This window comes from Pseudomonas sp. NPDC087690 (assembly GCF_044743175.1).
In the GTDB taxonomy this organism is placed as follows: Bacteria; Pseudomonadota; Gammaproteobacteria; order Pseudomonadales; family Pseudomonadaceae; genus Aquipseudomonas.
Genome location: NZ_JBIUVX010000001.1, coordinates 685728 through 738921 on the forward strand (window position 1 = coordinate 685728; position 53194 = coordinate 738921).

64 protein-coding genes, 2 pseudogenes and 1 riboswitch (2 of these 67 only partly in view) are annotated in these 53194 nt (G+C 58.5%); of the genes and pseudogenes, 34 read left to right on the forward strand and 32 right to left on the reverse strand.

The window, feature by feature from the left end; genetic code table 11:
• Both ACIPIZ_RS03100 and ACIPIZ_RS03105 read right to left on the reverse strand, forming a co-directional pair.
• Positions 1 to 1206: the 5' end (the start) of an AAA family ATPase gene (locus ACIPIZ_RS03100; protein ID WP_401163913.1), read on the reverse strand. 4290 nt of this gene lie to the left of the window's left edge; the window shows 1206 of its 5496 coding nt (coding positions 1–1206); its start codon is at positions 1204 to 1206; its stop codon lies off the left edge, out of view.
• 29 nt (positions 1207 to 1235) lie between these two features.
• Positions 1236 to 1907 (reverse strand): response regulator transcription factor, encoded by a 672-nt coding sequence (locus ACIPIZ_RS03105; protein ID WP_401163915.1) that lies wholly within the window; start codon positions 1905 to 1907, stop codon positions 1236 to 1238.
• Between the two features lie 200 nt (positions 1908 to 2107).
• On the opposite strand from ACIPIZ_RS03105, the gene ACIPIZ_RS03110 reads away from it, so the two are divergent.
• The 5 genes from ACIPIZ_RS03110 (at position 2108) to ACIPIZ_RS03130 (ending at position 6739) form a co-directional block, all read left to right on the forward strand.
• Entirely contained in the window at positions 2108 to 3124 is a 1017-nt protein-coding gene (locus ACIPIZ_RS03110) for a GlxA family transcriptional regulator (protein WP_064390338.1), read from the forward strand.
• A 130-nt stretch (positions 3125 to 3254) separates the two neighbouring features.
• Entirely contained in the window at positions 3255 to 3626 is a 372-nt protein-coding gene (locus tag ACIPIZ_RS03115) for a response regulator transcription factor (protein ID WP_064390712.1), read from the forward strand.
• Between the two features lie 294 nt (positions 3627 to 3920).
• On the forward strand, positions 3921 to 5123 hold the full coding sequence (locus ACIPIZ_RS03120) for an NAD(P)/FAD-dependent oxidoreductase (RefSeq protein ID WP_401163917.1): 1203 nt from the start codon (positions 3921 to 3923) through the stop codon (positions 5121 to 5123).
• Positions 5124 to 5176: 53 nt separating this feature from the next.
• On the forward strand, positions 5177 to 6106 hold the full coding sequence (locus ACIPIZ_RS03125) for an MBL fold metallo-hydrolase (protein ID WP_122660602.1): 930 nt from the start codon (positions 5177 to 5179) through the stop codon (positions 6104 to 6106).
• Between the two features lie 159 nt (positions 6107 to 6265).
• Positions 6266 to 6739 (forward strand): short chain dehydrogenase, encoded by a 474-nt coding sequence (locus ACIPIZ_RS03130; RefSeq protein ID WP_122854995.1) that lies wholly within the window; start codon positions 6266 to 6268, stop codon positions 6737 to 6739.
• A 294-nt stretch (positions 6740 to 7033) separates the two neighbouring features.
• Here ACIPIZ_RS03130 and ACIPIZ_RS03135 read toward each other — a convergent pair whose 3' ends face one another.
• A complete protein-coding gene (locus tag ACIPIZ_RS03135; RefSeq protein WP_122855016.1) occupies positions 7034 to 7465 on the reverse strand; it encodes a DNA methylase in 432 nt (143 codons plus the stop codon).
• Between the two features lie 285 nt (positions 7466 to 7750).
• On the opposite strand from ACIPIZ_RS03135, the gene ACIPIZ_RS03140 reads away from it, so the two are divergent.
• Both ACIPIZ_RS03140 and ACIPIZ_RS03145 read left to right on the forward strand, forming a co-directional pair.
• Positions 7751 to 7999, forward strand: coding sequence for a DUF6555 family protein (locus ACIPIZ_RS03140; RefSeq protein ID WP_105707570.1), 249 nt, complete (start codon positions 7751 to 7753; stop codon positions 7997 to 7999).
• Positions 8000 to 8001: 2 nt separating this feature from the next.
• Positions 8002 to 8394 (forward strand): GFA family protein, encoded by a 393-nt coding sequence (locus ACIPIZ_RS03145; RefSeq protein ID WP_064390344.1) that lies wholly within the window; start codon positions 8002 to 8004, stop codon positions 8392 to 8394.
• Positions 8395 to 8475: 81 nt separating this feature from the next.
• Here ACIPIZ_RS03145 and ACIPIZ_RS03150 read toward each other — a convergent pair whose 3' ends face one another.
• A complete protein-coding gene (locus tag ACIPIZ_RS03150) occupies positions 8476 to 9483 on the reverse strand; it encodes a saccharopine dehydrogenase (RefSeq protein ID WP_064390345.1) in 1008 nt (335 codons plus the stop codon).
• 493 nt (positions 9484 to 9976) lie between these two features.
• On the opposite strand from ACIPIZ_RS03150, the gene ACIPIZ_RS03155 reads away from it, so the two are divergent.
• A complete protein-coding gene (locus ACIPIZ_RS03155; protein ID WP_122854998.1) occupies positions 9977 to 10339 on the forward strand; it encodes a DUF6124 family protein in 363 nt (120 codons plus the stop codon).
• A gap of 290 nt (positions 10340 to 10629) precedes the next feature.
• Here the strand turns inward: ACIPIZ_RS03155 and ACIPIZ_RS03160 are convergent, their stop codons facing one another.
• Entirely contained in the window at positions 10630 to 11496 is an 867-nt protein-coding gene (locus ACIPIZ_RS03160) for an AraC family transcriptional regulator (protein WP_069556797.1), read from the reverse strand.
• A gap of 195 nt (positions 11497 to 11691) precedes the next feature.
• Here ACIPIZ_RS03160 and ACIPIZ_RS03165 point away from each other — a divergent pair, with 195 nt between their 5' ends.
• A complete protein-coding gene (locus ACIPIZ_RS03165) occupies positions 11692 to 12129 on the forward strand; it encodes a nuclear transport factor 2 family protein (protein WP_163005358.1) in 438 nt (145 codons plus the stop codon).
• A 134-nt stretch (positions 12130 to 12263) separates the two neighbouring features.
• Here the strand turns inward: ACIPIZ_RS03165 and ACIPIZ_RS03170 are convergent.
• Positions 12264 to 12548, reverse strand: a pseudogene (locus tag ACIPIZ_RS03170) (LysR substrate-binding domain-containing protein); the annotation flags it as partial.
• 188 nt (positions 12549 to 12736) lie between these two features.
• Between ACIPIZ_RS03170 and ACIPIZ_RS03175 the strand changes: the two are divergent.
• Both ACIPIZ_RS03175 and ACIPIZ_RS03180 read left to right on the forward strand, forming a co-directional pair.
• Positions 12737 to 13297 carry a nucleotidyltransferase family protein gene (locus tag ACIPIZ_RS03175; protein WP_401163921.1) on the forward strand — a complete coding sequence of 187 codons (561 nt, stop codon included), beginning with the start codon at positions 12737 to 12739 and terminating at the stop codon, positions 13295 to 13297.
• A 207-nt stretch (positions 13298 to 13504) separates the two neighbouring features.
• On the forward strand, positions 13505 to 13864 hold the full coding sequence (locus ACIPIZ_RS03180; protein WP_401163923.1) for a thiol-disulfide oxidoreductase DCC family protein: 360 nt from the start codon (positions 13505 to 13507) through the stop codon (positions 13862 to 13864).
• Here ACIPIZ_RS03180 and ACIPIZ_RS03185 read toward each other — a convergent pair.
• From ACIPIZ_RS03185 to ACIPIZ_RS03195, 3 genes are all read right to left on the reverse strand, one after another.
• A complete protein-coding gene (locus tag ACIPIZ_RS03185) occupies positions 13848 to 14339 on the reverse strand; it encodes a DUF2269 domain-containing protein (protein ID WP_122660595.1) in 492 nt (163 codons plus the stop codon). The two genes, ACIPIZ_RS03180 and ACIPIZ_RS03185, sit on opposite strands and share 17 nt — an antisense overlap.
• 1 nt (position 14340) lies before the next feature.
• Positions 14341 to 15468, reverse strand: a complete 1128-nt coding sequence (locus ACIPIZ_RS03190; RefSeq protein ID WP_401163925.1) for a saccharopine dehydrogenase family protein — start codon at positions 15466 to 15468, stop codon at positions 14341 to 14343.
• A gap of 98 nt (positions 15469 to 15566) precedes the next feature.
• Positions 15567 to 16319, reverse strand: coding sequence for an autotransporter domain-containing protein (locus tag ACIPIZ_RS03195; protein WP_401163927.1), 753 nt, complete (start codon positions 16317 to 16319; stop codon positions 15567 to 15569).
• 276 nt (positions 16320 to 16595) lie between these two features.
• Positions 16596 to 16802, forward strand: a riboswitch (cobalamin riboswitch).
• Between the two features lie 91 nt (positions 16803 to 16893).
• Here ACIPIZ_RS03195 and ACIPIZ_RS03200 point away from each other — a divergent pair.
• From ACIPIZ_RS03200 to ACIPIZ_RS03215, 4 genes are read left to right on the forward strand one after another with little or no spacing between them, the layout of a single operon-like run.
• Positions 16894 to 18831: a TonB-dependent receptor plug domain-containing protein gene (locus tag ACIPIZ_RS03200; protein ID WP_401163929.1), complete on the forward strand. Its 1938-nt coding sequence runs from the start codon at positions 16894 to 16896 to the stop codon at positions 18829 to 18831.
• Complete coding sequence (locus tag ACIPIZ_RS03205) at positions 18831 to 19190, forward strand: ferredoxin (protein ID WP_105707599.1); 360 nt, start codon at positions 18831 to 18833, stop codon at positions 19188 to 19190. Before ACIPIZ_RS03200 ends, ACIPIZ_RS03205 begins: the two co-directional genes overlap by 1 nt.
• A complete protein-coding gene (locus tag ACIPIZ_RS03210) occupies positions 19187 to 20107 on the forward strand; it encodes an ABC transporter substrate-binding protein (RefSeq protein ID WP_401163931.1) in 921 nt (306 codons plus the stop codon). Before ACIPIZ_RS03205 ends, ACIPIZ_RS03210 begins: the two co-directional genes overlap by 4 nt.
• 50 nt (positions 20108 to 20157) lie before the next feature.
• Positions 20158 to 20373, forward strand: a complete 216-nt coding sequence (locus ACIPIZ_RS03215; protein ID WP_122854447.1) for a PLD nuclease N-terminal domain-containing protein — start codon at positions 20158 to 20160, stop codon at positions 20371 to 20373.
• A 46-nt stretch (positions 20374 to 20419) separates the two neighbouring features.
• Here the strand turns inward: ACIPIZ_RS03215 and ACIPIZ_RS03220 are convergent, their stop codons facing one another.
• From ACIPIZ_RS03220 to ACIPIZ_RS03245, 6 genes are all read right to left on the reverse strand, one after another.
• Positions 20420 to 20866, reverse strand: a complete 447-nt coding sequence (locus ACIPIZ_RS03220) for a YetF domain-containing protein (protein ID WP_122854446.1) — start codon at positions 20864 to 20866, stop codon at positions 20420 to 20422.
• 7 nt (positions 20867 to 20873) lie between these two features.
• Positions 20874 to 21392 (reverse strand): hypothetical protein, encoded by a 519-nt coding sequence (locus ACIPIZ_RS03225; protein WP_122854445.1) that lies wholly within the window; start codon positions 21390 to 21392, stop codon positions 20874 to 20876.
• A 3-nt stretch (positions 21393 to 21395) separates the two neighbouring features.
• Positions 21396 to 21896, reverse strand: a complete 501-nt coding sequence (locus ACIPIZ_RS03230; protein ID WP_401164236.1) for a CinA family protein — start codon at positions 21894 to 21896, stop codon at positions 21396 to 21398.
• Positions 21897 to 21993: 97 nt separating this feature from the next.
• The gene (locus ACIPIZ_RS03235) at positions 21994 to 23220 is read right to left on the reverse strand and encodes a zinc-dependent alcohol dehydrogenase (RefSeq protein WP_122854444.1); all 1227 of its coding nucleotides are present in this window, start codon (positions 23218 to 23220) and stop codon (positions 21994 to 21996) included.
• 94 nt (positions 23221 to 23314) lie between these two features.
• Entirely contained in the window at positions 23315 to 24325 is a 1011-nt protein-coding gene (gene cydB / locus ACIPIZ_RS03240; protein ID WP_122854443.1) for a cytochrome d ubiquinol oxidase subunit II, read from the reverse strand.
• On the reverse strand, positions 24315 to 25712 hold the full coding sequence (locus ACIPIZ_RS03245; protein ID WP_401163934.1) for a cytochrome ubiquinol oxidase subunit I: 1398 nt from the start codon (positions 25710 to 25712) through the stop codon (positions 24315 to 24317). Before ACIPIZ_RS03245 ends, cydB begins: the two co-directional genes overlap by 11 nt.
• Before the next feature lie 328 nt (positions 25713 to 26040).
• On the opposite strand from ACIPIZ_RS03245, the gene ACIPIZ_RS03250 reads away from it, so the two are divergent.
• The 3 genes from ACIPIZ_RS03250 (at position 26041) to ACIPIZ_RS03260 (ending at position 29182) form a co-directional block, all read left to right on the forward strand.
• Positions 26041 to 26517, forward strand: a complete 477-nt coding sequence (locus ACIPIZ_RS03250; protein WP_122854441.1) for a hemerythrin domain-containing protein — start codon at positions 26041 to 26043, stop codon at positions 26515 to 26517.
• A gap of 103 nt (positions 26518 to 26620) precedes the next feature.
• On the forward strand, positions 26621 to 27685 hold the full coding sequence (locus tag ACIPIZ_RS03255; protein WP_122854440.1) for an FAD-dependent oxidoreductase: 1065 nt from the start codon (positions 26621 to 26623) through the stop codon (positions 27683 to 27685).
• A gap of 102 nt (positions 27686 to 27787) precedes the next feature.
• Positions 27788 to 29182, forward strand: coding sequence for a PLP-dependent aminotransferase family protein (locus ACIPIZ_RS03260; RefSeq protein WP_401163937.1), 1395 nt, complete (start codon positions 27788 to 27790; stop codon positions 29180 to 29182).
• Between the two features lie 6 nt (positions 29183 to 29188).
• Here the strand turns inward: ACIPIZ_RS03260 and panB are convergent, their stop codons facing one another.
• The gene (panB, locus tag ACIPIZ_RS03265; RefSeq protein ID WP_064390364.1) at positions 29189 to 30004 is read right to left on the reverse strand and encodes a 3-methyl-2-oxobutanoate hydroxymethyltransferase; all 816 of its coding nucleotides are present in this window, start codon (positions 30002 to 30004) and stop codon (positions 29189 to 29191) included.
• A 296-nt stretch (positions 30005 to 30300) separates the two neighbouring features.
• Here panB and ACIPIZ_RS03270 point away from each other — a divergent pair, with 296 nt between their 5' ends.
• Both ACIPIZ_RS03270 and ACIPIZ_RS03275 read left to right on the forward strand, forming a co-directional pair.
• Positions 30301 to 30783, forward strand: a complete 483-nt coding sequence (locus ACIPIZ_RS03270) for a GNAT family N-acetyltransferase (protein ID WP_064390365.1) — start codon at positions 30301 to 30303, stop codon at positions 30781 to 30783.
• 157 nt (positions 30784 to 30940) lie between these two features.
• Positions 30941 to 32482, forward strand: a complete 1542-nt coding sequence (locus ACIPIZ_RS03275; RefSeq protein ID WP_401163939.1) for a methyltransferase regulatory domain-containing protein — start codon at positions 30941 to 30943, stop codon at positions 32480 to 32482.
• Positions 32483 to 32531: 49 nt separating this feature from the next.
• On the opposite strand, the gene ACIPIZ_RS03280 is transcribed toward ACIPIZ_RS03275, so the two are convergent.
• Entirely contained in the window at positions 32532 to 33008 is a 477-nt protein-coding gene (locus tag ACIPIZ_RS03280) for an anti-virulence regulator CigR family protein (protein WP_401163941.1), read from the reverse strand.
• A gap of 55 nt (positions 33009 to 33063) precedes the next feature.
• Complete coding sequence (locus ACIPIZ_RS03285) at positions 33064 to 33267, reverse strand: hypothetical protein (protein ID WP_064390368.1); 204 nt, start codon at positions 33265 to 33267, stop codon at positions 33064 to 33066.
• 85 nt (positions 33268 to 33352) lie between these two features.
• On the opposite strand from ACIPIZ_RS03285, the gene ACIPIZ_RS03290 reads away from it, so the two are divergent.
• From ACIPIZ_RS03290 to ACIPIZ_RS03315, 6 genes are all read left to right on the forward strand, one after another.
• Positions 33353 to 34261 (forward strand): alpha/beta fold hydrolase, encoded by a 909-nt coding sequence (locus tag ACIPIZ_RS03290; RefSeq protein WP_105707617.1) that lies wholly within the window; start codon positions 33353 to 33355, stop codon positions 34259 to 34261.
• Positions 34262 to 34328: 67 nt separating this feature from the next.
• A complete protein-coding gene (locus tag ACIPIZ_RS03295; RefSeq protein ID WP_401163943.1) occupies positions 34329 to 34652 on the forward strand; it encodes a gamma-glutamylcyclotransferase in 324 nt (107 codons plus the stop codon).
• Positions 34653 to 34686: 34 nt separating this feature from the next.
• Positions 34687 to 34851: a DUF2986 domain-containing protein gene (locus ACIPIZ_RS03300; RefSeq protein WP_122660580.1), complete on the forward strand. Its 165-nt coding sequence runs from the start codon at positions 34687 to 34689 to the stop codon at positions 34849 to 34851.
• 472 nt (positions 34852 to 35323) lie between these two features.
• Positions 35324 to 36400, forward strand: a complete 1077-nt coding sequence (locus tag ACIPIZ_RS03305) for a hypothetical protein (RefSeq protein WP_401163945.1) — start codon at positions 35324 to 35326, stop codon at positions 36398 to 36400.
• A 32-nt stretch (positions 36401 to 36432) separates the two neighbouring features.
• On the forward strand, positions 36433 to 37005 hold the full coding sequence (locus ACIPIZ_RS03310) for a hypothetical protein (RefSeq protein WP_122660576.1): 573 nt from the start codon (positions 36433 to 36435) through the stop codon (positions 37003 to 37005).
• Positions 37006 to 37025: 20 nt separating this feature from the next.
• The gene (locus tag ACIPIZ_RS03315; RefSeq protein WP_401163948.1) at positions 37026 to 37493 is read left to right on the forward strand and encodes a hypothetical protein; all 468 of its coding nucleotides are present in this window, start codon (positions 37026 to 37028) and stop codon (positions 37491 to 37493) included.
• Positions 37494 to 37561: 68 nt separating this feature from the next.
• On the opposite strand, the gene msrA is transcribed toward ACIPIZ_RS03315, so the two are convergent.
• Positions 37562 to 38065: a peptide-methionine (S)-S-oxide reductase MsrA gene (gene msrA, locus ACIPIZ_RS03320; protein ID WP_105707634.1), complete on the reverse strand. Its 504-nt coding sequence runs from the start codon at positions 38063 to 38065 to the stop codon at positions 37562 to 37564.
• A gap of 152 nt (positions 38066 to 38217) precedes the next feature.
• Positions 38218 to 39105, reverse strand: a complete 888-nt coding sequence (locus ACIPIZ_RS03325) for an EamA family transporter (RefSeq protein WP_105707636.1) — start codon at positions 39103 to 39105, stop codon at positions 38218 to 38220.
• A 107-nt stretch (positions 39106 to 39212) separates the two neighbouring features.
• On the opposite strand from ACIPIZ_RS03325, the gene ACIPIZ_RS03330 reads away from it, so the two are divergent.
• Complete coding sequence (locus ACIPIZ_RS03330) at positions 39213 to 39995, forward strand: helix-turn-helix domain-containing protein (protein ID WP_122854434.1); 783 nt, start codon at positions 39213 to 39215, stop codon at positions 39993 to 39995.
• Positions 39996 to 40146: 151 nt separating this feature from the next.
• Here ACIPIZ_RS03330 and ACIPIZ_RS03335 read toward each other — a convergent pair whose 3' ends face one another.
• Both ACIPIZ_RS03335 and ACIPIZ_RS03340 read right to left on the reverse strand, forming a co-directional pair.
• Positions 40147 to 40854, reverse strand: coding sequence for a class I SAM-dependent methyltransferase (locus ACIPIZ_RS03335; RefSeq protein ID WP_401163951.1), 708 nt, complete (start codon positions 40852 to 40854; stop codon positions 40147 to 40149).
• Positions 40855 to 40966: 112 nt separating this feature from the next.
• Entirely contained in the window at positions 40967 to 41416 is a 450-nt protein-coding gene (locus ACIPIZ_RS03340; RefSeq protein ID WP_253483264.1) for a hypothetical protein, read from the reverse strand.
• A 132-nt stretch (positions 41417 to 41548) separates the two neighbouring features.
• On the opposite strand from ACIPIZ_RS03340, the gene ACIPIZ_RS03345 reads away from it, so the two are divergent.
• Complete coding sequence (locus ACIPIZ_RS03345; protein WP_401163954.1) at positions 41549 to 42070, forward strand: hypothetical protein; 522 nt, start codon at positions 41549 to 41551, stop codon at positions 42068 to 42070.
• Positions 42071 to 42134: 64 nt separating this feature from the next.
• On the opposite strand, the gene ACIPIZ_RS03350 is transcribed toward ACIPIZ_RS03345, so the two are convergent.
• The 6 genes from ACIPIZ_RS03350 to ACIPIZ_RS03375 form a co-directional block, all read right to left on the reverse strand.
• Positions 42135 to 42572 carry an SRPBCC family protein gene (locus ACIPIZ_RS03350; RefSeq protein WP_105707650.1) on the reverse strand — a complete coding sequence of 146 codons (438 nt, stop codon included), beginning with the start codon at positions 42570 to 42572 and terminating at the stop codon, positions 42135 to 42137.
• 66 nt (positions 42573 to 42638) lie between these two features.
• Entirely contained in the window at positions 42639 to 43025 is a 387-nt protein-coding gene (locus ACIPIZ_RS03355; protein WP_064390384.1) for a nuclear transport factor 2 family protein, read from the reverse strand.
• Between the two features lie 80 nt (positions 43026 to 43105).
• Positions 43106 to 43849 (reverse strand): SDR family oxidoreductase, encoded by a 744-nt coding sequence (locus ACIPIZ_RS03360; RefSeq protein ID WP_105707652.1) that lies wholly within the window; start codon positions 43847 to 43849, stop codon positions 43106 to 43108.
• A 65-nt stretch (positions 43850 to 43914) separates the two neighbouring features.
• Complete coding sequence (locus tag ACIPIZ_RS03365) at positions 43915 to 45018, reverse strand: alkene reductase (protein ID WP_122854429.1); 1104 nt, start codon at positions 45016 to 45018, stop codon at positions 43915 to 43917.
• 113 nt (positions 45019 to 45131) lie between these two features.
• Positions 45132 to 46388, reverse strand: a complete 1257-nt coding sequence (locus ACIPIZ_RS03370; protein ID WP_008085680.1) for a cation:dicarboxylate symporter family transporter — start codon at positions 46386 to 46388, stop codon at positions 45132 to 45134.
• Between the two features lie 113 nt (positions 46389 to 46501).
• On the reverse strand, positions 46502 to 46927 hold the full coding sequence (locus ACIPIZ_RS03375; protein WP_008085681.1) for a VOC family protein: 426 nt from the start codon (positions 46925 to 46927) through the stop codon (positions 46502 to 46504).
• A gap of 151 nt (positions 46928 to 47078) precedes the next feature.
• Between ACIPIZ_RS03375 and ACIPIZ_RS03380 the strand changes: the two genes are divergently transcribed.
• On the forward strand, positions 47079 to 48005 hold the full coding sequence (locus ACIPIZ_RS03380; RefSeq protein WP_401163959.1) for a LysR substrate-binding domain-containing protein: 927 nt from the start codon (positions 47079 to 47081) through the stop codon (positions 48003 to 48005).
• 32 nt (positions 48006 to 48037) lie between these two features.
• Here the strand turns inward: ACIPIZ_RS03380 and ACIPIZ_RS03385 are convergent, their stop codons facing one another.
• The gene (locus ACIPIZ_RS03385) at positions 48038 to 48442 is read right to left on the reverse strand and encodes a nucleotidyltransferase family protein (protein ID WP_401163960.1); all 405 of its coding nucleotides are present in this window, start codon (positions 48440 to 48442) and stop codon (positions 48038 to 48040) included.
• Between the two features lie 124 nt (positions 48443 to 48566).
• On the opposite strand from ACIPIZ_RS03385, the gene ACIPIZ_RS03390 reads away from it, so the two are divergent.
• The 3 genes and pseudogenes from ACIPIZ_RS03390 to ACIPIZ_RS03400 all read left to right on the forward strand — a co-directional run bounded on the left by ACIPIZ_RS03390 (position 48567) and on the right by ACIPIZ_RS03400 (position 50675).
• Positions 48567 to 49049, forward strand: a complete 483-nt coding sequence (locus ACIPIZ_RS03390) for an HIT family protein (protein WP_122660567.1) — start codon at positions 48567 to 48569, stop codon at positions 49047 to 49049.
• 40 nt (positions 49050 to 49089) lie between these two features.
• A complete protein-coding gene (locus ACIPIZ_RS03395; RefSeq protein WP_401163963.1) occupies positions 49090 to 49221 on the forward strand; it encodes a hypothetical protein in 132 nt (43 codons plus the stop codon).
• An 894-nt stretch (positions 49222 to 50115) separates the two neighbouring features.
• Positions 50116 to 50675 (forward strand): annotated as a pseudogene (locus ACIPIZ_RS03400) (fasciclin domain-containing protein).
• Between the two features lie 148 nt (positions 50676 to 50823).
• Here ACIPIZ_RS03400 and ACIPIZ_RS03405 read toward each other — a convergent pair.
• Positions 50824 to 51078, reverse strand: a complete 255-nt coding sequence (locus tag ACIPIZ_RS03405) for a hypothetical protein (RefSeq protein WP_064390717.1) — start codon at positions 51076 to 51078, stop codon at positions 50824 to 50826.
• Positions 51079 to 51254: 176 nt separating this feature from the next.
• On the reverse strand, positions 51255 to 51623 hold the full coding sequence (locus ACIPIZ_RS03410) for a hypothetical protein (protein ID WP_064390390.1): 369 nt from the start codon (positions 51621 to 51623) through the stop codon (positions 51255 to 51257).
• A gap of 181 nt (positions 51624 to 51804) precedes the next feature.
• Here ACIPIZ_RS03410 and ACIPIZ_RS03415 point away from each other — a divergent pair, with 181 nt between their 5' ends.
• A complete protein-coding gene (locus ACIPIZ_RS03415; RefSeq protein ID WP_064390391.1) occupies positions 51805 to 52263 on the forward strand; it encodes a metallophosphoesterase family protein in 459 nt (152 codons plus the stop codon).
• A gap of 55 nt (positions 52264 to 52318) precedes the next feature.
• Here the strand turns inward: ACIPIZ_RS03415 and ACIPIZ_RS03420 are convergent, their stop codons facing one another.
• Entirely contained in the window at positions 52319 to 52774 is a 456-nt protein-coding gene (locus ACIPIZ_RS03420; protein WP_064390392.1) for a GNAT family N-acetyltransferase, read from the reverse strand.
• A 215-nt stretch (positions 52775 to 52989) separates the two neighbouring features.
• Here ACIPIZ_RS03420 and ACIPIZ_RS03425 point away from each other — a divergent pair, with 215 nt between their 5' ends.
• On the forward strand, positions 52990 to 53194 hold the 5' portion of the coding sequence (locus ACIPIZ_RS03425; RefSeq protein WP_064390718.1) for a helix-turn-helix transcriptional regulator. The gene runs 98 nt beyond the window's last position; 205 of the gene's 303 nt are visible here — the first part of the coding sequence; the start codon lies at positions 52990 to 52992; its stop codon lies off the right edge, out of view.

Genomic DNA, 53194 nt, shown 5'->3' on the forward strand with positions numbered 1-53194 from the left:
CATCAACCGCGCATTCGGTGACAGCGCCTGTAAAAGCGCCGCACGCCATTCAACGAGCACTTCGCGGCGCTTGCCCAGCAGCGTGCGCACCAGTCCTTGAAAGGCCTGAACCAGCGTCGCATAGGGAATATCGCGCTTGTACTGGTCGAACTTGCCGGAGGCGAACAGCCCCCGCGACGGCACCAGCACTTTATGCAACTCGCTGACCACCGAGGACTTGCCGATGCCTGAGTAACCGGACACCAGCACCAGTTTTGGCGATTGGCTCTGCACTACGTGTGCGAACGCATCGATCAGCGTTTGCACTTCGCGCTCGCGCCCGTAGAGTTTCTCCGGGATCAACAGGCGATCGATCGCGCCCTGCTCGTTCAGCGTGAAAGTCTCGATGTGCCGGGCACGCTGCCAATCGTTCAGGCAACGGCGCAGGTCATGCTCGACCCCGGCAGCGGTTTGATAGCGTTCCTCAGCGGTCTTGGCGAGCAACTTCATGACCACCCGCGAGAGCATCGCCGGCACGGTGGCCACCCGTTCGCACGCTGGCATCGGTAAGCGCGCGATGTGGCAATGCACCCATTCCATCGGATCATTGGCGCTGAACGGCAGCGAGCCGGTGAGCATTTGATAAAGGGATACGCCAAAGGCATACAGATCACTGCGCGAATCGATCGAGCGATTCATCCGCCCGGTTTGTTCCGGTGCCATGTAGGCCAGGGTGCCAGCGATGGTTTCCGGCGGCTCCGGCGCTTGCCGTTCACGGGGCAGACGTGAGGCGAGGCCGAAGCCGGTCAGGCGTGCCTGGCCGTCGCTGCAATTGACCAGCATGTGTTGCGGCTTGAGATCTTTGTGCACCAGACCGCACTGGTGCAGGCGGCCCAGCGCCACGGCGATGTTGATCGCCAGCAGCAGGGCGGTCTCGGTGTCCAGCGGAGCGGTCAGCAAGCGCGACAGCGGCTCGCCGCCGGGATCGTCGAATAACAGGCGTGTCGTTGCGCCTGCGCGTTCAAGGGCTTGCGGTTGCAGCGCCCATTCAGCATTGAGATCGTCCTTGAGGCTGTATTCATGCGCCAGGCGATCAAGGGTCGCGGGCAGCGGTTGAGCGTGGGCCGGGCGCATCACCAGAACACTGCGACGACCCTCTCTCTGGTCGAGTTCGCGAGCAAACACCCGCTCGCCGTCGTCCCACAACATCTGCTTTTTGCTGGCCATCTGTGTCGACACCGTCATAGGGTTGCTGTTCAACCGTTGCGGCGCGCCGGCTCGATGCCCAGGGCTTCGGCGATACGCACCAGATCCGCCACTGAGCGGGCTGACAGCTTTTTCATCACCTGGCTGCGATGGACTTTCACCGTCACTTCGCTGAGGTTGAGCTGCGCCGCGATCTGCTTGTTCATCAGCCCGCCGATGACGAAGCTGAGCACCTCGCGCTCACGCACGGTCAGCGTCTCGTAGGCCAGGCGTATAACCGCACCAGACTGCTCGGCAACCAACCGCGCACTGTCGCGGGCCAACGCGCTGGCGACGGCGTCGAGCATGTCCTGATCGCGAAACGGCTTGGCGAGAAAGTCCACCGCACCGGCCTTCATCGCTTTGACGGTCATGGCGATGTCGCCGTGACCGGTCATGAATACGATAGGAATACGCACGCCGGTCTTTTCCATCTGCTCCTGAAAAGTCAGGCCGCTTTCACCCCGCAGGCGCACATCGAGCACCAGACAACCGGGGACATCGCGTTTGGCCGATGCGAGAAAATCCTGGGAGGTTTCGAAGGTCTGCACCTGCAGGCCGATCGAACGCAGCAAACCGTCGAGAGCCTGACGCATGGAGGCGTCGTCGTCGACCACATAAACCACCGGTTCCCTCAGCACGGGCGGGCTTGCGCTGGGGCTGGAATGCGACCACAGAGTCATCGTGAGTCCTCGGCGAGATCGCAACGCGTGCGATGTGCAGGTGAATAAATCTAGTCCATGATGGCAAACGCAGCCAGATGCCAGCCAAACGGTCGCGCAGCAGGCTAGCAGTCGGCGCGCGTTGCCGACAGGCCAGAAAACCCTGAATATCGGCCATGCCGTAACCGCCCCGCTTCAGCCGATTGAACAGGCAGATTTCGATGTCCAGTGTTTCCCCGCAGCCCGGCACTTCTACCGCGCAATCACGCGACGTGGTTTTCATCGCCTACCCGCGAATGAGCCTGCTCGACCTCAGCGGTGCACAAACGGTGTTCTGGGCCGCGAGCAAAGCAATGGCCGAACGCGGTCAAGCGGGTTATCAGCTGCACACCGCCAGCCTTGGAGGCGGCTTGGTGCACACCGTCGAAGGTTTGGCCGTCGACACCCGCGCGCTACGCGATCTGAACATGGCCGCACTGGATACCCTCGTCGTCCCCGGTGCCCCGGACATCTGCCAGTCCCTCAACGAGCATGGCCAACTGACCGACTGGCTGCGTCGCGAGGCGCCGAGCGCGCAACGCGTGGTCTCGGTGTGCAGCGGCGCGTTCCTGCTGGCCAAGGCTGGCCTGCTCGACGGCTGTCGCGCCGCAACGCATTGGGCCATGTGCGAGACGTTGCGCGAACGCTTCCCGACGATCGAAGTGGATGCCGATGCGATTTTCATCCAGCAAGGGGCGGTGTGGACATCGGCGGGTGTCACGGCCGGTATCGATCTGGCGCTGGCGCTGGTCGAGGCGGATGCCGGCCGCGAAGTGGCTTTGCAGGTCGCCCGCGAACTGGTGGTGTACCTCAAGCGGCCCGGTGGTCAGGCGCAATACAGCACGTTGCTGCAAGCGCAGGTGCAGGACAGCCCATTGTTCGAGCCGCTGCACCTTTGGCTGATGGACAACCTCGGCGATCCCAAACTGAGTGTGGAGCGTCTCGCCGAGCAGGCCAGAATGAGCCTGCGCAATTTTACCCGGGTCTACAAACAGAACACCGGCCGCACGCCATCCAAAGCCATCGAACTGTTCCGCCTCGAAGCGGCCAAGCGTCTGTTGGAAAACTCGGCGCACAACATCGGCAAGGTCGCGCGCCTCTGCGGTTTCGGTGATGAAGAGCGTCTGCGCGCCTGCTTCCAGCGTCACCTGTCGATTTCTCCGCGTGATTACCGTAGTCGCTTCACTCGTGAAGGCTGATCGCCGGAAGCGCTGACTATCAAAGGGTCTCGACGCGCTATACCTAGGTATAGTTTTGCCCCAGCGCGGACGGCGTATGGTGCAAGAACGACAGGAGTCGTCACGCATGCCCATCCGGTCAGGGAGCCCTATGCACAACACGGTTGTCATTGCAGTGGTTGACGACAACGAGGCCATTCGCAGTGCGCTGGAAAGCTTGTTGCGCGCCAGCGGTTATCGGGTACGGACCTTTCCCGACGCCCGCACCTTCCTTGAATCAACAGGGCCCGAGCAGGCGCACTGCCTGATTTCCGATATCCAGATGCCCGGCATGAGCGGCCTGCAACTCAATGAGGCGTTGCACGCGCAAGGCTGGCGCATTCCGGTGATTTTCGTCACTGCTCATCCCGATGACGTGAACACCCGAGTCCCCGGGGTGGTGGCTTGCCTGCCCAAGCCCTTCCAGGCCGATGACTTGCTCAGCCATATCAAACAAGCCCTGAATAGAACCCCTCCCGTGTAGGAGCTGCCGAAGGCTGCGATCTTTTGATGTTGCCTTTTAAAAACAAGATCAACAAATCGCAGCCTTCGGCAGCTCCTACCGTTCGATACCTTCGTATACCCCCCTTCAACGCATGCGTAATCGACGCACACCGATGGACAACTGCGCCCGCAGCCCCCACGCCATAACATCGTTTTCGACAGCGGGCGATTAAGCGCCATGCAGTACGGCAAGCAGTTTGCGGTGGCCAGTAACGTCACGCCAGAGTCGAAAACGACTCGGGTTTATCCATCCATCAGCGTCAGGGAGCACATTATGAAACAGCAATTATTGGTGATCGGTGCAGGGTTCGGCGGGCTGTGGAGCACATTGAGCGCCGCGCGTTTGCTGGATATGCATGACCGTCACGACGTGGAGATCACACTTCTCGCCCCGCAAGCCGAACTGCGCATCCGCCCGCGTTTCTACGAACCCGATGTGCACAACATGTACGCGCCGCTGGATGCACTGTTCGCTGCGGTCGGTGTGCGTTTCGTCCAAGGCACCGCCGAGAGCATCGACGGCCAGGCACGTCGCGTTGGTTATCGCGATGAAAGCGGTCGCCCGGGTGAGCTTTCTTACGATCGACTGGTGCTGGCCAGCGGCAGCCAACTGGCCCGTCCGCCAGTGCCGGGTCTGAAAGAACATGCGTTCGACGTCGACCAGATCGAATCGTCGGCGCGCCTGGAACGTCACCTGATTTCGTTGGCCAGTCAACCGGTCAGCAAGGCCCGCAATACCGTCGTCATCGCCGGGGGTGGCTTCACCGGGATCGAAACCGCGACCGAAATGCCGAGCCGTCTGCGCGCCATTCTCGGTGACGATCAAGACGTTCGGGTGATCATCGTCGACCGCAGCAAAGACATCGCCGCGACCATGGGCGACGGTATCCGCCCGTCCATCATCGAGGCCTCCAAAGAACTGGGTATCGAGTGGATCGTCGACGCCACGGTCGCTGCTGTGGATGCCAACGGCGTCACCCTCGCCGACGGTCGCCACATCGAGAGCAACACGGTGATCTGGACCGTGGGTTTCCGCGCCAGTCCGTTGACTGAACAGCTCAACGCCGAGCGCGATGGTCATGGTCGGTTGCACGTCGATGGCAACCTCAAAGTGCAAGGCCTTGAGCACGTGTTCGCCGCCGGTGACGTCGCCCGTGCCGCCACCGATGACGTCGGCAACTTCTCGGTGATGTCCTGCCAGCACGCCATCAGCCTCGGCCGTCATGCCGGCAACAACGCCATCGCCGATCTGCTCGGAGTCGCGCCGACCACATACCGTCAACCGAAGTACGTCACCTGCCTCGACCTGGGTGCCTGGGGCGCGGTGTACACCGAGGGCTGGGATCGCCAGCTGAAACTGGTGAAAGACGAAGCCAAGGAACTGAAGACGCAAATCAACAGCGTGTGGATCTACCCGCCGGTCGCCGAGCGTAGCGCCGCTCTGGCCGCTGCCGACCCGGCGATTCCGGTGGCCTGATCTGCCCCGAGCGCCCAAGAACCGATGTCTTGCCTGATAAAAAGGAGAACACCATGACCATGCATCTGGATTCCTTCACCGCCAACAGCGCCACCCTGCAAACCCCGACCGAAGAGCTGGTGCCGTCGCGCTACGCGCTGCGCCTCGGTGACATCGACGTGATGGTAATCAGCGACGGCGTCCTGCCGCTGCCGACCCAGACCATGTCGACCAACGCCGATCCTGCCGACCGCGCTGAGTGGTTCAAAGAGATGTACCTGGGCCCCGACGCGTTCGACTGGGCACTCAATGTGCTGGTGGTGCGCAGCGGCGAACAGGTGATCCTCGTCGACGCCGGACTTGGCGGCCAGTTCCCCGGTTTCCCCCGCGCCGGGCAGTTTCCCAAACGCCTCGCGGCGGCCGGCATCGACCTCGCAGACGTCACCGATATCGTCATCACCCACATGCACATGGACCACATCGGCGGACTGCTCGTCGACACGGTGAGAAACCGTCTGCGCGACGACGTGCGCATCCACGTCACCGCCACCGAAGTCGACTTCTGGACCTCGCCGGACTTCACCTGCACCGACATGCCCGCACCGGTGCCGGATGTATTGCGCTCGACCGCCAACGCGTTCATCCAGCAGTACCAAAGCAAACTGCGCATCTTCGAAAATGAGTTCGAAGTCGCTCCCGGCGTGGTCGCCAAACTCACCGGCGGTCACACCCCGGGCCATTGCGTGGTCTACGTGACCTCCGGCGAGGAACGCTTGACCTTCGCCGGCGACGCCCTGTTCCCGGTGGCCTTCGATCACCCGGACTGGCACAACGGCTTCGAGCACGATCCCGATGAAGCGGTGCGCGTGCGTGTGCGCTTGCTGCAGGAAGCGGCCGCCAGCGGCGAGCTGTTTGTCGCCACACACTTGCCCTTCCCGTCGGTCGGCCGTGTTGCCATCAATGGTGAAGCGTTCCGCTGGATTCCGGCGATTTGGGATTACTGATTGAGCTAGCGCCACACCGCTTCGCCCGGCCTTGGTCGGGCGAAGTTGTTTTCGCCTGTTACAGATCCGTTCCGGGACAACCGCTACCTTTCCTCTTTTACATGGAACGACGGTCGATCCTTGTTCTCTACCGCTGAACCTACAGCGGAGGGATTGACCATGATTGCCCCTGAAACCGGTATGAAACCGGGTGAGCGTTATCGCATTGAAAGCGTCGAGCGCGCGCCGCAATTCCCTGGATTTTTCCTCGACGGCAAGTATTACCTGGGTCCCGAATTGCAAACGGCCGTGGGCTGGCTCGAAGGGCAGAATTTCCTGTATGACCAACTCGATCCCAATGGCGAACCAGTTTATCCGGACAGAATTGTTGGAACGATTACTTCGCTCTCCCTGGAACTGACAGACGGCCTGCGTTTGAGTATTGAGGAAGTGCCCTATCAGGAAGAGTCCGTCGCGCCACTCCGGACGCTCGACGAAATGCCCACTCAAACCCGTGCAATGCCGCTCTCCCAGCGGCGTACACACGGCACGCCCCAGCCAATGCGTCCTTCTGCGCTACTGGTTGCAGGCGCAGCCTTGCTGGTGGGGATTTGCCTGCTGTCGATCAATCGCGCTCGCGGGCGAGTCAGGTAGCTGATAAATGATCCAGGCAGTGACCAGAGTTTGGCCACTGCCCGAAATTTGCAACACTACTCAGCCGCACCCCCTTGCGACATTCTTCTCTGGCCAGGAATGAAGCTATTTGTTTTCGTCCGTTTTGCCCTGCTGTATCTGCAACGAGGCCTTGCTCTTGTCACCGTCCTTGTTGGGTGAGTCATGCGGGCTTTCAAAGCAGCCCTGCAATAAAAACATCGAACAAATACCTAGACATGCGCATATCTTTTTCATGACCTTCTCCTTAGGAAAGGTAACCCGTCACCGAGTCGATTAAAAAAGCACCGCACTCGCCTCCCGCATGAAAATCTCCACGGTTTTCGGACCGATGCCATCAAATTCCGCCAAGCGTTTCTCGAAAGCCTGACGGTCAGTACTCGCCTCCAGCATATTGCTGACCTTGCCCGCATATTCGTCGTTAAGCCGGCGTGCCAACGCCAGCAGGCGCTCCGCCGTGGTCTCGTCATAACGCACGTAATGCGCCTCCCCGAGCATCGCCACCAATTCACGATGGCTGCAATGCGCGAGCTTGCGAGGCGTGTCGCGGCCGTGTTGATCGACGATCACCCGATAAGCTTGCGCGGCAATTTCGGCCTGTATTCGCTTGCCCATCAAGAAACTGGCAAGCAACCATTTGAACAGACCTTCTTCATCGTTGCGCCGAAGTCGGATGTTCAGGTCCTGCGCATTGATCGTTTTGTTCACCACTCAGCCCTTGCTGTGCTCCGGTGACGAGGGGCCTTGCTTGATCCCGCGTGGGCCGGCAACACCCCACACGATCAGCCCCAGGACCTTGCCTCGTTCATGGCGCACTCCTCCGAGACCTATAGGCATTGGGCTGCGCTAACGAAACAGTGTTCAAAAAATCTTCTGCTGACGCAGCGCCTGCTTGATTCGGGTGCCTGACCCCAGCAAAAACAAACAGCGCAAAATCCTTTGAATTTTTTTCGTCGGCAAAACTCATTTGCGTATGAGCGTAAGGAGGAACTCATGAGCAACGTCGACATCTTCGTCATCGAATACAAACTTCACGGCCAGCCAAGATCATTCGTCATCCGCGCAAAAACCATGCGCAATGCCGATGCCTGGCATTGGGCGAGTTGCGATGCCGGCATCGCGCCGATTCCCAAACCCGGCAAACCACCGTTGAAAGTCATCTCCAAACCCCAGGCCGAGCGCTTCGGCATCACCGACGTGAAATGGCGCGAAACGGCAACGGTGGACTGGATGGAGGCATAGTCATGCTCAAACAAGTCGGCAACACGCTGATCCGTCGCGACCACCGCGCGAGTTGCCATTGCGGTGCGGTCATCCTCGAAATCCATTTGCCCGACGGCCTGCCCCCGCCGCACCGCTGCGACTGCTCGTTCTGCAAACGCCGAGGTGCGATTGTGGCGGCGGTGCCGGCGGCGGATCTGAAGGTGATTCGCGGTGAATCTGCATTGCTGAAGTACAGCTTTGGCCAGCAAGTGGCCGAGCATTTTTTCTGCGGGAATTGCGGTATTTACACCCACCATCGACGCAGTACCAATCCGCATGAGTTTGGTTTCAATGTGGGTTGTCTTGAAGGGGTCAACCCTTATGATCTGGGTGAGGTGCCGGTGGCAGATGGTGGGGCTTGGCAGTCGCCGTGAGGGCAAAGGGCCGCTGGCGAGCACATCAAGGCTCGCCAGCGGATCTATCAGAACGGTCAGCATTAACGAAAGAAACTTGCCTTAGTGCACTTTCAATTCCAGCAGCTCACCGCCCTCTTTACTCAAACGCTTCAGATACGCACCGGCATCGAGCAGCTGATAAGGAAAGTACAGACCTGCCGAAGTGGGTAGTTTGCCATCCAGCCCAAGCAGTCGTTCCAACAACATGGCGACGCTGAGCCCTGTCAACGCTGCGGCGCCTGCCGGGTGAACGACGGCATGCCGTGTGTGCAACGCCCGACCCTTGCGATCCTCGCCGACCATTTCGATGAGGATCTCGGTCGACATCGGCCGACCCGCGCGTCGCGAAGAACTCACCCCGCTGGCCAGATTGAACTGCACATTGGGCGCATCGGTGGCGGCAGCCAGCCCGGTCACATCGATGGACGAGAAGCCAGAGGCTTGCATCGACGTGCCGTCCAGCGCACGGAAGCTGACGTTCTGCTCCTCACCTTCACGCCAGACGTAATTGCCATCGCGCCGCGTCAGGGCGGCGGGCAGCATTTTGCTCAAGTGTTCAAAATCTTTGGCCACGGTCGGCCCGCCGCCGTCCTGCTCGTCAACCAACGCATCAATGCGAATATCGCGCACCCGGGCAAACGCCTCAGCAATGTGCAGCGCCGCCACCGTCGTTGCACCGACCATCCATTCGTAACCGAGCACGATGGCAGATGCGTCAGGGCGATGGATGTAACTGGCGATTTGCGGCGCAATCTCGAAAATGCCGGACGAAATGCTCAGGTGCGGCACCTTGCGCTGCTGCGCGAAACGCAACCCGGCAAGGGAATGATCCATGTAGAAAACCGCCACGGCGCTGACCGGGCGATCGCCCATACCCAGATCATCGGCCGCAGGATCAATGACCACGCCCTGCGCCCCGCCCATTTCCTCGGCGGCTTGTTGAGCCTTGGCCAGGTCGCGGCCGCCGATCAGCAACGGTACGTCGGGGTGGGCGGCGCGCAGGGCTTTGGCAGAACGGTGGCCGATGGCGCCGGAGCCGCCCAGAAACAAAATGGGTTGAAGTGACATGGGTATCCCTCCTCGTCTTTTTTGGGTTGCAACCTAGTGTTGGTGCGTGCCCGGGCGTGAGGGTTCCAGGCCATTGCCTGAGCTGGAGGGCGGGCCGACGAGTGTCATTTTGAACGGCGCGTTGATGAGGCATGTTTAGGAGTTTTTTGTGGTTGTTTAAAAGACACGTCGCGTTACTTGCTTGAGGCTACAACTTCTTGCGCCATTGCCTACGACTGCGCCAGAATCCGCCGGCTTGTGCGCCTAAAGGGCCACCGGTAACTTGGTTCGCGTCACTGATTCCCAGTGATCGGGTTTAGTAGCCCGTGGTAAATGAAAGTGCACAAGCGTCCGTCAAAAGGTATTCACGTACCTGCACTTGATGGCGGCTGTGCGTAGGGCGCCCTCGGGCGCGCCGGCTTTCTTCTTTTCCCCGGTCTACTAACCTGCGTACAGCTGCCACCCCCTGTTTAGTAGCTCGGTGCGGCGGCCACACCACAGGAAAAAGAAGAACATGTTCAAGATCACGCCGAACCCGCCGGAAACAGATCCGGCCTCCCCGTACGAATCTCCCGATTCCAGGAAATTCCACGAAGCCGCCGAACGCGCCCTCGACTACTACCTGACGCCAACCCAGCGCATCATGGGCAGCGACAAAAAACACGTTCCCATGTTTCTGGCCAACTCCGACTACGACAGCGAGTCCCTGCTCGTTAACGCCAGCGAATCGCTCAGCTCAGCCACCGAAATGCTCTGCAACTTCGCCGCCCTCCTGGACCCAGGCCACCGCAAAACTGCGCTGGGGATTGCGCAAGTGGTGATGCTGGGGGAACTGGCGGTGAATAAAGCACTGGATAAAGTTGTGCCGGTGGATTGAGTGGACATCCCTTTGTGGCGGCAGTCGGGTTGCTGTCACAAAGGGATCAAGATTGCATTGGGCGTCTGCTTTCGGCCAGAAGCGGACCCTCCACCATCGCATCACATAGACTAAGAACCCCATTGGGTAGTACAAACAGCAACTGCGCTGAAAGCCAAAACCCGGCATTGCGCCGGGCCTTCGTCAACAACCCAAACACATTGACTTTAAATGCGCTTCAAGCTTTCCAGCCGCCTGACGCATAGAGACTCACGCGCAATTCGAGCCTGATCCGATTGAAAAAGCTCAAATCAGCGGCGCAGTGATAAAGCGTCGCGGTTCGGCGCTACGCCGAAAGCCTTCTTGTATTCTCGACTGAACTGAGAGGGGCTGGCGTATCCGGTCTCAAATGCGACACCTGTAACATTTGATGCTCCGGATGCGAGCAGCCGTCGAGCAGCGAGTAGCCTAAGTTGTCGCTGGTAAGCGAGCGGACTATGTGCAGTAACCGCCTTGAAATGTCGGTGGAACGACGTGACGCTCATACCGACATGAGCGGCAAGCCAATGCACACTCATCGGCTTATCGGCGTTCGCGCTGATCCAGTCTGCCGCGATTTTGATTTGTCCGAACCGGGTGTTGTGCATTCCAATTTGGCAGAGCCTGGAGCCTAGCGGACTTAACAATAGGCGGTAGTAGAACTCGCGCTCGAACTGGGAGCCAAGCACCTTAACCTCTGCTGGCGTGTCAAGCAGACCGATGAAGCGAACCAACGGCTCGACAAAACTGCTATCGGCTTGGGCGATAGAGATAGCGCCCGCCTGCGGATACGGTTGGGTGGACTTGCTCATATCGAGAAGCAAGCCAGCGACGATCCCTGCATCGAGCATTAATTCGACACTGATATAAGGTTTTTCCGGGCTCGCCTCTACCACTTCACTCACGAACGGTAACCCGACCGATGCCACTGCACAGGTGCCCGGATGGCAGTCAAACGTGCTATCGGCAATGTTCATCCGCTTGGCGCCTTGCAGCAGCAGATAGAACTTCGGCGCAAATAGAGCCGGGGTCGGAGGAACCGGAGCATCTGTGGATCTGATTGTCAGTCGGGGAAGAGTGTTTGATAGATCGGCGCAACCGCGATGTCGGCTCACTATTGCGAGAAGATGTTCCAGCATGATGGCTATCGATCCTGGTCGCACTCGCGACAGGCCAGTGGTTTCTCAAACTAAAACAGTTGGTAGGATCAGGCAAGGCTTTAGCACTATCGAGGATGTGGTCGGGCCGGATGTTCGCGAAAGTGGAGGCATCCAATATAACCCTGGCTTAGAGGGCCGATGATGTCAGACCAACCTTCTCGCTTGCAGCAATTCATGGACGAGGCGTCCATCCGGAACACCATTGCACGTTTCGCCGACAGCGCGACTCGCGCAGACCTCGCAATGTTTTACTCGGTTTGGGCAGATGATGGCGAATTCATCATTGGTCAAGCCCCTCACGGCCAGTACTCCAAAGGCCCAGACAACAACGTGGCGCTGCTTCACAAACTGCGCGCAGGCAAGGAGTTCTTCGTCCAATTCGCACTGCCGGGGGTGATTGTTATCGACGGTGATCAGGCAACTACCCGCACATTCGTGCATGAATCTGCACGCGGCCCAGGCGAGAAGTACTACCGCAATCACTGCATTGCGTTCGATGTGCTGCAACGCTCGGGAGACGATTGGGTTTTCAAGAGCAGATCCTTTCAGTACCTCTGGCTCGACACCGAAGCGTTCTCCGGAACCGGATTCCCGCTATTTCCGGCGGCATAATGCCTGGCCTGACTACCTGATCCCTTTGACAGGGCTATTCATATGTCGAAACAGATGTGTTTTTTGGGCTACAGCGGGCGCGATGCAATCGACCCGCTTCCAACGATTTTCGCCCAGGCAATAAGGCACACGCGGGTTCTCAGAACGCTTACGAGTTTCGCAAACGCGTCAGCGGCCACGCTGTGATACCCATTGTTTCGGCGATACAGCACCACTGTGCGACCAGGCAACGATAGGATTGTCCGAAGCTCACGTAATCCAGCTTGCTCACGCACTATCGCGTCGAGAAGGATAGTCGCCAAGCGACATTGCTTGAGTACATTGTTCAAGATGGCAATCGAGTTAGCTTCCAGCACGATGTTCGGACTAAAACGTTGCTTCTGGCGCCAGGCATCCACCGCCATCCGTGTCATTCGGCCAAGTTCTCCCTGTCGCGACCGTTCGCTTTGGGTCGTAAGCAACCTTCTGTGACTGGCAGCTATTGGCCGAAAGCAGACATTCACGACGATCCGCTTCAATCTGAAAACAGTCGAAAGCATTCATCAAATGTCACGATTGTGGCTACCTTTGCCAAGATCAAATGACCAAGCGCAATGAGAAACACCCAATGCAGCACGAAACACAGCTAAAAACCCTGCTCACTCAGGATCCTGTAAGGATGAAAATCCTGCGCATGGCTCGCGAACTGGACTTGCCGGATTGCTGGATTGGCGCCGGTTTCGTGCGCAGCCTGGTGTGGGATCACCTGCATCAGCGCCAGCCATCAGCGTTGCCCGCAGACATCGATGTCATCTGGTTCGACTCGGCACGTGCCAGTGCGCAAACCGATTCGGCGCTGGAAAACATACTGTCGAGCCTCTGTAGCGAACTGAACTGGTCTGTAAAGAATCAGGCGCGAATGCACCTGCGCAACGCCGATGCTCCCTATCGCTCCGCTGCCGATGCGATGACCTGTTGGCCCGAAACGGCGACTGCCGTTGCTGTCAGACTTGATCGTGACGACGAGATAGAGATTTCGGCGCCGTTGGGGCTGGATGATCTGTTCTCGCTGGTGATACGGCCAACAGAACGATTCAGAATCGAAAAACATGCCATGTTTCTGGAGCGCATTCGAGCCAAGGCGTGGCGTGAGACTTGGCCCGACTTGATCTTTGTCACGGAGCGGTGAGTTCTCACCCCTGCCGGTTCCTGCCAAGTACGGCCATTCGCAGACAGCAACTTCTAAGGCTATGATCGCAACATTCCAGCCTCTCCCGAACCCAACCCCATGCCCACCTCAAAAATCCGCCCAACCCCCGCCCCGCTCCTCAACCCGGACGAATCCGTGGTCCTGTTCGATGGCGTGTGCAAACTCTGCAACGGCTGAGCGCGTTTTTTGATTCGTCATGATCATCAACGCCGCGTACGTCTGGCCGCCGTGCAATCTCCCGAAGGCCAGGCGCTTCTGGCGTGGGCCGGTCTGCCAATTGATCAATTCGACACCATGGCGGTCATCCGCGACCGCCACTACTGGGAACGTTCTAACGCTTTCTTCGAAATCATCAGCCAATTGCCCGCCCGCTGGCAGCCGTTGCGACTGCTGCGCATCTTCCCCCGGGGCCTGCGCGACTGGGCTTACGACCGCATTGCGCTGAACCGCTATCGCCTGTTCGGCAAATACGACACCTGCCTGCTGCCCACGCCTGACCATGAACAGCGCTTCCTCAAAGCAACGGCGCCTACAGCAGAAAGCTGAACAACTGCACTGGTGTCATCTTCGTCACCATCATCAGCACGATGACAAACATCCCGGCAAACCCGAGCACGCCCATCCAGAACCATTTGCGGTAAACCAATTGATATTGTTCATCAAGCCCCGCCCCCACCTCGCTCGCACTCGTCGCCATCACACACAGCCGCTTCTGCAACAGCAACACCGGCAGCCACAGCGAGCCGACGCAGAAGAAGATGATCAACGACGTCAGCACCCACTCGGTGCTCATGCTCAGCCCGGAAAGTCGCATCAACAGATAACCCGTGATGATCTGCACGAAACCGGCCGGCGTGGTGATCCACGTGTCAAAGCTCACCACCATGCGCGCGACGTGGGCAATCACTTGCGGGTTGCGTGTGCGGCTGGCGGCAATCAAGTAGAGGTAGGAGCCCATGCCGAAGCCGAACAGGAAAATCGCCGCGATGATGTGCAGGTACTTCAGGCACAGATAGAGCATGTCAGCGTTGCCCGTCCGCGAAGTTCACGGCCAGGCTCAGGTTGGCCGGGTCGTTGATCGCGGCCATGTACTCGGCGACGCTGATTTCGCCCACGCAAGGTCGGGCGCCGGCGGTCGGCACGTAGCCTTGGGCCATTTTCGTCGCCAGTGCTACGGCGGCGCAGCTGGGGATTTCCGGGCCTTTGTCGTTCAGGGCGGTGAGTTGCGCGGTCATGGACAGCGGTTTGCCGTCAACGCCAAGGCCCTGCACGTCGATGTACATCGCGCTTTTGCCATCGCCGAAACGCTCGAAGCGCGTGCCCAGGCGATGCAATCTTGCGGCCCACAAAGCATGGTCGCGCACCAGTCCGATTTTGAGTGCCTGAGCCAGCAGACCATTGGCGATACCGCCGAGCTTGAGCCCGGCGCCCGCCTTGAAACTCAGGGTCTGCGCACCATAACGACCGGCGAAAATATCCATGTCCGGCACATCGACGTTGGCCAGCAGCCGCGTGCCCATCTGCGGCATTTTGCGCAAGGTCAGGTCCAGCCACCCCGACACTTCGTGCACCTTGCCGTTTTTCAGTTGTTTGATCGGTTTGCCGGCATAGGCGAGTACGCCTTCGATGGTCGACAGACCCGGCATTTTCGCCGAAGAAGAAATGCCGTGTTCGATCGAGTCGATGCGTGAAAAACGCTGGCGCTGTTCATCGATGATTGCGGACGACAGCGTCGGCACCGAGCTGCAACCGCTGAGGATCGCCACGCCGGCCTGCTTCGCTCCCGCGTCGAGAATGTGGATGCCGTTGACGAAGGTGCGGCAGTCCGCCAGATCGCAGTAGTTCACGCCAGCGTCGATGCAACTCTGCGCAACGGCATAGGATTGCCCCTGAAACGGCCCGCCGGTATGCACGACCAACTGAATGTTCAGCGCACGCAATGCGGCTTCGAACTCTTCGCCCATGGCGTCGCCGCACCAGCCTTCGCAGACGTTGCCCGATTGGCTGTTCAGCTCATCGAGTTTGCGCTGCAATTTGCGCGGGTCACGACCCGACAGCACCAGCCCGATGTCCGGCATCAGCGCCAGATGGCGGCACACGATGCTGCCGAAATTTCCGTAACCACCGACCACCATCACCCTGAACGGCATGCAATTCTTCCCTAAATCAATCCATCAACAGGCGTGCAGGATATAGGGCTGAACGTCAGCAAGCCATCCACTGTAGGAGTGCGTTTTACCCGTAAGGACTAGAAATTGATCTTGAACCCCAACATCGCGTCATACCCATGGCTGTCGCCATCAAAGCCCTGCCGATAGCCAGCCGAAGCGGTAAACGTGGTGCGCCGGTTAGCCTGGTAATCCACCCCCACATTGACCTCGCCCCACGTGCCCTGAATGTCGGATTCGAACGGGATGTACCCCGATTCAGAGGAAAACTCGGTTTTCGGTTGCCCCTTGAATTCATGCCAGATACTCGGACGGATCCAGCCATTGGTGCGCCGTGCGCTCTTGTCGACGCCCTCGGTGTCCCAGTCCTTGGCGATACGTACGCCGGCGCGGCCGATCAAAGAATCCACGTCCTTGAAGCGAATTTTCGCGCCGACGTCATCACTGCTGTCCAGATCGACGTAGCTGTAGATCGCCTGCAATTGCGGCTCGATGTACCAGTCTTTGTCGACTTCGAACGGGTAGCCGTTTTCCAGCGACGCGGTGTAGCCCCAGCCACGGGTTTTCAGTTTGGCCAGGTCGTTGGGTTTGGCTTCGATGTCGAAGCGGTTGAGCTGCAATACGCCGTCCAGATACCAGCCGGAGGGGCCGAAGTGTGTCCAGTAGGCGCCGACGCCGTAAGCGCGTTGGCGTTGTTGCCGCGACTGTTCAATGAAGAGCCGGCTGTGGTGGTAATGGTGGTGCCCGTCTGAGTGCTGATCGACGCATCGACACCGGCTGCAGGCAAACAGGTTTGCGAGACGTTGTAGGCACCCGCCGCCAAAGGCCCGCACGCGGCCTGAACATCTGCGAGCATCAGGGTGTTGGCCATGGCGACCAGTAAAGCATTGCGCATGAAATGCGGGACGTGTCCGCCATGAGATGGGCCGCTGGCACCGTGCATGAAAACCTCCCTGTTCAGCGTGCCTGGCGTATCCCTCACGCCTGTCGACGCCGCGCAATATTGCGTTGTGATGACCGCTATAGACCTTAGTAGTTATTTCCAAAGTTGGTAATTCGCGGGTCGAGGACCTGGATTGGCAAGTTGACGAACGGTCTGTCGAATGTTCAGATGCCGCCCAGTTTCAGGTGTCCCATGCCGCCGTGCATGGGGTGAAACGGGAAACCGGTACGTTCTTTTCGAACAAGTCCGGTGCTGCCCCCGCAACGGTATGCGCGTGATGCTTTCGATACACCACTGTGGCCGCACGGCCATGGGAAGGTGAAAGCCTCGATACGCGCGAGCCCGGAGACCGGCCTGAAATTTCGTTTGGCAAAATCCTGCGGTGGGCGGGCATGGGCCGGTATTGGCTGTGCGCGATGCCTTCTCCTGCATGCTCTTCTGCGAAGATCCTTTTCGAGAAGACAATGATTCGACCTTTCAACACTTCTGCTCCAACCCTCTTGTTCGGCTGCCTGTTCAGCCCTCTGCTGCTGGCGGATGACGCGCCACTTGAACTCAATCAACAAATCGTTTCCGCACCGTCGGTGGAGTCCACCACAGTCGCCGACATGGCCAAGTTCGGCAGCAAGGTCGAGATCGTCACCCGCGAGCAGATCGAACGCGCCGGGCCCAGTGCCGATGTCAGCCGTGTGATGCAGATGTTCATTCCCGGCTTGTATGTGGCGCCGAAAAACGGACCGTTCGACTACGGCACTTATTCGCTGCTGGGCGGGCGCAACGACGACACGCTGATCCTGCTCGATGGCGTGCGCCTGAACAATCGCTTGTACGGTGGCCTCTATCTGGACACCCTGCCGGCTAACGCCATCGAACGCATCGAAGTGCTCAAGGGTGGTCAGAGCCTGTTGTTCGGCACTCAGGCCGTTTCCGGTGTGATCAACATCGTCACCCGCAGCCCGCAATTGCGCAAAGCCTCCGGCGAGGTGAATCTGGGCGTCGACAGCTTCGGCGGCACCACCGAAGATGCGCGGGTCGAAAATATCTTCACTAACGGTTTCGGCGATCTCGGGTTGTTGGCGTATGTCAGCCACAACGTCTCCGACGGTTATCAGCCGTATCGCAATCGCGACATGAAAAACGTCAGTGAGAAAAACCGCGCCTACGAAGTCACCACGTTTGGCGGCAAGGCGATTCAGTCGTTCGGCGATGATTCGCGGCTGGAATTGTTCTACCAATACGCCGACGCCAACCTCGACTTCGCCCGCCCGGTGGACAACCACACAACCACCAACGATCGCGTACAGCAGATCGCCACGGCGACTTTCGAGCAGACCATCAATGAGCGTCTGAGCTACTTCGTCAAAGGCCATATCAACGACTGGGACACGCGCTACACCCGCGTTAACAACGTCGAGGGCGGCGGTACCAGAGTGATCAACCACAACGACTATTGGGGCTTCACCGATTGGGGCGTGCAGGCCGAAGGCAAGGCTGAACTGCCCGGCGGCCACGTACTGGTGTTCGGCAGCGACAACCAGTGGTTCAAGGGCCAGGACGATGTGCTGATCATCGACAACGACAAGGCCGAAGCCCACGCGCTCTACACGCAATTGCGCCCGCAGATCGACGCCCTGCCCGACTGGCACCCGAGCATCGGTGTACGCCACGAAGCCATGGGCGGCGGTGACAGCGCCACGGTCGGCATGCTCACTTCGCTGTATGACCTCAACGACAACTGGTCGGTGCGCGGTCAATACGGCAGCGCCTACAAATTGCCGAACGCCGAGCAACTGTTCGTCAACGAGCCGGGCGACGAGATCGGCAATCGCAACCTGAAACCGGAAAAAAGCCGCAATGCCGAACTGGGTGTCGACTACAAAGGCTTCCTGCTGGATCGTGAATTCAGCGCCAGCGTGACCCTGTTCAAACGCAAGATCGACGACCTGATCACCCTCGATGGCATTCAGTGGGTCAACGGCGAAGGCACGATCCAGATGCGCGGTTTCGAGGCCGACGCCAAGCTCGCGCTCAACGAACAGTGGAGCCTGCAAGCAGACATGACCCGCAACCTCACCGAGTCGCGCACCGGTGTGACCATCAACGATATTCCGAGTTTCTTCGCCCGTTCTCGTGTGGGCTATGAAGCGGAGAACCACCTGTGGGGTGCCGGCGCTGCGATCCGCTACATTCGCGACATCAAGAGCTCGAAGCAGGTCGAGTACGGCAACTATTGCGTGGTCGACGCCGACGCCTATCGCTACCTCGACAACGCCCACCAGCACCGCGTGAGCCTGCTGGTGGAAAACCTCTTTGATCGCGATTACGTCACCAGCCGTTCGAGCAACGTCAATAACCTCGGCCGGCCGTTCACCTCCGAAGTGCGCTACACGTACCGCTTCTGATGAGTGAGATCAAAACCGTCGACGGCGTCGACACGCACCCGGACTGGTCGCACGTGCCCGAGCACGCGCGCCATGTGTTCCTCTGCACCGGCCCGCGCTGCACCCAGCGTGGCGCCTTGCAGTTATGGAAAACCCTGCGCCGGCATTTGCTCGCGCATGATCGCATCGAGACGCCGGGCGGGGTCTTGCTGACACGCACGCACTGCCAGTTTCCGTGCAATCAGGGGCCAATCGTGACGGTGTATCCGGAGCGCTGCTGGTATGGCGTGCACAGCAAGGAAGATGTACAGCGGCTGGTCGAGGGGCATCTGGTGGGCGGTGAGGTGGTCGCGGATCTGTTGATCAAGGCGCGGACATGAGCCGGTTGTGGCTGTTGTTAGGTGCCCTGCTCTGCACGACACCGGCGTTCGCCGACACTTACCGTAATTGCGGCGAGGACTGGCGCGGCGCCGAGCCTTCGCGCATCGTCGCGCTCAATCAGCATGCGGCAGATCTCGTGCTGGCGCTGGGCGCCGGGCCAGCGCTGGTCGGCGTGGCATATCTGGATGACACCGCTGCCGGCCAGCGGCCATCCGATTATTTCGGCGTGCCGGTGATCGCCCGGCAGTACCCCGCCAGTGAAGTGCTTTACGCGCAGAAGCCGGATCTGGTGATCGGTGGTTTTGCCACGGCATTCGGCGACGGGGTGACCTCACGCTCGGGACTGGCGCGCAATGGCGTCGGTTCGTATCTGCTGGAATCGGCCTGCAACGGGCATTCGCTGGATTACTTCGCGCATGTGCGCAATGACTTGCTGACGCTGGGCAAGCTGCTGCACCGACAGCAAAAAGCCCAGGCGTTGATTGAGTCCATGGCAGCCGACCTCGCCAGCGCCCGTACCTTGGCCGGCACAGGCAAACCGCTGTCAGTGTTCTATCTCGACAGCGAAGTCAAAGGCCTCGACAGCGAAGGCCAGCGCGGCTTCGTCACGCCGCTGCTGGCCGCCGCCGGCGCACGCAATGTGTTCGCCGACATCGACCTGTACCGAGTCACCGTCAACCGCGAAACCCTGCTGGCCAGCGACCCGGACGTGATCCTGCTCGCCGATGCCGAATGGTCTCCCGCCCGCCGCAAACGCTACCTGTTGAACCACGACCCGGTGCTGTCACAACTGCGCGCGGTGCGCGAAAAGCGCATCCTCGAAATCCCCTTCACCCACCTGCTGCCGGCCTTCAACAGCGGCCGCGTTGCTTTGGATCTGGCCCGTCAACTCAACGCATTGAAGAAAAATAAATGAACCCGCCGTACCACGCGCCACCTAACGAACAGACCATCAGGAGGTAGCCAATGCAAATCGAAACCGTGTGGATCGTACTGGCGGCAGTTCTTCTGCTAATCGAACTCTGGGCCATCAATCGGGTGCGCAAGAGCGAGGGGAAATCGAGTAATAAAGGCGTGTGGATTGTGTTGATCGTGTTTGTGCCGTTGTTCGGCTTGATTGCCTGGGCATTGGCGGGGCCCAAGCATGTCAGCCACGACACCGCGTCGCAAACGGGGCGTTAGGCTCTGCGGAAAGGGCCGAAGGCAATGCTTTCGGCCTGCTCTATCCTCAGGAGTCCTGAGGAATGACCGATATCTTGCCGTTACGCTCGATAATCGCGAACTTGATCTGTTCGATGGTTTCGATGCCCTGACTCGAGCGTGCAGCTTCCATCACATCGGCTTCCACCAACCGAGCATGACGCAAGCGATGATGCAGAAGCTTGCCGTTCTCGACAATGATCGTCGGTTCGCCATCGATCAGCCGTGAGATCCAGCCCGAGCGCTGTTTGAGCAGCGAGAACCCGACGTCTATCGCGATCAGCGTCACGATCACCAGCATTGAATTGGTCAGGGAGAAATCATCACCCAACAAGGCTTGCTGGGTGGCCTCGCCAATGATCATCAGCAACACGAAGTCAAACGTCGTCAGCTCCGCCAACGAACGGCGCCCGGCGATTCTGAACAACACCATCAATGCCAGATACATCGCCACTGCGCGCAAGACAGAATCCATGGGACACCTACGGAAAGATGAATTGAACGAGATCTACGCCACTTGATCCGGGCGAATCCAGCCGGCTGCGAAATAGCCCCAAACCATCGCCTCGCACGGTCAAATACAAGGTCGCATGACCGTGTGCATCAGCCTGCAACCATAAACGCATGCCCTGCGCTGAACTGCGCGCCTGCAACGGTTCCGGCTGCAAGGTTTCGATACTGAAGCCGTCCAGCCATTCGCCGCTGATGTCCAGTTCCACTGCGGCATCGGGCGCAGCGCTGAGGCTGATTTTCATGGCGTTGGTGGAGCCATTGCGATGGAACATTTCGTACTGCGCACGCAATTTGCCGTCCTCGCTGCGCACTTCGCGCGAACTGATGAGTCCACGAGAAAACCCACCCAACAGTGCCAGCACGACCAATAGCACCAGCGCGTACCACCCGCATCGCTCGAAGCGCCAGACTTTCAACTGGTATGCCATGTCTTCGCGAACCGGGTATTGCCTGCTGCGCAGATCCGGGTGTTCGGGGTCTTCGCTCATGCCCTAACCTCGCTCGCCGTGCAGGGCCCGTCGATGAAAATGGGGTAGATGCTGCAAGGCATATTCCGACGCGGCGCTCTGCACCTCACATCGCGTACCGGGGAACCACTGCTGACGACTGAACACGCAAGGTTCTTTTGCCGAATGAAAGGCCCAGGCGAAGCAGACGGTGCCGGCGGCAATACCATCGACGTCTTCGGGACCGAGAATGCCGGTGGTGGCCACGGCAACGTTGGCGGTGCTGTCATGCAAGGCGCCGAGCGCCATTTCGCGGGCCACTTCTACGCTGGTCAGATTGAAGGTTTCGATGGTGTCAGGATTGACGTGCAGCAGCCGTTGTTTGGCCTGGGGGGAATAAACGACATAACCGCACTCGATGAGATCGCCGCTGCCTTGCACAGCGGAGAGCATCATCACGATTTCGCCGGCCGTACACGACTCTGCCGTGGTCAGGATCAGAGAGTGACGGCGCAAGTAGTCGACCGTTTGATTGGCGATGGACATGACACTCACTCGAAGGCTCATTTCCCGGTTGACCGCAGCCCACGCCAATCATTCCAACAACTGCCAGCCCGGCGCAACCCGGGCTTTTGCAGTGTATTCAACTGGCCGGTACCAGTGGCGGCATTTCGGCCGTTTCCGCCAACGGCACATCGCTGCCACCCGGTGTGAGGATCACTTTGCGACAGTTCTCCTGCTTCTTGTCGAAGATCTTGTAGCCCTCGGCGGCCTGCTCAAGCGACAGCCTGTGGGTGATGATCGCATCGGGTTGCAATGCACCGGTCTCGATATAGCCGAGCAGTTCAGGCAAATAACGCTGCACATGAGTCTGGCCCATCTTGAACGTCAGGCCCTTGTCGAACGCGTCGCCAAACAGGAAGCCATGGATAAACCCGGCATAAACACCCGGCACACTGACTACCCCGCCACGGCGTACCGCCGCAATGCACTGACGCAGGGCTTTGCCGCTGCTGCCTTCGAGTTTTAGCGTGGCCAGCACCGTTTCCGTGGTGCTGCCCTTGGCTTCGAACCCCACCGCATCGATGACCGCATCAACGCCACGACTGCCCGGCGTCTGACCCATAATCGTGTCTGCCGGATCATCGTCGTCATCGAAATTGATCGGTATCACGCCATAGGTGCGCTGCGCGTATTCCAACCGATAGGGATGATGATCGACCATGAAGATGCGCTCAGCGCCAAGCATTTTCGCGCAGGCAGCACTGAGCAATCCAACCGGTCCGGCGCCGTAGATGGCCACGCTTGATCCCTGGCCGATCTGCGCATTGAGTACCGCTTGCCATGCGGTTGGCAGAATGTCGGACAGAAACAGGACTTTCTCGTCCGACAGCGTGCCGGGGACGATGAAAGGCCCGGTATTGGCCTTGGGCACCCGCACCAGCTCCGCTTGGCCACCGGGAATGCCGCCGTACATCCGGCTATAGCCGAACAACGCGGCCGGCGGAGGTATGCGCTTCTTGTTCATGGCCGCGCCGGCGCCGGTGTTGGTGGTTTCGCACGCAGCATAGAGTTCTTGCTGGCAGAAAAAACAGTCACCGCAGGCGATCACGAACGGGATCACCACCCGGTCACCGCGCTGCACAGCAGTCACCCCTGGCCCGGTTTCCTCGACAACACCCATGAATTCATGGCCGAAGATATCGCCATGCTCGACCGTCGGAATTTTGCCCCGATACAGGTGCAGGTCCGAGCCGCAGATGGCGGTGGCCGTGACGCGCAGAATAATGTCGTCGGGGGCTTCGAGTTTCGGGTCAGGCACTGTTTCGACTCGCACGTCGTGGGCGCCGTGGTAGGTCATGGCTCGCATGGCAAAGTCCTCAAGCTGATGAGTGAAATGGCTGCTGCTTCACATTGGGAAGGCTTGCCTCAGAACGAGTTCAGAGAATTTCTTCAAGATCGGATCAGTGGGATCTGTCATCGCTTTTCACGCGCACCTTGCCGCTGAATACCCGAAAGCCGAACGTGTTGTAGATCAGCGTCACCGGGATCAACACAGCAAATCCGATCAGCATGAACACCTGGCTTTTCGGGCTCGACGTTGCGGCCTTCAAGGTCAGGTCCGGTGGAATGATCAGCGGAAACAGCGCCACCAGCATCAGCGCGAAGGCCAGCACGAAGACACCCAGCGCCGCGAACAACGGCAGAAAATCGAAGCGCCCGGCGAACCCGAAAAAGAAAACCAGCAGGCATGCGCTGAGCAGCGCTGCCGCCGGGATCCACACACGCGGGTCAGTCAATCGTTGCGCATATTGTTCGTGCAACGTTGCGCTGCAGATAACCAGTGCAATCAATGCCACGACCGTCAGCACCGCCAATACCTTTGCCTGCCGTGCGGAATGCCGTTGCAGTTCATCGACCGTTCGCCAGTACAGCCAGCAGGTGCCAAGCCACGTGTAGCCCAGCACCAGGACCAGCCCGCAAAACCACGGAAACCACCGCAGCCATTCACTGCCATCACCGACGTATTGCCCGTTCTCATGCGGCACCCCCTGCATCAATGTGCCCAGCACCACGCCTTGCAGCGCGCCGGTCAATAATGAGCCACCCATCAAGGCGCCATCGACCCAGCGCTTGATGCGTTCGCTGGGTGAATAATCACGAAATTCCAGTGCCATCGCCCTGAGCATCAAGGCCAGAAACATCACAATGAACGGCAGGTAGAGCGCTGGCAGCAGAATCGCGTAGGCCAGCGGGAACAACGCCAGCAGACCGCCGCCGCCGAGCACCAGCCACGTCTCGTTGGCATCCCAGATCGGCAGAATCGTCACGGCCATGGCTCGGCGATGATGGCGGCAACGGGTCAGCCCCATCAGCACGCCGACACCGAGGTCGGTGCCGTCGAGCAGCACATAGTTCAGCACCGAGAAGCCGAGGGCGGCGGCGCACAGCAGGGTTATCCAGTCAGTGTCCATGCGAGCGGTCCCCTGCCTGCCCCGTTTCATCGGCCAGCGTCGGCTGCGGTCCGGGCTGATCCGCATGGGCAGGCTCGCGCAGGATGCGCAGCAACACCCAGAGCCCGATGCCGAAAACCAGCAAGTAGAACAGTAGAATCAGCAGGGTCGAACCGAGCACTTGCTCGCGCGAGACCGGGGACAGACTGTCGGCCGTACGCAACAGACCATAGACCGTATAGGGTTGACGCCCGACTTCGGTGACCGTCCAGCCGCTAAGCATGGCCAGAAAACCGGCCGGCGCCATCAGCACATTGCCCCACAACCAGCGGCGAGCGACGTAGAAACCTCGCCGCCGACGCAGGATCAGACCGATCAAGCCTTGTCCCAGCATCAACAGACCCAACCCGACCATCAGACGAAACGCAAAGAACACCGGCGCCACGGGCGGAATGTCCTGCGGCGCGAACTCATCCAGCGCCTTGATGGTGCTGCTCAGATCGTGACTCAGATACAAAGAGCCAACACGTGGAACCGCGACTTCCCAGTGATTGCGCCGCTCAGTCATGTCCGGCCACGCAAACAGACGCAAGGGTTCGCCCGCACCTTGCGGTGGGCGTGTCCAGCTGCCCTCGATGGCCGCGACTTTCTGTGGCTGGACTTTCAAACTGTGCTGCCCATGCAGGTCGCCGACCACGACCTGCACGGGTATCAATACAACGATTGCCCAGAGCGCCATGGAAAACAGCAGGCGTGCCCGAGGATTGTCGGGCGCCTTCAACAACTGCCAGGCGCCGGCGCCCGCCAGCACGGTCGCAGTGCCGAGCAGCGCGGCCAGCGTCATGTGTGCCAGTCGATAAGGAAACGACGGATTGAAGATAATCGCCCACCAATCCTCGGCAATGAAACGCCCGTCAGCGGCAATCGAATAGCCGGCCGGCGTGTGCATCCAGGAATTGGCCGACAAAATCCAGAACGCACTCATTAGCGACCCCGCCGCCACCGCACAGGTCGCGAAGAAATGCAGACGCGGGCCAACCTTTTTCAGCCCGAACAGCATGATGCCAAGAAAGCCTGCCTCAAGAAAAAACGCCGCGAGCACTTCGTAAAACATCAGCGGCCCGAGAATGTCCCCGGCCTGCACGGCAAGCCGCGACCAGTTCAGCCCGAACTGGTACTCCAGAATCAGCCCGGAAGCGACGCCGATCGCGACGTTGAGCGCAAAGACCTTGAGCCAGTAACGATAGACATCCAGATAGACCTGACGACCGCTGCGCAACCACAGTGCTTCAAGGATCAGCAGAAAATTGGCCAGGCCGATGGTGAACGCCGCCAGCACGATATGAAAGCTGATGGTAATCGCGAACTGTGCGCGTGCCGCCATCAAGGCGGAATCAACGGCGTCCATTCAAATTGCTCAGTGACGAAAACGGCCTCTGACCGTTTGCGTCGATCTGCTCGTCGCTCAACATGAAGTCCACCTCGAAGAACACCCGGATGCGTGTTGGACAGCTACGGCGGGGGGCAAATTCAGCCAAGGCTGTGAACTGCAATGCTCGCACGATGCAGGTCATGCAGCCTGCACGAAGGCAGTTTGCCGCGAGCGCGGTAAGCCTTTGAAGCAACGACATTTTTCCGGACCGATGAATTGGCATGGCAAATGCCACAGTTGCAGAGCATTCACAGCGCCGTGAAACAACGGCCTGTGTTCACTCCGTGACAGCCGAGGAACCATAATGAACGCCATCGACCTTCTCAAAGCCGATCATGCAAAAGTCAAAGACATCCTCAGCCAGCTCAGCGACTCGACGGAGCGGGCGCTGAAAAAACGCGTGGAACTGCTGGGCAAACTGGAAATGGAAATCACCATCCATACTCGCCTCGAAGAGGAAATCCTCTATCCGGCGTTCAAGGCCGCCGGCAGCAAGGAACAGGACGTCATGTACTTCGAAGCCAAGGAAGAACACCGCACCGTGGACTCACTGGTGCTGCCTGATCTGAAACTCACCGACCCGGGAACCCCAGAGTTTTCCGGTCGAGTGAAAGTGGTCAAGGAACTGCTGGAGCACCATATCGAAGAGGAAGAAACGGAAATGTTTCCCCAAGCGAAAAAGCTTTTGGGCAAGGAAAAACTCGAAGAGTTAGGCGCGCAGATGGAAGCCATGAAGGCCAGCTGCAAGAAGGAAATGGCTGCCGGGAATATGGCCGCTTAACGTGTTGCAAGCGGACGAGCCCGGCTTCGGCCGGGCTTTTTTCTGGTTGCTCGCAGCGTCTCCCTGCTGCAGGATCAGCCGATCGACAACAGGGAATGTTGAAATGGATCAGAAAGCATGTGGGCGAATTGTGGTGGTCGGTGCCGGCATCGTCGGCGCCTCACTTGCGTACCACCTATCAGGCAAAGGGGCGCAAGTCACGCTGATCGAGGCTGACGAGATCGCGAGCGGCGTGACGGGAAACTCCTTTGCCTGGATCAATGCCACACACGCCAGCGCTGATCCGATTGCGCAGTTGCGCGGTATGGCCATAGAAGCATACCGACGACTCGAAACCGAGCTGCCGGATTTGCAGATTCGCTGGACCGGAGCTTTGTCGTACGACGAATCGGCGGAACATCCTGCTTCGGCAACCCTGTTATCAGCTACCGAGGTGCTCGGCCGCGAGCCCAACCTGAAAAATCCCCCACCGTGCGCGTTATTTCGCGCTGAAGAAGGTGCGCTCGACGCCGTGCAGGCCACCCACGCCTTGATTGCTGGCGCTCAGGCGCTGGGGGCGCAATTGCTCACGCGAACCCGAGTGACCGGTTTCAAAACCTGCAACGCAGATGTCACCGGCGTTGAAACCACAGCGGGCACGTTTGATGCCGACCTTGTTGTGCTTGCCGCGGGGACTGGCACCCGGCAGTTAACACAGATGCTCAACGTCTCCCTGCCCATCGACGCTTCGCCCGCCATTTTCATCCGCTACAAGACCCAACCGTGCCTCGTCAAAGGCATCATCTCCAGCCCCGAAATGGAAATTCGGCAAAGCGCCGACGGCACGTTGCTGGCCGCTGAAGATTATCTGGGAGAAGCGCCGGGTTACGCGCCGACGGACATCGCCCGGCAAACCGCCGAAGCCATACGCAAAGAACTTCACGGGGTGGCTTCCATTGAGGCGCAAACCGTCGCCGTCGGGCTGAGACCCATGCCCGCTGATGGCATCCCCGTTGTAGGTTACTTGCCAGGGGTCGGCGGAGTTTACGTTTGCGCGATGCATCCCGGTGTGACGCTGGCGGCAATCGTCGGGCGCCTCGCCAGTGAAGAAATCCTTGAGCGCCAGTCATCTGTCCCCCTCGGGCCGTGCCGTCCTCAGCGCTTTCTTCAGAACTCAGGCGACGCTTGATTCAGACTCGCCGACGCCCTGCAGCAAGAGATGTGCGCAGGCAACACCTCGTCATTTTGCGCAACTTGGATAACGGAAATCGTAATGAACAGGAGAACAGCATTGACGGCCCCCAAGGACACCGCGTTCGCCTATCAAGCGGTCTACCACTACCTCCTCGGTCTGATCGAAGCTTCCAGTGGTATGGCGGAACAAAAACTGCCGTCCTTGCGACCGCTGGCCCTGCGCCTCGGTGTGTCGGTGTCGACAACCAAATATGCGTATGCCCTGCTCGAAGACGAGGGCCGAATCCACGCCAAAGCCAGATTCGGTTATTTCACCCGAGCAGTGTCGGCGATGCCTGTGACGCCCCGCTCAGGCAATTTGCTGGATAACGTCTTCGCCAGCGCCCGTCAGCCGGGCATGCTTGCGCTGAGCAGCGATGCCCCGGCGATGCTGCTGTCTCTGCAGCAGCCGTTGTTGATGATCGAGCGCGAACTGACTCGCCAATACCCGCAGTCTCGCGCGCCGCTGTATCAGCCATTTGGCGAGGCCGAATTACGCGCTGCCGTGGCCGAACGCTACACCCGTTCCGCTGAAAATCATTGGCAGGCCGAGCAGGTGTATATTGGCGCGGACTTGCGCAGCGTGTTCGAATTGTCGCTGACTGCATTGGACCTCAATGGCAGCGTCGCACTGGTGGAATCGCCCTGCTCGTGGGCGATTTTGCGTCAGTTGCAGGCAGCGAGGATTCGTGTGATCGAAATCCCGCTCGGCGACGACGGGCGCTTCGACTTGCCCGCGCTCAACGAAGTGCTCACGCGCGAACCGGTGCGCCTGGCCGTGCTTTCCTCAACGGTGAATATCCCCCACGGCAGCCTGATGCCGGCGCAGGATAAACAGCAGATCTGTCGCTGGCTGGCCGAGCGCGATATCTGGCTGTTCGAAAATGACACTTGGGGCGAGTTCTGTTTCTCTCCCACAGCCGCGCGCTATCGCGACTTTGCCGATCCGGACAGGCTGTTGGTGTTCTCGACCTTCGATAAGATCATCGGTGCCGAAGCCCCTTACGGCTATGTCCTGTGCCGCCAGCAAGGGCCGCAATTGCAACGATCCTTTCTTGAACGCGGCTTTCGTCTCTCGACGATTCGACAGAAAGCCATCGCCAGGCTCTACCTGTCCAAGCGCATTGACCCGCACCTGAAAACGCTGCGAACGATATTGCTCCAGCGCATGCACCAGATGCAGACGTTGCTGGAGCAACACGCCAATGGCCGCTGGCAAGCGATCGCCCCGCACGGCGGTGCCAGCTTCTGGCTCAAAGCGCTGCATCCGGTAGACATGCAACGGGTGTTCGAGCGTTTGCTGGCTGAGCGCATCGTCATCGCCCCCGGGGAAATCTTCAGCCAGCAAGGGGCATGGCAACAGCATCTGCGCCTGAGCTACACCGTCGACTGGGACAAGGACATTGCTCAGGCGCTGAAGACACTGGCGCAGGCTATCGACGCCGAACCCTAGCCGCGCTCAAAGCCCATAACAATGGCGCGCCTCCGGGAAGCGGCCATCGCGCACATCGTCGGCAAAACGCGCACACGCATCACGAATCACCGCGCCGACGTCGGCGTAGCGTTTGACGAAGCGCGGCAAATGCTCACCGCCAAGGCCCAGCACATCTTCGGTGACCAGCACCTGCCCGTCGCAGGCAGGCGAGGCGCCAATGCCGATGGTGGGCATTTTCGAGTCCAGGGTAATCTGCCGGGCCACGCCTTCAGCGACGCCCTCCAGCACCAGGCTGAAGGCGCCGGCGTCGAGATTGGCCCGCGCGTCTTCGGCAATCAACGCACCCGTTTCAGCAGTCAGGCCCTGTGCCTTGAAGCCGCCCATGACGTTGACGAACTGCGGCATCAGCCCGACATGCGCCATGACCGGAATACCGCGCGCCACCAGAAACTCGACCGTCGACGCCAAAGCCTTGTTGGCTTCCAGCTTGACCGCATCGCAACCGGTGCGCGCCAGCACCTGCGCGCAATTGCGAAATGCCTGCTCATGGGATTCCTGATAACTGCCAAACGGCATGTCGGCAATCACGCAGGCCAGGCGCGTGCTGTCGACCACCGCGCGGGTGTGGCCGATGATCTCCTCAAGCTGCATGCTCAGTGTCGAGGCTCGGCCGTAACCGACCATGGCCGTGGAATCACCGACCAGAATAAAGTCGACGATCGGGTCGATCAACTTGGCGATGGGGCTGGAATACGCCGTGAGGGAAACGATTTTCTCCTGACCTTTCATGGCCACCAGTTGCGGCACAGTCAGGCGTCTGTTGCGAAGATGAAGGCTCATGCGCACCCCCAGGAGTCGATTGCCGGTAAAGCGTGATCAATGCGTCGCGTTTCCATACAGTGCCCAATATCCAAGAATTCGAGCGCTTGATTATTGGTTTATCGCCGAAGGATTCAATGTACAGATTTGCCTGAAAAACCGACCCAGGTTCAGGTCCGGCAGCGTGTCTGCACCTGCTGACTTGCAACCTTGGTAAAGTGTTGCCTGCCAAGCCATGCAGGATTGCAGCTGGACACGACCCAAGCCGCACACCCGCGCGGACCAGCCCCCAACATGACCAAGGAGCGTCACCCGTCATGGATAAAGACATTACCTATCGAACCGCCACCGTCGAAGATGCACTGGCGATGTGCGAGCTGGGCCAATTGCTCAATTCGGTACACCATGCAGCCCGGCCCGATATCTACGCCGCCGCGACTGGGGATTTCGCACGCGACTTGCCGCACTGGTCCAGCGTTTTCGAAAAACCGGGCCAGGTGGTATTCCTCGCGAGCGTGGGCAATCATGTCGTTGCGTTTATTACGGCCAGCGTGTCGGCCAGTACCGGGCCATTGGTGCAACCGCAAAATGTCGTGCGCATTGGCTCGGTGTGCGTGGCCGAGCCGTTCTGGGGTAAAGGCATTGGCCGCGCGTTGATGCACCGGGTCAAACACTGGGCCATCGAGCAGGATGCCCAGGACTTGCGCCTGACGGTCTGGCCGTTCAACGAACGCGCGGTGCGTATGTATGCGGAATTCGGGTTCGAGACGCGTGCGCTGGAAATGGGCATGCGCTTGTGAGCGGCGGACAGCTGCGACAATGAACAATCGTGAGCCTGCGAAATATCCGCATGGCCCCTATCGAATGGTTCGATCCTGCCGACAACCCCCTGATGGACAGCGCCAGATTGAACGACGCAAGTCCCATCCCTCATTTTTGATGCAAGAGGCTGCACCTATGAGCAACGCCTGGAACGAAGGTTATTTCACCGACGAAGGCTACACCTACAGCTATAGCCGGGAAATCAATCCGGTTTTCCAGCGTTACTGCCTGTTGTTGCGCGGCTTTGCCAGTCTGGACAATCCCGACGGCTACCACTGCGAACTCGGCTTCGGTCAGGGCGTGTCGATCAACATCCACGCCACAGCCAATCCTGCCGGTTTCGTCGGTACGGACTTCCATCCGGGTCAGGCGGCCCATGCCATTGAACTGGCGGAACTCAGCAACAATGGCGCAAAGCTGTATGACGACAGCTTCGAGCAACTGCTGGCGCGCCAGGACTTGCCGCAGTTCGACAGCATCAGCCTGCATGGCATCTGGAGTTGGGTCAGCCGTGACAACCACAAACTGATCGTCGAGTTCGCCCGCCGCCACCTCAAACCGGGTGGTCATCTGTACGTCAGCTACAACGCTTTGCCGGGCTGGTCGCCTTCAGCGCCGTTGCGCCAATTGTTCAGCCTGCATGACCGCTTTGCCAGCCACTCGGCCCGCCCGGATCAGCGCATCGATGCCGCGTTGCAGTTTTCCGAGGCGCTGCTGGCGGCCAATCCCAAGTACGCGATTGCCGCGCCGCACCTGGGCGCCAGACTGCAGACCATCAAAGGTCAGGATCGCCAATACGTCGCCCACGAATACTTCAATCGCGACTGGAACTGCATGTTTTTCGCCGACATGGCCGATGCGTTGGCCCCGGCCAAGCTCGACTACGTCACGACGGCGGTGCCGATGGACTCGGTCGATGCGCTCAATCTGAGCGCCGAGGGGCTGGCCTTTCTCGACGGTATCGAGCATCCGATCATGCGTGAACAGGCGCGTGACTACTTCGTCAATCAGGCTTTTCGTCGCGATCTGTACGTGCGCGGTGCCAACCGACTTAGCGCTGCCGAGCGTCGGTCGCGCATGCTCAAGACCCGATTTATCCTGATGCAGCCGGCAGAAACCGTGGCGTCCAGCGTCACTGGCCCTGCTGGCGAAGCCTCGTTGCAACCGGAGATTTACCGCCCGGTCCTCGATGCGCTGGCGGGCCAGACGTATGAAGCCAAAACCATGCAGCAGTTGCTCGCCGACGTGGCGCCGATGGCCTATGACGATCTCGAGCAAGCCCTCGCCATCCTGGTCGGCATGGGCGCCGTAGCCCCCTGCCAGAGCGAAGCCACCGAAGCGCTGGTGTACGAACGCTGCGCCGCGTTCAACCTGCAACTGTGTAAACGCGCCCTGTTCAACGCCGACATTCAGGTGCTGAGCAGCCCGGTCACCGGCGGTGGCGTCGCGGTCAGCCGCTTCCAGCAACTGTTCCTGATAGCGATCCGCCAAGGCAAACAGCACCCGGCGGAATGGGCGCAACTGGTGTGGAGCGTCATCTCCCAGCAAAACGAAGTGCTGCTCAAGGACGGCAAAACGCTGACCACTGCCGAAGCCAATATCGCCGCGCTGACCGAACAGGCCCAGGCCTTTGCCGAGCAATCGCTGATCGTGCTGAGCGCTTTGAAAATCGTTTGATCGGGGTGGGTGGTGCAAGGATGCACCGCCCGTTCAGCCAAGCGGCAACTTAATCAAACGCGCCATTGAGCACTTCATAAATCAGCCCGGTGGCCAGCGCGACCAGGATCAGATCCGTGCCCGCCTGTTGCCATTCGTAGCCATCGTAATGCGGCAGTTGCCCAGTCAGACGTCCATCCAGTTTTTTCGCGATCCCCGGCGGCAGCGGTTTGCCCCGGGCGAGGTTCTTTTGAATACCGGGAGGCAGCGTAGGCCCAGGGCTCCAGTAGTCGCGGTAGCCGCCGACAATCCCGAGCACATTGCCGCGATCAATGCTGGGGCCATGACTCCAGTCGCCACCGCCGTTGTTGCCCTTGCTGGAATTGCCTTTCTGGTTACCGTGGCCCTGCATGTTCTGGGGATTGCCCTTGCCGTTGCCCTGGCCTTTGCCATTTCCATTGCCATTACCGGGATCGGCTGACGTTGCCGCGCTGACAATCAGCGCAAGCGATGCAACCGCTGCAATCAATGCCCGTGATCCAATCATGCGGCGTTCCCTCTGCGTTAAGTAAACCGATGTCTTTTGGTCGCTGTGAGACAGTTTAGTTGATCGGGGCAGGAGCGGCGTTGCCAGCACGGATGTAACGCGCCGGATCGAGGCCGCGCTCCTTCACCAGACGGTCGATCAGATAGCTACCGGCAGTCTGTGGCTGATCCGGGTATTCGGCGTAGTGCCATCGGCCCGGGTACAGCGGCTGCACATCGACGCCGGGAAAGTACGGCGCCAGCGCATCGACCACGTGCACGCCGATTCATGCACAGCGCCTTCACAGGCGCAAATGGCGGATACGACTACGCTCATTCCATTCCCCACACGCTTGGACTCGTCCCATGACCCGCCTGTTTTTCACAACGCTGACCTTGCTCGCCCTCAGCCTGCCGGCTCACGCTGACGTCACGCCGTTCCCCGCTGCCTTCAAGACCCAGGACATCAAAGTCGAAGGCGCAACAATGCACGTGCGCGTTGGCGGCAAAGGCCCGGCCGTGGTGCTGTTGCATGGCTTTGGCGATACCGGCGACATGTGGGCGCCGCTGGCGGCGGATCTGGCGCGGGACCACACCGTGGTGGTGCCGGACTTGCGCGGCATGGGCCTGTCGTCGATCCCGGACGGCGGCTACGACAAGAAGACGCAGGCGGCAGACATTCGTGGAGTATTGAGCGCGCTGAAAATCGAACATTCGGTGGTGATCGGCCATGACATCGGCACCATGGTCGCGTTCGCCTATGCCGCGCGGTATCCGCAACTCACTGATCGGCTGGTGGTGATGGATGCCCCCGTACCCGGCATCACGCCGTGGAACGACATCGTGCGTTCGCCGATGCTTTGGCATTTCGACTTCGGCGGCGCCGACATGGAGCGTCTGGTGGCCGGGCGCGAGCGCATCTACCTCGACCGCTTCTGGAACGAGTTTGCCGGCACGCCCGCCAAGGTCGACGAAGGCACCCGCCAGCATTACGCCAAACTCTACGCCCGCCCTGGCGCCATGCACGCCGCATTCGCCCAGTTCCGCAGCATCCGTCAGGACGCCATCGATAACGCGCCGGTTCTGCAACAGAAACTGACCATGCCGGTACTGGCCGTCGGCGGCGAAAAATCCTTCGGCAACAACGAAGCCATCGTCATGCGCAACGCCGCCGACAACGTCACCGAAGTGGTGATCCCGGCCGCTGGACACTGGCTGATGGAAGAAGCACCTACCCCAACCATCAAGGCCGTACGCGACTTTATCGCGATGTGAGCAATTGACGTTGCCTGAACCCGATCCATGCGTCAGGATTCGCCCCTTTTGATCGCAAGGAACACACGTGGAGCATCTATTCGTTTATGGAACCCTTGGCCCGGGGCGACCGAATGAGCACGTCATGTTGAACATCGGCGTCACCTGGCAACCGGCCTCACTCAAGGGCCGCTTGGCGCAAGCGGGCTGGGGCGCGCCAATGGGCTTTCCGGGGTTGGTCCTGGCCGACGATGGCGATGTGATTGAGGGCTTCGTGTTTTCTTCCGGGAATTTTCACGCTCATTGGGCAGCGCTTGATGAGTTTGAAGGGGCTGAGTATCAGCGTGTTTTGACGCAGGTGACGTTGGCTGATGGCACCGCGCTGGAAGCCTGCGTTTACGCCCTTCGATAGTTGGTTTTTTACCTTTGCTTACTGAGTAACACACATGAATCGTCAGAAGAAACTGAAACAGTTGTTCAAGGAAAAGGCCAAGAAGGCTAGCGCGAAGTTGGCGCCGAAGAAGCCGAAGTATATTAGTAAGGCCGAAAGGGCGAAGTTAGAGGTCGAAGGTCAGGAAGGAGCAACGTTGATCGAATCCTCCGAGGGCTGAGTTGGTTCCTGGGTGGGTCGCATGATCAATCTGACGTCCCCACTCTAAAGTCCCGACTGTCAACTCGCACCGCCCGGCAATACAGTCGGCTCGCCGGCTGGAACCTGAGCTGGTGCAACGACAAGCTACTGTCTTGCAGGTACTCTCGACGGTCCGCTGGTGGCCATCGTTCAGTTCACCATCAATGAACTCGGGCTCAACGAAAACGATTGTAAAGACGTCCGTGAAGAGTATGCCGAGGAACATTGGGAGGACCAAACCGATACGTCATGGGGCAGGCTTGTCAAGCGATGTCCTTTTGTCGCTCGGGAGATGGATCGCCAGGGCCGCAAAGAAGGCCCACCCTAGTTTGGCGTAAGAGGTGCGCAGCGCATTGCGAGAACCGGCAGTGGACGCAGTAATAGCGCTAGGCTACCGTTTAGTCCTGCGTTACCGCCCAGCAATACAAGTCAGCGATTCAAGGAGGATTGGCTTGCCCTATTCAACAGTCTTCCGACCCAGCGCAGAGCTACAAGGCAAGGCATTGTCAGCTCATACCGTTGCCACGTTCATGGCCACCCAAGGCGTTTTCAAACTGACAGAACTGACCTCGGGCAAGGCGATGCGGCGAGACGTCCTGGAGTTTCTTTTGCGCAAGCGGGCAATTGAATACTGGTCGGAAAACCTTTGGCTAGTGCCCGCCAAAAATACCACCGAGCTACGCCTGACCGACGCAGGTCTGGACAAGCTAGAAGACCGTCTGCAAGGCCGGGCCGGCGCACAGAGTGTGACATCCTCCCAAGTACAGCGGGCCCTGAATATGATTTTCAGCGGCTCTGAACATGACGATATGGAAAAGCGCGACTTCGAGGCCGATACACCGTTTTTTGCGGTTAAAGGTCGCGGAGAACACAACGGCGTGTCCTTGTTTCCTCATCGATATGCGGATGGCACTTACGTTGCTACCACTTCCAAATATCAAAGTGACTATGTTTACACCGAGCGACTGGATGAACTCGAGGCACTTGTGCGTTCAGGCTATGGCGCCCGCATGTCAAACCCGGCTGTCGAACAAGGTCCGTCATATATCACCCACAATAAAATCAGATTCAGCCGAGACGAGAACTCGACATTGGCATTGAGGCGCGTGCTTTCAGTGTTGGCTGCACATGATGATCTGAGCGGCATGACACTTGCTGAGTATCGGAAAGAACAAGCCTTGTTGAGAGCCTGGTTGCTGGGAGGTCGGCATCAGGGCCTTTGCGTACTGTGCGGCCGAACCATGCCTCAGGAACTGTTGATCGCCGCCCACATCAAGCCTCGTAAAAAAGCCAGTCGCACCGAAAGACTCGACTTTTCGAGTATTGCGGCACTCATGTGTTCATTGGGATGTGACAGTCTGTTTGAAAAAGGCTTTGTTTATGTCGTAGATGAAAAAATACACCTGAATCCCAAAAGAACATTTACCCGCACGCTGGATGAGGCAGTACAGCCTCTGGCCGGCAGGGTCGTGCCAAATTGGGCTGAAAGTTCAGAATATTACACGTGGCACGCAAAGCAATTCGGCTGAAGAAGCCAATGACGATACTCACCGGAGCCGCTATGAATCATGAACCTCAAGTCTTGGCGGCAATAGATTTGAAAAAGAATAAAGACGCCTTTCTCATTTACGAAATCGGATTACTTAGCCTGAAAGCGGCGCTTTCAACACGAGCGACAGCCTGGCCCATCTACTCGTCTGCCTGCGATGCCTCTCAACGGCAAAAGGTCAAGCATGAGTTTCGTAACGTACTGGATGGGATTTTTACCAAGTACTCGAATGGAGGCGTTACCGAACGTGAGCATGTTGAATACATCGAGAACCTCTCGTTAACGTTTTCCGCCGATCACGCTAGTGCACTGCACAACGGCCGACTCAGGTTTGGCGTCGCTCAAAAGTTGATCAACATTCACTTGAAGTACTTGTGGGTGGCGGGGTTCTGCCCGGAGCCACTACATTGTCCACTGGACGGTATTGTCCGCGACTTGGCGAGTCTGGATTACGACTGGATCTCCAGCGACTCGAAGTCAGAGTATGTGAATGCCATTGCTCGACTCAGAAAAAAGAGCGCGCCAAGAAGCCTGTCGGTGTGGGAACTTCAGGAGTTTCGTCGCAGGTTCCAGTCCAAACCCTAAGCGCTTTATCTGAGTGCACGATGAAAATGATCGCGGGCGTCGCTATCTATCTCGCAGGAGGAGTTGCCCTCTTCCCTTTCCTCGAGTTGTTGCGTCCGGTCGGTATGACTATCGACAGCTTTTATTCGTGGCTTTCGATCGGCTCCGGCGTAGAAACAGCACAACGCCTTAGCTTGAGCTTTATCTACGCAAGCCTGTTTCATCTGGTCTGTGCGGCGTGTTCTTCAACGTCTGCGCGTAGTTGGGTGTCCGCGATCAGGATCAAAGATCTTTGCGCTCGTGCCTTGTGGTGCCTGGGTTCATTTTCGATCAGCTTGGTGACGCTCGGACTGGTTGGATTAACCACGTACAAAGTGCCCAAAACGGACTTTCATCAGTATTTTACGTACCTGGTCATCTGCATGCTTCTGGGTGCCTGGGCGTGGTCGCTCATGAGCTTTTTACTGTCTGCCATTCGCTACACTGCAAGAAAACCCTATGAACTATAACGAAAAAGCCCCTGATCTCAGGGGCTTTTCGGTTTGCGGCGAAGTAACACGCGCCCTGCTGAAGTCTCTCAGCGTTTCGGCAGTTTCCAGTTCGGCCGGATGAAGTGGCAGGTGTAGCCATTCGGGATACGTTCCAGGTAATCCTGATGCTCCGGTTCCGCTTCCCAGAACGGCCCGGCCGGTTCGATTTCGGTCACCACTCGGCCTGGCCACAGGTGCGACGCGTCGACGTCAGCGGCGGTGTCTTCGGCGATATCGCGTTGCGCTTCACTGAGGTAATAAATTGCCGAACGATAGCTTGGCCCCAGGTCATTGCCCTGGCGGTTGGGTGTGCTTGGATCGTGGATCTGGAAGAAGAACTCGAGGATCTGCCGATAGCTGATCACCGCCGGATCGAAAACGATTTCGATGGCTTCGGCGTGGTTGCCATGGTTGCGGTATGTGGCATTCGGCACATCGCCGCCGGTATAGCCGACGCGGGTTTGCAGCACGCCGGGATAACGGCGCAACAAATCCTGCATGCCCCAGAAGCAGCCGCCGGCGAGAATGGCAGTTTCGGTTTGACGGGTCATGATCTGTGCTTCCTCTTGAGGGCATTGGTATAGCCATTATTATGAGGGCGCGTTTGCAGATTCCAAGGTGGCGCGACGTTTGATCGGTCCACTAGCGGCCAGGTGGATACTCAAGTTCTTCCCTAAATGCCACATCGCCCCGTCAGCGATGCTCAGGCCATTCGCGCACGACGGCGCGAACACACGCCCTGCAAGTACCCTGAACCCAATACGATCGCCACCAGCACCAACAGGATCAATCCCCATTCCGCGGGACTCGGATGTTGGCCGAGAATCGCCATCGAACTGAAGATGCCAAACACCGGGATCAACAGCGACAGCGGAGCCACGCGCGAGATCGGGTATTCGCGCAATAGCAGGTTCCAGCCCCAATAACTGAAGTGCGTCGCTGCATACACCTGGAACGCGAGTGAAAACACGGTCATCGCATTGAGCTGCGCAGGCAGTGCGATAAAGGGTGCCGAGCCATGCAGAGCCCACGTCAGCAACATCAGCGGGATCGGCGGAAACAGGCTGGCCCACACCACGAACGCGAAGATCTCGCGCACCTTCGACACTTTGATGATGACGTTGCCGACGCTCCAGGCCATCGCGCTGCCAATCACCAGTGCCAGCCCTGCCCTCGACGCGGCGCCAGGGCTGCACAAGACGATGCCCAGCAACCCTGCGGCCGCCAACAGCGCGCCGAGCAATTGCGGGCGCCCGAGACGCTCGCCAAAAAAAATCACGCCCCAGCCCAAAGTGAAAAACGCACTGCACTGGATCAGCAGTGATGCCGTGCCCGGCGGCACTCCCCATGCGATGCCCTGATTGATCAACGCCCACATCGCGACGCCAAAGATCAGTCCGTAAGCGGCTAGCCATCGAAACGCTACCCGTGGGCGCTCGACGAAAAACACCCAGGGCAACGCCGCCAGCGCGAAACGCAACGCGGTCAGCAACAACGGATCGATGTTGGCCAGGCCCAGCTTGGTCACGGGGAAATTCAGCCCCCACACCGCTGTAACCAGAATCGCCAGTAGAAGGTGTTTCTTTTGCATGTTCAATCGTCCCCACGCCGAGCGGAAGTGCTCGTACCGGGAGAAATATGCAAGCAATCGAGCTGGCCCGCTTTCAGCCACAGGCCATCTTTCATTAGAATCGGGCCATGCGCACATTCACCGGTCATCCCTACCAGAACACACCACGCGATGCGGTCGTGACCGCCGTTGATTACGCGGACGGTACGTTGTTCCCGCTGCACGATCATCAACGGGGTCAGTTCGCCTACGCCGCCAGCGGCGTCATCACCGTGTTCACCGGCGACGGCAACTGGGTCGTTCCACCCCAGCGCGGCATCTGGGTGCCCGCACACCTCCCCCACTCCATGCAAATGCGTGGGCCGGTGACCCTGCACAACACCTATATCCGCAAACAGGCGGCGCAGCGACTGGGGTTGTCGGACCAATGCCAGGTACTCGACGTGTCGTCATTGCTGCGGCAGTTGCTGTTGAAAGCCATTGACGTGCCGGCGCGCTATTCCAGCCAAGGGCGCGACGGTCATTTGATGAGTCTGCTGCTGCACGAGATTGCCGCGATGCCCGTACTGTCGCTGAATGCGCCGCTGCCGGCAGAACCCCGTCTGGCGTCGGTGTGTCGCGAGTTCCTGAACCTCCCTTCGCTGGAAGTGGGTATCGATGAGATGGCCGTACGTGCAGGAATGAGCCGGCGCACCTTTACCCGGCATTTTCGACTGCACACCGGGATCAGTTTTATCGAATGGCGGCAACAGGCTTGTCTGCTCGCAGCGGTGGTGATGCTGGGCAAAGGTCAGTCGGTCACTCAGGTTGCCATGGCGTTGGGGTATAGCAGTTCAAGCGCGTTTGCCACGGTATTCAAGCAATTGCTGGGGGAAGTGCCGAGCCGTTATGTCGTCGAGCAGCATTTTTAAAGATCAAAAGATCGCAGCCTTCGGCAGCTCCTACAGTTAACTCTATTCCAATGTAGGAGCTGCCGAAGGCTGCGATCTTTTGATCTTGCCATCCCAAACCGGCAACACGAGACCGATCTGAATCAGCCGCAGAACCCTGCAAGACCCGCGCTCAGAGCGTTTTACAAACCAGCCAGGCGCCCCAGAAAAGACTACTGAAAAATCGCGTTGCATCACCAAACCCGGCGTCATGCAGCAACTGCTGAACCGCAGCTTCGGAATGCGGAGGATCAGCGCCCTGCAGAATCTTCCCCAGCTTGGCCTGTACCTCCTGCGCACTTGCACCCTGCTGCCGCCAGCGCTGGCCCCAGGCCTGAAGCAACAACGGTTGGCTGGCGTAGGCGTAATGATTGCCCGCCACAATCAATGGCGCGCCTGGCTTGAGTCGAGCCTGAACCGCGCGCAGGATTTGCTGCTTGGCCGCATCGCCCGGCAGGTGATGGAGCACGCCGATCAAGGTCGCTGCATCAAAGCTCTCATCCGCCGGCAGATCCTCGACCTGCCCCAGATGCACCTGCGTTCTAGGCAACAGATCGTTAGCCTGTAACTGCTGCGTCGCGGCCTCCAGCATCGGCGCAGACGGATCGACAGCGGTGAACGTCCAACCCGGCTCCAGCGCGCCCATCGCAATGATCTCCTGCGCCGTCCCCCCCGCGCCGACCACCAGCACCCTGGCCGATCGAGACTGGCCGAGACTGGCGGCCAACATGCACGCGGCCAGATCGTGACAGGCGTCATAACCGGCCAGGGCGATACGACTTTGCTGGGCGTATTCGTTGGCGCGGGCGGTGTCGAATTTTTTTGCAGAGGTCGATTGCATGGCGTTGCTCCTTGTTATTTGAGCAACTTACGCCGTGAACGGAGACAAGCAAAATTCATTAATTTTATGCTTGGCATTCCCCTGAGGAATGCCCCTCACCAACGATTGGCGCTTATTCACAGACTCGCGGTTTTACGCCACGGATAGCGTTGCGGCAGTCTTCCAGTAATTGTTCGCGGAAGGGTTCGATTTCCTCCCAATCCATCAACTGCATCAACGCTGCAGCTGTGGTCCGAAGTGGCTGCCACTCTTCATGATCGAACATGAACCAGTCGTCACAGTGAAAAGCCGCGTCAGTCAGCGCATTACACTGCTCCCAGAGAAGTTGCAGGCGCGTTCTGATCTCTACGGGTAACGCGCTGCCGCAAGCGGTGAGCGTTCTTTCCAGTGGCAACATCACTTCAGACCAGGTTTCACAAGCCGGGCAGTACGGAATCCCACATCGCTGCAAATCCGCCGTCATGGCCAAAAAATCAAGCGCCTGCAACCCTTCGCAAACGGAAAAAACCCGGCTGTACTCATCCTGGCCATACCAGCCCCACAATATTTCTGAAAACTTCATGACGCCCCCAAAGAACACTCCAGCCGAAACATCGTGCCGCGTGCACTTTATCAGCGTGCTGTCGGCGACAGAATACGCCCGGCCCGGCTAAAATTCGCAGCCTGCTGACCCCGCATCAAGAGGTAGTGCTAAGTGTTGAACCGTTTTATCGCCTCGCGTGAAAGGATGGCCGTGGATTTAAGCCAGGCACGCTTACTGGTAGGCCAGACACTTCACGCGCTACTGCACGACCAGTACTATTTCAACGGTGAACCGTGCCCGCGAGATGCAGGTTCACTGCTATGGCGGTTTGGCGAAGATCAAACCCTTGCGATGTACCTGCTCAGCGATGGTGAAAGTGTCGGCGCCGATCAAGCGGACCTGCAATTGCCGGCATCTTTTCGCATTGAGGAGGATGGTGAATGCTCGTGGCGGCGAGAGGATTTGCTGGCCGAGTTATCCCGCCTCGCGATTGCAGCCAAGCTCATCACACAGGTTCAAGGCGTTATCGACAAGTGGCCGGATCAGCAGAGCCGGCTGGTCGCTTTCAAAATCACGTTCGAGACTGGCGACTACTTGGTCTATCTGAACCGTGGGGATGACGCCGTTGTGTTGATCAACGAAATGCCCCCGGAGGTGGTGGGTGTCGACACGCGGGTATTGGACGCGTTTTAAATAACGCCGTAATGACAAACCAGTGGCGAATGAAATGCCGCTCGCCACTGGCCAGCGTCGTACATTACTGAAACAGCAATGCCTGAAGCCCCTTGTGTCCCTCGACAATCAGGCTGCGAATCAACGCCTGATACTGCTCGGCCGTATTCGGCTGTTGCAGGTCGAAACTTGCTGACCAGGTAACGAGCGTCTGGCTGCACTCCGTCAACGCAACCAACCGTACCGTCGCCACGTAATTATCCAGCGGCAAGGGTGCTTCCTCGAAACGATAGGACAGCGTTAATCCTCGATCATCGACCGACAACAAGCGCTCCCTGACCACAGCGCCATCGGCCAGGACCAGTCTGCGAACGCAACCTGTCAGGCCATCAGGCACGCCGCCTTCGATCTCGCTGTTCACAATCGAAGGATGCCATTTATGGATCTCGCCAAATTTCTTCAAGACGTCCCAGACCTGCTCTGCACTGCGCTCCAGAACAGCGGAATAATCAACCATCGTCATCGTATAAACCCTTCAAATAGACAGTTCGCCGATCCCGGCAACAGGCCTGCCGGGACCGGTTGATGCTTACGCGTCGAACTGGTGATACACCTTGGCAATCACCTTCCAGACGCTGTCCATTTTGATCAGCGTCAGATAGTCGTTGTAGTCGGCGCCAATCGCATCGTTCTCCATATCGACACGCACCACGGCGGTGGTCGGGGTGATTGCCAGTACGTCCAGGCGCGTGGTGATTTCAGGGGCGCCACCGTTCTTCTCGACAAAATCGAACAGGTTGCTGATCGGGCCACCCAGCAGTTCGCCGTTGGTGAAACCGTACATCACTGCATCTTTATGGAAGGCCTGTGCAACGCCAGCAGCGCTGCCGACCCGCAAACCTTCGACATACTGATTGGCGGTGGCGATGACAGCGTTGTATTCAGCGGTCGATACTGCCTTGATGTTTTTTGACATGGTTGTTTCCTCTTGATGTAGACGAGCGATCAGAGTCGCTTTCTGGTAAAGCAAATGGGGCAAAACAGCCGCTATAAACGTCACCAATCCTGGCGCGTCGGCGAGATGATCAAGTCGTTGACGGTGACGTTTTCCGGCTGGTTGAGTGCGTAGATCACCGCGCGGGCGATATCGTCCGGTGCGATGGCGATCCGGTTAAGCGCCTGGGCCGCTTTGCGCCCCTCGGGATCACTGACCTTGTCCGCCCAGCCGGTATTGATCACGCCGGGGCTGACCGTGTTGACGCGAATGCCATGCTGCACACCGAGTTCCTTGCGCATGGACTCGGTCATGGCCTGGACAAAGAATTTGGTAGCGCTGTAAACGCCTGCGGCCGGGCCGACCTGATGGCCCGCCACCGAGTCCATGTTGAGGATCTGCCCGGACTTCTGCTCGAGCATCACAGGCAGCACCGCCGCGATGGCGTTCAGATAGCCTTTGATGTTCACGTCGATCATCTTTTCCCAATCCTGTACGGCCAGGTCGACCCAGTTGGAAAACAGCATCAGCCCGGCGTTGTTCACCAGAATGTCGACGGTGCCGTAAGTTTCCCGGGCGAATCTGGCCAGTGCCTGGGTCTGCTCCGCTTGAGTGACGTCAGTGGTGAACGCGAGCACTTCATGGCCGGCTTCGCGCAATTGGCCGACGAAGGCTTCCAGGCCCTCTGTATCCACTGCCGCAGCCACCACGCGGACACCCTCTGCGGCCAGCGCGCGGGTGGTTGCCGCGCCGATACCAGACGATGCGCCCGTGACGATGGCGACCTTGTTTTGCAGATAATTCATGCTCACACCTCTTGGCGATAATGCGTTGGCGACCCTGCGTCGTACCGGGCGCAGGTCGTGGTTTTTCAGGCGTTGGCGGTTGGCCAGTCGGTGTAACCCTTGGCGCCACCGCCGTAGTAACTCTCGCGTGGCGCGATGGTCAGTTCGAGCCCACGACGCAGACGCGTCACGAGGTCGGGGTTGGAAATGAACAGACGACCAAACGCCACCGCATCAATCCGGCCCTGCGCCCGACGCTCCAGTGCCATCCCCAGGTCGTAGTTGTTATTGCCGATGAATGCCCCTGTGAACTGCGCACTCAATGCATCCAGATCCACACCTTCAGGCACGGTGCGCGAGGTGGCCGTGGCGCCTTCGACGAAATGCAGATAGGCCAGATTGAGGGGATTGAGTTGCCGGATCAGGTAACCGTAAGTCGCCATGACATTGCTGTCGGGCGGCGTATTACCGGCGTCCGGCGTGACCGGCGAAAGACGAATCCCGACGCGCTCGCTGCCCCAGATCGAGACCACGGCTTCGGTGACTTCCAGAGTCAGTCGAGCGCGGTTTTCGATGGAGCCGCCGTATCGGTCCGTGCGCTGGTTGGTGGAGTCGCGCAGGAACTGGTCGAGCAGATAGCTGTTGGCGGAGTGCACTTCCACGCCATCGAAACCGGCGCGCTTGGCATTTTCGGCGGCCAGCCTGTACTGCTCGATGATCCCTGGAATTTCCCAGGTCTCCAGTGCGCGCGGCATCGACACCTCGACAAAACCTTTCTCGGTGTACGTGCTGCCTTCCGCCTTGATCGCCGAAGGCGCCACCGGCGCAGCGCCGCCGGGCTGTAACTCGACGCTGGAAAAACGCCCCACGTGCCACAACTGGCTGACGATTTTGCCGCCCGCTGCGTGTACGGCGTCGGTGACTTTTTTCCAGCCGGCGACCTGCTCTTCCGACCAGATTCCCGGCGTCATCGCATAGCCTCGGCCTTGCGCGGAAATATTCGTCGCCTCGGCAATGATCAGGCCGGCACTGGCGCGTTGGGCGTAGTACGTCGCGTGCATTTCATTCGGTACGCCGTCTTCGGCCATTCGGCTACGGGTCACCGGAGCCATGACAATCCGGTTGGCCAGTTGCAGTGCGCCCATGGTTACAGGTGAAAAAAGGTCGGTGTCTGAAGCGTAATCCGTCATAAATCCTCACAATCAATAGACCGGTCGTCTAGTAAACAAACCCAAAAAAAACGTCCCTGTGTCAGCAGACGTGCACGTGTGATCGGTGCAACCGCAAAGCTGCGTTGTCCCGGCTAGACCCTTGCCGCTGGGTGAGCGGGTAGCGGTTGCAGTTCGACCTTCTCCCACTTGGCGATCACCAGCGGTGCAATGGCATTACCCAATACATTCAACGTGGTGGTGCCGCTGTCGATGATCCTGAAGATACCGGCAATCAGCGCCACGCCCTCCAACGGCAGCCCGGCTGAAGCCAATGTGGCTGACAGAATGATGATGGCAAAACCCGGCACCCCTGCCGCCCCTTTGGAGGTCAGCACCATCGTCACCACCAGCAGAATCTGCTGAGACAACGACAGGTCGATGCCATAAAGCTGCGCGACAAAGATTGTCGCCACGCCGAGAAAAATCGACGCGCCATCGAGATTGAATGCATAGCCCACCGGCACCACGAAACTGACGATCCGACGCGGTACACCGTAGCTCTCCAGCTTGGTCATCAATTGCGGCATGACCGCCGCTGAGGCTGCACTGGAAAACGCCAGAATCAACTCGTTGCGGAAGTAGCGGATCAACTTGAAAATGTTTTCGCCAATCAAGTAGCAAATGCCACCCAGCACCACCAAAGCGAAAACCATCAGTGCCAGATACACCACGCCAATCAACTTGAGCAGCGGCAACAATGAGGCGAAACCAAACGTCGCTACCGTCGCGCCGATCATGCCAAACACCCCGATTGGCGCGTAGGCCATGACAATTGAGACGACTTTGAACATCGCATCAGAGAGGCTCTGAACCACGGCGATGAAAGGCGCACTTTTGTCTTTCGGCAATGCGTTCAATGCCAGGCCCAACAGCACGGCGAAGAACAACACCGACAGCAACTTCGCCTCCGACATCGCCACGATCACGTTGTCTGGAACGATGTTCTGCAAAATCACCAAGGCGCCTTTCGAAGGCTCCAGGTTAATGGCCGCCGAACTGTGCGAGACGCCTGAAATATCGGTCCCGGTGCCGGGCTCGAAGAGGTTGGCGAAACACAAGCCTATGACGATCGCCAGCGCGGTAATCGCAAAGAAGTAGCCGAGCGACTTCGCCCCCATCCGGCCAAACGACTTGCTGTCGCCACCGCCTGCAATCCCCAGGATCATGCAACAGAACACAATCGGTACAACCACCATCTTCATCATCTTGATAAAGATGTCACCGAGCGGTTTTAAGATCTCGGCGCTGACCCATGTTTGATACTGCGGATGCGTATTGAAGTACCAACCGACGAGCACGCCAAGCAACAGCCCGGCAACGATTTGCCACACCAAGGGAATACGTTTCATGTCTAGCCTTCTTGTTGGAATGAAAGGTCTGCGGGTAACCGCAGTTGCTAGAGTCATGAGCTTCCAGCTCACTAGAGATCAAATGGCACAACGCGGTTGTGCCATGCCTGTTGTTACTTGGCGAACAGTTGGCTCATATCCTTGAAAGCCTTGAACTCGAGGGCGTTGCCGCACGGGTCGAACAGAAACATGGTGGCTTGCTCGCCCACCTGACCTTTGAAACGAACGTACGGCTCGATCACAAACTCGGTCCCAAACGACTTCAGACGCTCGGCCAACGCTTCCCATTGCGCCCAACCCAGGATGATGCCGAAGTGTGGCACCGGCACATCGTGACCATCGACAGGGTTGCTGTGAACGCTCTCTTGCGAGGCGGTTTTCGGGTGTTCGTGAATGACCAGTTGGTGACCATAAAAATCGAAGTCGACCCACTGTGTGCTGGAGCGCCCTTCTTCAAGACCAAATACCTCACCGTAAAAGGTCCGCGCTGAAGCCAGGTCGTAAACAGGGATTGCCAGGTGGAAAGGTGAAAGGCTCATCAGAACTCCGGATATTTTTGTTGGTTGGCGAATTCCCACCGTCATTGGCGCTCTCGGTTCAGCCGTTGCCGGGGATGGGAAACATCCTAGGACGGAAAACCAAACAGAAAAATCAATATATATTTCTTAGAAACACAATTAATATTTGTGAATGATCAAAGAACTCAAGACACTCATCGCTGTGGCGCGCGAAGGCACATTCGCTGCGGCCGGCAACAAGATCGGTCTCACGCAGGCCGCCGTCAGCGCACAAATCCAGCGGCTGGAGGCTGAACTCGGCTTCGAGATATTCGACAGAAAAGGCCGCTCGGCGCACCTCAACAAAATGGGCCACCAGATTCTTCTGCAAGCGCAGGAGTTGCTCAGGCTTTACGAAAATCTGGGCTCGACGACGATGGGACAACCGCCCAGTGTGCTGGTCAACATCGGCGCGATCGCGTCGGTGCAGCGTTCCTATTTGCCGGATGCGCTGGCGAAGTTTCACCAACATTGTCCGCAGTGCCGCACGCGTGTGGTCCCGGGGCTGTCGATGGAGATGGTGAACCTCGTCGACGCTGGCGAGATCGACATGGCCGTCATCATTCGCCCGCCTTTCTCGCTGCAGAGCGATCTGCGCTGGACGACTCTGACGCTGGAGCCCTACCGCTTGATCGTGCCGCGCGACGTGCCGGGAGAAGACTGGTCTGAACTGCTCTCCAGCCAACCCTTCATTCGCTATGACCGATCATCCTTCGGCGGCAGGCAGGTCGACCGCTTTCTGCGGCAAATGCATTTCACCTTGCATGAGGTGTGCGAACTGGATGAGCTGGAGGCGATTGTCAAACTGGTGGAAAACGCTGTCGGCGTTGCGCTGGTGCCGCAAACAACGCCCGAACCGCAATGGCCGGCAGGCGTGCGGGCACTCGACCTCGGGGCGCACACTTTTCACCGGGATATCGGCCTGGTCCATCGCTCTCGCCGCAGCATGACTGAACCGGTGCGGAAGATGGCTGACCTGATCAGTGAGCAGGTCAAGGCGGCTTCCTCTAGCAACACAACGCTCATTGACAATGATCAAATCAGGATTGGCGAACCTTGAATCCGCTTACGCAAATTGGCGTATGTCCCTCATCACGCCGTGACGACGATCAACTCCGGCCAGATTTCCTGCCATCTCTTGGATTGAACCCGGTCCAGGAACAGCGCGTATTTTTCAGTGCGGAATCGCTCGGTTGGCCGCACCACCAACGAGAACAGATCGTCCAGTCCCAGCGGCGCCGCCACTTCTATTTCGTCGTCACCCCCCAACCTGACGCCCACCGCCGTGGCGGTTTCCGGCCAACAGGTCATCGCATCGGTGGCCGAATGATAGGGGGTATCGGCGTTGCGCTGATGCAGGTGATCCCAGACCAGACTGCGCACAAAACCTGCCGCGACCCAGCAGTCCGGCAATTCAAGGCCACGAACAGTCCGCAGAACCTGCATTCGTACTCGATCTTGAACCAGCAAAGCCTTGAGTTGCGCTTCGTGGTTCATCCGGTTCCCTCACTTATCCATGGCTGTGCAGTGTTCAATGGCTGACGCCACACGCTGTCATTCGCAGCTTTGCCAAACAAGCTTTGTTACTCTGCCGCATCCACTTCATCAGGACAAACGGCATATGGATATTGCCCCGCAGTTCATTGTTCATGAAACCGACCACTGGCTTATCAACCACCACCTGGCAAGTGCCCTACCCGGCTATCTGATGCTGGGCTCCAAACTCAAAACCTCTTCATTGGCTGACTTATCGGCTGAAGCCCTGGCGGAAATGGGTGGCCTGCTCGCCAGGACCCAGCAGATCATGGAGCGGATATTAACTCCTGCGCATCTCTACATTGGCCGCTTTGGTCATCAACCGGACTGGCCCATTCACTTCCATTTCATTCCTGTTCATCACTGGGTCGAAGACTTGTTCTGGAAGGATGAGCGCTATCGACAACTGGCAAACTTTGCCTACGCTGAAAACGCTCTCGCGGCGACTGACGGTGCCGAGCTGACACTGTTTATCTGGAGGGAGTTTGGAGAAAACCCGACACCTCCAGAGGCGCCGGGGCTGTCGGTCGAAGAAGTGATCACCAAGCTGCGTAATGCGTTCCAGTAAAGAACACCGCAGTTTGATGCGCTGTCGTTACGGAGATGAAATGGCATTCCCCCCTCTGCACAATTTCAAAGTATTCGAGAGCGTCGCCCGCTTGGGCAGTCTGGCGGCGGCTGCTGTTGAGTTGCATGTCACCGTCGGAGCGGTCGCATCGCTGAAGGTCGTGATTGTTTAACGTTTTTTGCGTTGTGTTTAAGGACACTTGGCGTTACGTCCGAAAGGCGCTTGTGAATGCCTGCTTTCGGCCACAAGCGGACATTCTCACAGTATCTTGATAGACATCCTTGAGGCCTTAGAGGCTCTCTGAAATTGGGGACGACTCACTGCGACTCCACCTTAGGGCCGCGCTGTACTCGTCCTCATAACTACCTGCCCAGAAGTCTGCTTGAGGTAAGGACTAAATAGTATTGCTGCCCTCAACGAATGTGCCGCCGACATGCAACTGCTCAAGGATTTTGAGAGCCAAGAGGCCATAGACTACTTCAGGCTTGGTGTCATTTCGGACGTACCGGATGTGGGTAACGACATGTGAGGTGCCAAAGCGTCGATTCGCCTCCGATGTTCCTTCGAGTACGCTTGCAACGATATCAGCCTCAACTAATGGTTCGTGATTACATGCCCCCTGCGGCGGGAGACACTCACAGATCGGCTCATGCTGCTCACCAACTCCTAGGCGCAGTTGCAGGAGATTATGCCGAGGCCCAGTAATACGTGAAGCGGCAAGGTACTCTCCGTGGCGGACGAAATGCATGTAATGTGGCTCTACTGTTTGGTTAAAGGGTGCACTCTAGCCCATCGTAGAGGCTCAATCATGCCCGTCGAGTGGAGTAGCTTGCTGGCATTAGTGGCAACCACTCTGAAGGAATGCCGACGTTCTTTCACAGTACTGAATCGGTCCTTCTTCCGTAGACGCTTTCAAAGGACCGCTTTTGGCCGATAGCAGCCATCCACAAACGCCCTGCGCCAATCAAAAACCGCGACCAAAATCCCCCCACACTGCATCCATTCCCCCCTGCTCCGTAAATTCATCACCCTCACCCGAAGGGTCGAAGAATTCAGGAGATGCATCATGCACACGTTCATCAAACGCATTGCCCTTACCTGCTCACAGTGCTGAGCCTTGGCGCTGGACTCGGTTTCGCCGCCGACACCGTCATGGTTGGTGTCGCCGCCATGTATCCGACGAAAACCATCGTCGAAAACGCCGTCAACGCCAAGGATCACACGACGCTCGTTGCCGCGGTCAAGGCTGCCGGACTGGTTGATACGCTCAACAGCAAAGGCCCCTTTACCGTCTTCGCCCCCAACAATTAGGCCTTCGCCAAGCTGCCCGCCGGGACTGTCGATACGCTGGTCAAACCGGACCACAAGGCAGACCTGACGAAGATCCTGACCTGCCACGTCGTCGCCGGCACCCACACCGCCAAGCAGTTGATGGATGACGCGAAAATGCACAGTGGCAAAGTGATGCTGAAAAACGTTCAGGGCGAATCGCTGACCGTCATGTTGCACGACGGCAAACTGTGGTTGGTGGAAGCAAAAGGTGGCAAGGCTGCAATCACCGTCGCGAACGTCATGCAATCCAACGGCGTGATTCATGTCATCGATACGGTGCTGATGCCGAATTGATTTCTAACGGCCTGGGCGGGCGTTCTTCAGAGCGTTCGCCACGGGTTGGAAGTGGCTCAGCAACCGCTGATAAATCGTTTGGATGACATCCGCGCTCTAACCATTGTCTGAAGTCGCCAGGGCGCGAAGCCCTGGCAGGCAGCAGAGACTACTTTTTCTTTTTCGCAGGCTTTTCTGCCTTGTCTGATTTCTTGGTTTTTTCGGGCTTGCTGTCAGCTTTCTTGGCGGACTTCTTCGGTTCAGGGTCTTTTTTCTTGTCTTTCTTGTCCTTGTCAGAGGATTTCGAAAGCGTCGAGGCCGCCGCAGCTTTCTTCGTCGGTGATGCCTTTTTGTCTTTCAACTCTTTGCTGGCTTTGGAAGCTTCACCTTTGCTTTTCTTATCGTCTTTAGCCACGTTGACCACCTCTCGGAGCATGCCGGTATTGGCACATCGCCTGTGGGAATACCCATAGGCTAATCATTAGGCGAGCGTGTCCGAGAGCGGTTCAAATTCTTTTGTGAAGCGTTATGCAAGGGCCTCACCCCTGACCTGCATAGCCATCACCGCGAAGCCTTTGCGGTGCCTCGTTGTGAGACTGATCAGTTCTGACGAGCGGATACGCCCTTCAGTCGCTTCCCCCAATCGCCGCCATGAATGTTTTGACACTCTTGCTCCGAGTCGAAGCGGACATTGCGATCGGTAAGCTTCAGCTCGATACCGGCCTCACTCAACGCTACAGCCGTCAGCTCGAAGATGCGCACTTTCGCCTCAACCTGAGCGAGCTTTCTATCCGCGAGGGTTTCGAACACCCAGATCACGTTCAGGGTTTCAGCCAGTGCGCTCAGGTCAGCCGTGTGGGTGAGCCAGGTGAAGCCTTTGATTTCAGTTTTTGCTGTTTCGCACGCGTCCGTCAGCGTGGAGATCAGCCGGCGCTCCATGCGCGCCAGTTCACGTTTGCCTGCAGGCATTGCAAGTTCCTTGGAAGATCATCGGGGGAGCGGCATCTCAGGCTGTTTAACCCGGTCGCGGATAGCCTCGGCAACGTGCGCGTCAGTTTGATCGAGCAGTATACCGGCGGTATCTCTTATCAAGGTCCATGTTCACTGGCTGAACGCTGCCATGCAGACCAACCCTGCTAATCTCTGCCCCATGAAAATAGCCATCATCTCCGACACCCACGGCCTCCTCCGCCCCGAAGCCCTGAACGCCGTTCAGGGTGCCGAACTGATCATCCACGCCGGCGACATCGGTGCCGCCGAAATCCTCACGCAACTGGCCGAAGTCGCGCCGGTAAAGGCGGTGCGGGGCAACAACGATCTAAATCTCCCTTGGGCCGCCGACCTCCCGGACCACCTCACCCTCGACCTCAATGGCTGGCCAGCCCTGCTGACCCACGACATTGCCGACGTCGCCGCCCTCCTCGACAGCTCCATCAAACTGATCATCACCGGCCATTCCCACAAGCCCTTGATCGAATGGCGCGGCGATCGGCTCTACATAAACCCAGGCAGCGCCGGGCGTCGGCGTTTCAAACTTCCGGTCACCCTCGCCCTGCTCGACATGGGCGCAGATGCTCTGGAACCGCAACTCATCCATCTTCTGCCCTGAAGGTTTTTCGGCGCGGCGGCCTGTGGACGATTGCCTGAATTCCATGATGACTTTTCTACTGTTCCAGCGCCTTCGCCATGATGATCGTGCGCTCCGCCTGATGGTATTCATCCCGGACTTTCTTGAAGCCAAGTGCTGCATAAAAGCCTTCGGCGGTAATGGATGAGGGAACACGCAGCGAGTCGATACCTGCGCTCAAGGCAACTGTTTGAATCCGCTCCATCAGGTGTCTGCCTATACCTTGCCCCTGATGTCGTGGGTCGACGAACACGCTGCGAACCACGTCGTGATCAAGGCTCGCCGTTGCCACGATGTGATTGTCGACCGTGGTTACGAGTACCTGACGCCGGGCCAGCAAATCCAGAACCGCCCGTGGTGAAAAACTTTGCTCAACCTGATCAATGATGTCGGATGAGTAGTCCAGCGCGTTGGACTGGCGAAGGGTATTGATGATGGTCCGGCTGATCGCCGAAGCATCCGCCGGGGTCGCGGTGCGAATCAGGTAATCCATTCTGGCAAGTCCTTCCGCTGGATCGTTTGAGCGTAGAAGGATTCGTTTGCTACGACACCCAAAAGCTGAATTTTCTGTTCGTTCGGCGGCAGTTACTACGAGCTATCTGCTGGGTGCCGTTGGATCTCGCAAGCAACATCGTGGCGGTACCGGCTCCAATCTACGCTATGGATACTTGTATTGACATATCGGTAAATCTCGATATCCTCAGCGACATGGACCTACTCGAAATCTTCAAAGCCCTCTCCAACCCTACGCGCCTTCAAATTCTGAAGGGGCTGAAGGATCCCGCAAAGAACTTCCCGCCACAGGATGAAGGGGACGTTCTCACGGTGGGTGTCTGCGTCAGCAGTATTCAGGAAGGTATCGGGCTGTCGCAGTCAACGGTGTCTGGTTATCTGGCGACACTGCAGCGAGTGG

Bases quoted from the DNA above. Each gene is read 5' to 3' on its own strand.
- ACIPIZ_RS03105 (WP_401163915.1), bottom strand. From the start codon at position 1,907: ATGACTCTGTGGTCGCATTCCAGCCCCAGCGCAAGCCCGCCCGTGCTG.
- ACIPIZ_RS03110 (WP_064390338.1), top strand. From the start codon at position 2,108: ATGTCCAGTGTTTCCCCGCAGCCCGGCACTTCTACCGCGCAATCACGC.
- ACIPIZ_RS03115 (WP_064390712.1), top strand. From the start codon at position 3,255: ATGCACAACACGGTTGTCATTGCAGTGGTTGACGACAACGAGGCCATT.
- ACIPIZ_RS03120 (WP_401163917.1), top strand. From the start codon at position 3,921: ATGAAACAGCAATTATTGGTGATCGGTGCAGGGTTCGGCGGGCTGTGG.
- ACIPIZ_RS03125 (WP_122660602.1), top strand. From the start codon at position 5,177: ATGACCATGCATCTGGATTCCTTCACCGCCAACAGCGCCACCCTGCAA.
- ACIPIZ_RS03130 (WP_122854995.1), top strand. From the start codon at position 6,266: ATGATTGCCCCTGAAACCGGTATGAAACCGGGTGAGCGTTATCGCATT.
- ACIPIZ_RS03140 (WP_105707570.1), top strand. From the start codon at position 7,751: ATGAGCAACGTCGACATCTTCGTCATCGAATACAAACTTCACGGCCAG.
- ACIPIZ_RS03145 (WP_064390344.1), top strand. From the start codon at position 8,002: ATGCTCAAACAAGTCGGCAACACGCTGATCCGTCGCGACCACCGCGCG.
- ACIPIZ_RS03150 (WP_064390345.1), bottom strand. From the start codon at position 9,483: ATGTCACTTCAACCCATTTTGTTTCTGGGCGGCTCCGGCGCCATCGGC.
- ACIPIZ_RS03155 (WP_122854998.1), top strand. From the start codon at position 9,977: ATGTTCAAGATCACGCCGAACCCGCCGGAAACAGATCCGGCCTCCCCG.
- ACIPIZ_RS03160 (WP_069556797.1), bottom strand. From the start codon at position 11,496: ATGCTGGAACATCTTCTCGCAATAGTGAGCCGACATCGCGGTTGCGCC.
- ACIPIZ_RS03165 (WP_163005358.1), top strand. From the start codon at position 11,692: ATGGACGAGGCGTCCATCCGGAACACCATTGCACGTTTCGCCGACAGC.
- ACIPIZ_RS03175 (WP_401163921.1), top strand. From the start codon at position 12,737: ATGCAGCACGAAACACAGCTAAAAACCCTGCTCACTCAGGATCCTGTA.
- ACIPIZ_RS03185 (WP_122660595.1), bottom strand. From the start codon at position 14,339: ATGCTCTATCTGTGCCTGAAGTACCTGCACATCATCGCGGCGATTTTC.
- ACIPIZ_RS03190 (WP_401163925.1), bottom strand. From the start codon at position 15,468: ATGCCGTTCAGGGTGATGGTGGTCGGTGGTTACGGAAATTTCGGCAGC.
- ACIPIZ_RS03200 (WP_401163929.1), top strand. From the start codon at position 16,894: ATGATTCGACCTTTCAACACTTCTGCTCCAACCCTCTTGTTCGGCTGC.
- ACIPIZ_RS03205 (WP_105707599.1), top strand. From the start codon at position 18,831: ATGAGTGAGATCAAAACCGTCGACGGCGTCGACACGCACCCGGACTGG.
- ACIPIZ_RS03210 (WP_401163931.1), top strand. From the start codon at position 19,187: ATGAGCCGGTTGTGGCTGTTGTTAGGTGCCCTGCTCTGCACGACACCG.
- ACIPIZ_RS03215 (WP_122854447.1), top strand. From the start codon at position 20,158: ATGCAAATCGAAACCGTGTGGATCGTACTGGCGGCAGTTCTTCTGCTA.
- ACIPIZ_RS03220 (WP_122854446.1), bottom strand. From the start codon at position 20,866: ATGGATTCTGTCTTGCGCGCAGTGGCGATGTATCTGGCATTGATGGTG.
- ACIPIZ_RS03225 (WP_122854445.1), bottom strand. From the start codon at position 21,392: ATGAGCGAAGACCCCGAACACCCGGATCTGCGCAGCAGGCAATACCCG.
- ACIPIZ_RS03230 (WP_401164236.1), bottom strand. From the start codon at position 21,896: ATGTCCATCGCCAATCAAACGGTCGACTACTTGCGCCGTCACTCTCTG.
- ACIPIZ_RS03235 (WP_122854444.1), bottom strand. From the start codon at position 23,220: ATGCGAGCCATGACCTACCACGGCGCCCACGACGTGCGAGTCGAAACA.
- cydB (WP_122854443.1), bottom strand. From the start codon at position 24,325: ATGGACACTGACTGGATAACCCTGCTGTGCGCCGCCGCCCTCGGCTTC.
- ACIPIZ_RS03245 (WP_401163934.1), bottom strand. From the start codon at position 25,712: ATGGACGCCGTTGATTCCGCCTTGATGGCGGCACGCGCACAGTTCGCG.
- ACIPIZ_RS03250 (WP_122854441.1), top strand. From the start codon at position 26,041: ATGAACGCCATCGACCTTCTCAAAGCCGATCATGCAAAAGTCAAAGAC.
- ACIPIZ_RS03255 (WP_122854440.1), top strand. From the start codon at position 26,621: ATGGATCAGAAAGCATGTGGGCGAATTGTGGTGGTCGGTGCCGGCATC.
- panB (WP_064390364.1), bottom strand. From the start codon at position 30,004: ATGAGCCTTCATCTTCGCAACAGACGCCTGACTGTGCCGCAACTGGTG.
- ACIPIZ_RS03270 (WP_064390365.1), top strand. From the start codon at position 30,301: ATGGATAAAGACATTACCTATCGAACCGCCACCGTCGAAGATGCACTG.
- ACIPIZ_RS03275 (WP_401163939.1), top strand. From the start codon at position 30,941: ATGAGCAACGCCTGGAACGAAGGTTATTTCACCGACGAAGGCTACACC.
- ACIPIZ_RS03280 (WP_401163941.1), bottom strand. From the start codon at position 33,008: ATGATTGGATCACGGGCATTGATTGCAGCGGTTGCATCGCTTGCGCTG.
- ACIPIZ_RS03290 (WP_105707617.1), top strand. From the start codon at position 33,353: ATGACCCGCCTGTTTTTCACAACGCTGACCTTGCTCGCCCTCAGCCTG.
- ACIPIZ_RS03300 (WP_122660580.1), top strand. From the start codon at position 34,687: ATGAATCGTCAGAAGAAACTGAAACAGTTGTTCAAGGAAAAGGCCAAG.
- ACIPIZ_RS03310 (WP_122660576.1), top strand. From the start codon at position 36,433: ATGAATCATGAACCTCAAGTCTTGGCGGCAATAGATTTGAAAAAGAAT.
- ACIPIZ_RS03315 (WP_401163948.1), top strand. From the start codon at position 37,026: ATGAAAATGATCGCGGGCGTCGCTATCTATCTCGCAGGAGGAGTTGCC.
- msrA (WP_105707634.1), bottom strand. From the start codon at position 38,065: ATGACCCGTCAAACCGAAACTGCCATTCTCGCCGGCGGCTGCTTCTGG.
- ACIPIZ_RS03325 (WP_105707636.1), bottom strand. From the start codon at position 39,105: ATGCAAAAGAAACACCTTCTACTGGCGATTCTGGTTACAGCGGTGTGG.
- ACIPIZ_RS03330 (WP_122854434.1), top strand. From the start codon at position 39,213: ATGCGCACATTCACCGGTCATCCCTACCAGAACACACCACGCGATGCG.
- ACIPIZ_RS03335 (WP_401163951.1), bottom strand. From the start codon at position 40,854: ATGCAATCGACCTCTGCAAAAAAATTCGACACCGCCCGCGCCAACGAA.
- ACIPIZ_RS03340 (WP_253483264.1), bottom strand. From the start codon at position 41,416: ATGAAGTTTTCAGAAATATTGTGGGGCTGGTATGGCCAGGATGAGTAC.
- ACIPIZ_RS03350 (WP_105707650.1), bottom strand. From the start codon at position 42,572: ATGACGATGGTTGATTATTCCGCTGTTCTGGAGCGCAGTGCAGAGCAG.
- ACIPIZ_RS03355 (WP_064390384.1), bottom strand. From the start codon at position 43,025: ATGTCAAAAAACATCAAGGCAGTATCGACCGCTGAATACAACGCTGTC.
- ACIPIZ_RS03360 (WP_105707652.1), bottom strand. From the start codon at position 43,849: ATGAATTATCTGCAAAACAAGGTCGCCATCGTCACGGGCGCATCGTCT.
- ACIPIZ_RS03365 (WP_122854429.1), bottom strand. From the start codon at position 45,018: ATGACGGATTACGCTTCAGACACCGACCTTTTTTCACCTGTAACCATG.
- ACIPIZ_RS03370 (WP_008085680.1), bottom strand. From the start codon at position 46,388: ATGAAACGTATTCCCTTGGTGTGGCAAATCGTTGCCGGGCTGTTGCTT.
- ACIPIZ_RS03375 (WP_008085681.1), bottom strand. From the start codon at position 46,927: ATGAGCCTTTCACCTTTCCACCTGGCAATCCCTGTTTACGACCTGGCT.
- ACIPIZ_RS03380 (WP_401163959.1), top strand. From the start codon at position 47,079: ATGATCAAAGAACTCAAGACACTCATCGCTGTGGCGCGCGAAGGCACA.
- ACIPIZ_RS03385 (WP_401163960.1), bottom strand. From the start codon at position 48,442: ATGAACCACGAAGCGCAACTCAAGGCTTTGCTGGTTCAAGATCGAGTA.
- ACIPIZ_RS03390 (WP_122660567.1), top strand. From the start codon at position 48,567: ATGGATATTGCCCCGCAGTTCATTGTTCATGAAACCGACCACTGGCTT.
- ACIPIZ_RS03395 (WP_401163963.1), top strand. From the start codon at position 49,090: ATGGCATTCCCCCCTCTGCACAATTTCAAAGTATTCGAGAGCGTCGCC.
- ACIPIZ_RS03410 (WP_064390390.1), bottom strand. From the start codon at position 51,623: ATGCCTGCAGGCAAACGTGAACTGGCGCGCATGGAGCGCCGGCTGATC.
- ACIPIZ_RS03415 (WP_064390391.1), top strand. From the start codon at position 51,805: ATGAAAATAGCCATCATCTCCGACACCCACGGCCTCCTCCGCCCCGAA.
- ACIPIZ_RS03420 (WP_064390392.1), bottom strand. From the start codon at position 52,774: ATGGATTACCTGATTCGCACCGCGACCCCGGCGGATGCTTCGGCGATC.